Source organism: Arthrobacter sp. Bi26, from assembly GCF_918697925.1.
Lineage (GTDB): Bacteria > Actinomycetota > Actinomycetes > Actinomycetales > Micrococcaceae > Arthrobacter.
The window spans coordinates 1-45,519 of the sequence record NZ_CAKKMF010000034.1; the positions used below are offsets into that span (position 1 = coordinate 1).

The window sequence follows — 45,519 nt, forward strand, 5'->3', positions numbered from 1 at the left end:
TCACCCGTTCGCCACTAATCACCGGCGCAAGCACCGGGTCATCGTTCGACTTGCATGTGTTAAGCACGCCGCCAGCGTTCATCCTGAGCCAGGATCAAACTCTCCGTTGAAGTAAAACAGACACAACCAGGAAACCCGGGAAAACGGGACAACCAGGCTGCACAAAATTTGAAACCAGCCAAAAACACCAGACCACACCACGGGGTGGCGGGCCCGGCAAATTCAACCAATCCATTACAATAAATTGGTATCAACAAACTTGGCACACTATTGAGTTCTCAAACAACAGACACATTCGAATACTTGCCGAAACAATTCATTTCAATGAATTTTTTATTTCGTTTTTCTTCGCTGCGATGTTTACAGCTTATTTCATTCATTTCCACTTTGCAAATCCGCGATTTTCATCCGAATTTCACTTTATGGAGCGAATCCGCCCAGCAGAATTGAAGCAATTTCCATTGTGTGCGCCTAGCGCATGAAGAATTGCTTCTCATTTGTGGGGGTTTGTCACCACTCAACGGCGGCGACTCAGAAAACAATACACGCTCCCCCCCGGCCGTGCAAATCGGCCGGGAAGGAGCGTGCAGGGTGCGTTTTCGAAGCTGGTCAGGACGCGGAGACTTCCACCGTTGCCAGGTTCTTTTTGCCCCGGCGCAGGAGCAGGTAGCGCCCGTGCAGCAACTGGCTGGCCGCAATAACGGCGTCGGGGTCGGATATCTTCGCATTGTTGACGTAGGCCCCGCCTTCCCCCACGGTGCGGCGCGCGGCGGACTTGCTCTCTGACAGACCGGAGGCGACCAGCAGCTCGATGATGCCCAGGGCGCCGGCGTCGACAGTGGCGGACGGCAGCTCAGAGGTGGCCGCCTTCAATGTCGCTTCATCCAGCACAGAAAGATCGCCGTTGCCGAACACCGCGGCCGATGCCGCAATGACCTTCTCCGTGGCCTCCACGCCATGGACCAGCGAGGTCACCTCGTACGCCAGTTTCCGCTGGCCTTCGCGAGCGAACGGCCGTTCAGCGACCGCGAGTTCCAGTGCCTCAATCTCTGCCCGGCTGAGGAAGGTGAACACTTTGAGGCGGTCCGCGACGTCGGCGTCCGCGGTGTTCAGCCAGAACTGGTAGAAGGCGTACGGGCTGCACATGGCCGGATCCAGCCAGATGGCGTTGCCCTCGCTCTTGCCGAACTTGGTGCCGTCAGAGTTGGTGATGAGCGGCGTTCCCAGGGCGTGGACGTGCTTGCCCTCAACCTTCCGGATGAGCTCGGTGCCACTGGTGAGGTTGCCCCACTGATCCGAGCCGCCGGTCTGCAGCATGCAACCGTAGTCGCGGAACAGCTGCAGGTAGTCCATGCCCTGCAGGATCTGGTAGCTGAACTCCGTGTAGCTGATGCCTTCCTCGGAGCTGAGGCGGGACGCGACGGCGTCCTTGCGGAGCATGGTGCCGACACGGTAGTGCTTGCCGATCTCGCGCAGGAAGTCGATGGCGCTCAGGGGCGCCGTCCAGTCCAGGTTGTTGACCATTTGGGCGGCGTTGTCGCCCTCGAAGCTCAGGAAGCGGCGGACCTGGGCCTGCAGGTAGCCCACCCATTCGGACACAGTGTCCTTGGTGTTGAGGGTGCGTTCCGCCGTCGGACGCGGATCACCGATCAGTCCTGTGGAACCGCCCACCAGTCCGAGCGGCTTGTGGCCGGCCAGCTGGATCCGGCGCATGAGCAGGAGCTGGACCAGGTTGCCCAGGTGCAGGCTCGGCGCGGTCGGATCGAAGCCGCAGTAATACGTCGCGGGCTCGCCGGCGAGGAGCTTTTCGAGCTCCGCCTCATCCGTGGAGACGTGGACAAGGCCGCGCCATTTCAGCTCCTGCCAGATATTGGCAAAGCTGGGGTCGTTCTGCTGGGCATCGAGAATATTTAGCTGGGACACGCAATCTAAGTTAGCAGGATCAACGTCACCCGCATCGCAGTTGACGCCGTGCATCCGGCAACCGGACAGCCATTGCTGCCCGGTTGCCGGCCTACTCCTCGATGCCTGCCGGGATTCCGGCGGCGGCGATGAGCCGCAGGCGCTGGGTTGGCCGGGTCATGGCCACATACAGGTCGCCCACCCGGCCGTGCTCGTGGTTGAGCATGTCTGTCGGTTCCAGGACCACGACGCCGTCAAATTCCAGTCCCTTTGCCTCGCGGGGACTGATCACCACGATGTCCTGGGCGTAACTGCCCGCTCCGGTCCCGACACGGTGGCCGTACACGGCCCGCAGCGCCGCGCTGGCCTCGGGCAGCAGCTCGCCGTCGGCGATGACCGCCAGCAGTCCGCCCTCGATGGCGTCCAGCTCCTCCGGAAGCACCTCGACAAGCTTGTTGACGATCTGGCCCCTGCCGACACTGTCGATGACCGGGGACCAGCGGCCTTCCCTGACAGCCTTGGGCGCCGAAACCACCAGTCCGGCCGCGGTAGCCATGCGTGCAGCGGCCTCGGCGATCTGGGACGGCGTGCGGTAGTTGACGGTCAGTTCCTCGAGCTGCCAGCGGTCGCCGAACATGGGGCCCAATGCGCTGTGCCAGGAGTTGGCCCCGGCAACGGAACTTGTCTGGGCGATGTCGCCCACGATCGTGAACGACTTCAGCGGGCAGCGGCGGACCAGCAGCCGCCACTGCATGGGTGACAACTCCTGGGCTTCGTCCACCACGATGTGCCCAAAGGCCCAGCTGCGGTCCGTGGTGGCACGCTCTGCAGCGGTCAGCCGCGTCTCGCGCTCCTGGTTCTGGTCCACCAGGTCTTCAGCTGTGACGAGGACGTCCACGCCGGCGGTTTCCATGTTGACCAGGGTCTGCTTGGCATTGGCAAGGTCGCGGGCACGGTCCTGTTCCTGCTGCGCCAGTCCCCGTCCGGCGGCGGCATCAAGCTCGCCGAGCAATTCGGCGGCCTCGTCGAGCAGCGGAACGTCGGACTCGGTCCACGGCGAACCGGCAGGACGGAGCAGCAGCGCGCGTTCTTCCGGGGTGAGGTTGGGGGTGCATGCCTCGAGGACGGCCGGCTTGCTCAGCAGCTCCCCCACGAGCTTCTCCGGGGTCATCGGCATCCAGCACAGGTTCAGGGCGATCCGGACATCCCGGGCGGACCGGACGTCCTCCGCCAGATAGGAGCGGTCGGCGTTGTTGCCGATGTTGCCGGCCTCCACAAGTTCCGTCATCTGCTCGGTGAGTTCGCGGAGCAGGATCTTGACGAAGGACACGCGGGCCTCGTTGTGCGGTTTGCCCGTGGCGCGCGCCCTCTCCTTGGCGCGGCGGACTTGCCGCGGCGTGAGGACCAGCTTGCGGCCGTCGACCTCAAGGATCCGGTTTCCGGCCGGAATGCGCTGCCGGTTGGCCACGGCGTTGGCGACCACGTCGGCCATGTCCAGCCGGCCCTTGATGGCGGCTACGGCGGAGTCCGGCTCGGCAACGGCGGCGATGCCCGGCATGAGCCGGCCCAGGCTCGCCATCACGACACCGGTCTCGCCGAGCGAGGGCAGCACGCGTTCGATGTAGTTCATGAAGGACGACGTCGGCCCCACCAGCAGGACGCCAGCGCTCTTGAGCCTGTCCCGGTGCGTGTAGAGCAGGTACGCGGCGCGGTGCAGGGCGACAGCGGTCTTGCCCGTGCCCGGACCGCCCTGGACCACGAGTGCGCCGGAGATGGAGGAACGGATGATCCGGTCCTGCTCGGACTGGATGGTGCCGACGATGTCTGACATCCGGCCCGTCCGCTTGGAGTTCAGGGCCGCCAGCAGAGCGCCTTCACCCTGGAGCGAATCGCTGTCGGCAAGCATGTCGGCGTCGAGCACGTCGTCCTCGATTGCCTTGACCTCGCGGCCCTGCAGGATCAGGTGACGGCGGCGGCGGACACCCTGCCGGTCGAACGCCGTGGCCTGGTAGAAGTGGCCGGCCTCGGGCGCCCGCCAGTCCACCATGAGCCGCTGCAGATCCTCGGTGGTCAGGCCGATGCGGCCGATGTACTGGGCCTCCCCGGAATCCAGGTCCAGGCGGCCGAATACGAGCCGGTCATCGACGGCGTCGAGCTGGGCGAGGCGGTCCTCGTAGAGGGCCGCGAAGGCATCGCGTTCGGAAACGTTCTGCATGGTGCCCACGGCACCGGCACGGCGCACCTGGGCCAGCTGGGTGCGCTTCTCCACCCGCAACTCATCGAGCCGGGCGTAAAGTCCGGCCACATAGTCGCGTTCATGGGCCAAATCAGCGTCGTGCATCGAACGTTCCCCTATCGAAAAAGACGGACCCACCATTCTACAGCCATTTCGGCGGACACGGCTGTTGCATGTCGCCGAAACAATGCCAAGGCAGTCTTCGTCAGGGAATTCTACCGACACGACCCGGATGGTCCAGCCCCGCAGTCCCCGTTAGATCCGCAGCAGGGAGCGGACGTTGTGGCCGGTGAGGGCCGTGCGGCCGGCAAGTTCGTCGAGTTCCATGACCACGCCGACGCCGGCGACGTGGATCCCGCACCGCTCGAACAGCCGCGCCGCGGCGCCGAGCGTACCGCCGGTGGCGAGCACGTCGTCGAGGATCAGCACCCGGCTCCCGGGCGCCAGGTCCGTGGTGTGCAGCTCAAGGGTGGCGGTGCCGTACTCCAGGGCGTAGTACTCGGAAAACACTTCGCGCGGCAGCTTGCCGGCCTTGCGGACCGTGATGACTCCGGTCCCAGTGGCGTACGCTGCGGCCGCCCCGAGCAGGAAGCCGCGGGCTTCCACTCCGGCGACGGCGTCGAACTGGCCCTGGAATGGTCCCACCAGGGCATCGACGACGGCCCCGAAGGCAGTGGCGTCGGCGAACACCGGGGTCAGGTCCTTGAAGCTGATTCCGGGTTTGGGATAGTCCGGGATGGTGGCGCACAGGCTCTCGATCAGCTCATCCACGGGCAGTGCTGTCTTGGTCTGGTTCAGCTCGCTTTGATTCACCCATCCACCTTACTGGCTGGTAGCGGGACGTTGCAGGGCCGTGGCCGCCGGCGCCGGCTGGCCCGGGGCCGGCGGCCACGCGGCAACCCATCAGTCATCCAATGTTCACGCGGGCGGCGCCGGAAACGCCGGTCCCGTCCACCCCGGCGGTGATTGAATGCTCGAATGCGACACGAAATCGTCCTCTCCGGCCATGGGGTCCGCCTGGTTCCGCTGGCTCCGCATCACGCGGCAGGCCTCTTTGATTTCGTGGATCCCGGCATGTGGGCAGGCATGGCGGCGCCCATGCCGGGGACGGGCGGCGAACTGGCAGCACTGTTCCAGTCTCGGCTGGAGGATCCCGCCACCATCCCGTTCGCCGTGACGGACGGGCGCACCGGCGCCCTGCTGGGCACGACGTCCCTCCGCGACTACGTCCCGGCCCAGCAACGCCTTGAAATCGGCGGAACTTTTTACGGGCGGCAGTTCTGGGGCAGCCACGTCAATCCGGCGAGCAAGCATATGCTCCTCGCCTACGCCTATGAGGTACTGGAAGTCCACCGGGTGGCCTTCCGCTGCGACGCCCGCAACACCCGGAGCGCGACGGCGATTGAGCGGCTCGGCGCCCAATTCGAGGGGATCCTCCGCGGCCACCGGGCGGCCCCGGGCGGAGGACGCGCGGATACCGCCGTCTTTTCGATCCTCTCGCAGGAGTGGCCGCCAGTGCGGGAAGAGCTTCGGCGGCGCCTCGCCCCCTTCGCCGTTAGCGCAGACTACGGGCTCAGCAGTTTCGCCGCCTCCTAGAAATTCCTACGCTTCTGCCGTTGGGGGCCCGGTGTCGCCGCCCGGTTCCGGCGGGCGCAGGAGTTCGTTGGCAAGCCCGTAGGAGACGACGCCCAGCGCTGTTCTGAGCGCGCGCTCGGCGTCGAACCGGCCGGCCGCCACGCTGCTCAGCCGGCTGTAGTCCTCAGCCCACCCGGACCGGCGGAACCTGTCGGCGTCACCATGCAGGAGCCGACCGTAGAGGACGTCCTCGAACAGGTCATGGTCATCCAGGGCGATTTCGGCCATCAGCGCCGGGCGGTCCCGGATCATCCCGTTCGTGAACAAGCCGGCCGCTTCTGCCGTGCCCTCGGTTATCCGGGGGTCCGCCGAGTAGTTGCACAGGCGCAGGGCCCTGACTACGAGTTTGAGCGAAACGTGTTCTTCCGGAACGATGAATTTACGCAGCAGGGCTGCACGGAAGAGCTCCACCCAGTGCCTGCGCTCTGCCTCGACGGGGTCCACCGCGATCTGCTCGCCGTCAGGGGTGAACAGTTCCACCATGCGGAAGTACTCGGTGGCCAGCTGCGCAAAGATCTGGAGCCGTTCCAGCTCGTTGCCCGGTTTTCCGCGTTTCCCCTCGCCCATAATGCTCCATCATCCCCCACCGTGGGCGCGGCATCAGGCTGATTGCAGGGTGCCTGCCGGGTGCCTGCCGAGTGCCTGCCGCGTTACGCGCCGCGGGTGGTTGCCGCCTTTGGCGCCTTTGCCGCCTTGTAGCGGGAGACGGTCGGGTCGCCGCTGAGCCAGAACCGCCAGGGGTAGTCGTGGCTGCCGCCCGCGCCGGAGACGCCAACGCGCGGACCGGAGCTGATGCCTGAAGCGACCCCTTCCGGCGGGTGCGCGGGCGGTTCCAGCCGGAACGGCGGCGCGAGGGCGTCGCGCCCGCTGTCCGCCGTCGTCAGCCCCAGTGCGGTGGCCAGCCGGGCAGGCCCGCTGGCGAGGTCGATGTCCGATTTCGACGTCGGGCGCCTGGCCCTGGCCAGTTCGTGCCCCGCAACCACCTCGCCGGCCCGCAGCAGCAGCGCCGACGCAACGCCCTCGGGCCCGCACACGATATTGGCGCAATGGTGCATCCCGTAGGTGAAATACACGTAGAGGTGGCCGGCCGGGCCGAACATCGGCGCGTTGCGGGCCGTTTGGCCGCGGAAGGTGTGGGACCCGGGGTCAGGATGGTGGGAATCATGCGGGCCGAGGTACGCCTCCACCTCGGTAATCCGCACCGAGACGGAGCCCTCGGCCCCGTCGTGCGTCAACACGGCGCCGAGGATCAGCGGCGCCACGTGCCGTGCATCGGCCGAGAGCAGCTCCCGGAGCGGCGCGGCCGCGCCTGTCACCGTGCCGGGCTGGGTACCTGTACCCGTGCCGGGCCGGGCAGGAGGCGGGCTCGACGTCATGCTCAGACTTTAACAAACGCCGCCGGAGGACCACACGGCCGTGTCCGAATTCCGCTAGCAGGTGTCCAGCGAAGCTGGCAGGATGGGGTCATGGACTTCTGGCAGCGCTACCGGGCAATCGACGCCCGGGACACCCGTTTCGACGGGCAGTTCTATACCGCTGTCCGGACCACCGGCATCTACTGCCGGCCCTCGTGCCCAGCGCGGACGCCCAAGGCGGACAACGTCACGTTCTATGAAACGTCCGCTGCCGCGCACGACGCCGGCTACCGGGCCTGCAAACGCTGCCTACCCGAGGCCGTGCCCGGCACTCCGGCCTGGAACGTGCGCTCCGATATCGCCGGCCGGGCCATGCGGCTCATCAATGACGGCGTGATCAACCGCGACGGCGTCGAGGGGCTGGCGGCCCGGCTCGGCTACTCCTCGCGCCAGCTCAACCGGATCCTAAGCCACGAGCTCGGCGCCGGTCCGCTGTCCCTGGCGCGGGCGAGCCGCGCCCAGACCGCCCGCACCCTGCTGGTCTCCACCGGCATGAAAGTCTCGGATATCGCCTTCGCCGCCGGGTTCAGCAGCGTGCGCCAGTTCAACGAGACCATCGGCGAGGTCTTTGCGATGACGCCCTCCGCGCTGCGGGCTACTGCGCGGCATCACCGCTCCCCCGCAGCGACCACCGCGCTCACGCTCAATCTTCCGTACCGCGAACCGTTCGACCCCGGCGTCTTCGACTTCCTCGCCGTCCGTGCCATCCCCGGGATCGAGGAAGGTACTTCCAGTTCCTACGCCCGGACCCTGAAGCTGACGCACGGCGATGCCCGCTTCCGGGTGGATTACGATGCCGGCGCGGCCGGGCGTCCGCTCGTGCTGACCATCGGCGCCGTCGATCTCCGGGACCTGGCCGCCCTGCTGAGCAGGGTCCGCCGCCTGCTGGACCTGGACGCCGATCCCGTCGCCATCGATGCCGCCCTCGCCGCCGATCCCCGCCTGGCCGCCACGGTGGCGCGCACACCCGGCATGCGGATGCCCGGCGCCGTGGATCCGCAGGAGCTGCTGATCCGGGCCATGATCGGCCAGCAGATCACAGTGGCCGCCGCGCGGACCGCCCTGGTCCAGCTGTCCGTGGCCGGGAGCGCGAGCCTGGTGCCCGACGACGGTCTCCACCGGCTGTTCCCGACGGCCGCCCAGATTGCGGAGACCGGCTTCGAACTGCTCCGCGGCCCGCAGCGGCGGATCGATTCCGTCCGGGGCGCCGCCGCGGCGATGGCTTCGGGCGACCTGGACTTCGGCTACGGCGATGACGTGCACGGGCTGGAGGCCAAACTCCTGCCGCTGGCCGGCGTCGGGCCGTGGACCGTGGGATACGTCGCGATGCGGGTTATCGGCGCGCCGGATGTGTTCCTGGCCAACGATGCCGCCGTCCGCAACGGCATCCGCTCACTCGCCCAGAACCCCGACGGCGCCCTGACCACTGATTTCCGTGAGGTCAGCCCATGGCGGTCCTACGCCACCATGCACCTTTGGCGCGCAGCAGCGGCTGCCCAGGCCGCAGCGCGCGCGCCGTCTCCAGCTCAAAAGCAGACTCCGAAGAAAGCGAAACCATGAAAGCCCAGCTGTTGACCATGTCCACCCCGGACGGTCCTTTCACCATCATTGCCCGCGACGGCGCCGTCCTGTCTTCGGGCTGGACCGCCGTTCCCGGTGAGCTGACCGGGCAGATCCACGCGGACCTGCTGCCTGGCGAATTCGAGACCGTTGCCGGCCTGGGCTCCATCTCTGCGGCCGTGGAGGCGTTCTACTCCGGCGATCCGGAACCGGCCATGGCCGTGCCGGTGCTGCAGAAGTCCGGACCTTTCCGCAGCCACGCCTGGGATGTGCTGCGCACGGTCGCCCCGGGGCGCCTGGTGACCTACACGGAGTATGCGGAGCTCTCCGGCAACGCCAAGGCCGTCCGGGCGGCGGCCAGTGCCTGCGCTTTCAACGCGGCGGCCCTGTTTGTTCCCTGCCACCGCGTCATCCGCACCGACGGGACCCTGGGCGGATTCCGCTGGGGGCTGGCCGTCAAGGGCAGCCTGTTGGACCGGGAACGCGAACTCGCCCTCGCAACGGCACGGCCCTAGGCCTAAGGCTGCACGGACCCGGGCACCGCGCCGGGCGGGGGATGGCCGGCCATGGACCAGGGACTTTAGTTGTTGACGGGCACTCCGGCGGGCCAGGGCAACAGTTCCGGAAGGTCAACGCCGTCGGCCGCGGCGGTAGCGCGCAGGCTGCCGAGGGTGGGTGTGCGGCCGGCGAGCCACGCGGCGATGTCCGTGAGCATGCCGTTGATCACCGTCGAGGTTCCGCCGCTCCCGATGGCCACCGCGGGCAGGCCGAGCGGCTGCAGCACAAAGCGCTGGCCCTCGGGCACCCGGGCTGAGAGGAAATCGAAGAGGTGCCCGCAGAAGGGGCGGCTCCAGGTTTCCGGTCCGTGGCCGGTGCCGAGATCGGCCGCATGGATGATGAGTTCGCGCCATAGCGCCAGGCCGCCGTCGAACACGACTCCCCCGCGGTAGGTGATGGGCTCGCGCCAGCCGGCCGCATCGAGGGAGTCGAAGGCGCGCAGGGCCCTGCCCAACGCTGAGTCGAGGTCGGCCCGGTGCTGAGCGAGGCTGTGGCCGGCCGCCATCCCGATGGCGCGGTTCCGCCCCTCGAAGCCGCCGTCGTAAAGCTCCACGCCCTCGCCGCGGGCGGCGTATTCGAGCTGGCGGCCCATCGCGTTGGCAATCCCGCAGATGTGGGCCAGCACGTGCCCGCGGCTCCAGCCGGGCAATTCCGACGGCGCTTTGATGTCCTGTTCCGTCAGTTTCGCTGCGATTCCGGCCACGACGTCGGCGGCACGGTGCAGATCTGCCCGAAGGTTCTCTGGTGTGATTGAGGTCATGGCGCCCATCCTAAACCGAGCCACCCAATTAAGTCGGATTAACTGAGTGGAACCCGGTCAGCGGGGCGCGTAGCGGTGCCGGATGTGCCGGCGGTCGTGCCGGGCCTGCCAGAATTCGATTTCGCGGGGCCGGATGGCGTAGAGCTGCCAGTCTGTGTTTTCATTTTCGCTGCCGTCGGCGCCCGGCCGGGCCTGCCAGTCCGCGGCCGAGGCCTCGGCGGACAGCTCCACGACGTCCCCGGCCACCCGCACCTGGCGGCCCTGCTGCTGCCAGAAGAAGTTCAGCGCCGCGTGCGGGTTGGCCGCGAGCTCCTGGCCCTTGCGGGATTCCCGGGAGGTCGCGAAGTGCCAGCCGTCGGCGTCGATGTCCTTCAGGATCAGCATCCGCGACGACGGCCGGCCCTGCCCATCGGCGGTGGCCAGGCTGCACGCGTTGGGCTGCGGCACCCCGGCCGCCAGCGCTTCGTCCAGCCACAGCCGGAACAGCTCTGCCGGGTCCGCGGGCGCGGAGTCCGGGTCAAAGTCCGGGAGGCGCTCCGGGAAATCGGGCAGGGCACGCAGCATTTGGCGGAACGGTTCGCTCATGTGCCTACCTTAACCGCCGCGAGGGCCCCATCCGCAGAGGGCCCCCGCGCGTAGAGACCGGTGCTACCCCGCGTACGTCCGCACGCCGGCGAGCTCGCCGTCGAGGGCCAGCAGCTGGCGTTCGACGGCGGCCGGTGCGGTGCCGCCTTGGGAGTTCCGGCTGTTGAGCGAACCCTCAGTGGACAGGACCGTGCGGACCTCTGGCGTCAGGTGCTCCGAGATGGCGGCGTATTCCTCGTCCGTCAGGTCCCAGAGCTCGACGCCGCGGCTTTCGGCCTGCTTCACCGCGGCGCCTGAGAGCTCGTGCGCCTCGCGGAACGGAACGCCCTGGCGGACCAGCCATTCGGCGATGTCCGTCGCCAGCGCGAAGCCCTGCGGTGCCAGCGCTTCCATCCGTTCGGTGTTGAACTTCAGCGTCGCGATCATGCCGGACACTGCCGGGAGCAGGACCTCCAGCGTATCGGCGGCGTCGAAGACCGGCTCCTTGTCCTCCTGCAGGTCGCGGTTGTACGCGAGCGGCAGCCCCTTCAGGGTGGCCAGCAGCCCGGTCAGGTTGCCGATCAGCCGGCCGGCTTTTCCGCGTGCCAGTTCCGCCACGTCCGGGTTCTTCTTCTGCGGCATGATCGAGGAGCCGGTGGAGTAGGAATCGTGCAGGGTGACGAAGGAGAACTCCTTCGTGGCCCACAGGATCACTTCCTCCGAGACCCGGGACAGGTCCACGCCGATCATGGCCGTGATCCAGGCGAACTCGGCGAAGACGTCGCGGGAGGCGGTGCCGTCGATCGAGTTGTGCGTCGCCGAGAAAAAGCCCAGGTCGGCTGCGACGGCCTCCGGGTCCAGGCCCAGCGAGGAGCCCGCCAGGGCACCTGAACCGTAGGGCGAAACGCCGGCGCGCTTGTCCCAGTCCTGGAGCCGCTGCACGTCACGCAGCAACGCCCAGGCGTGAGCGAGCAGGTGGTGGCTGAGCAGGACCGGCTGGGCGTGCTGCAGGTGGGTGCGGCCGGGCATGGCCACCCCCTGGTGCGCCTTGGCCTGGTCCACCAGTGCGTCGATCGTTGAGAGCACGCCGCGGGCGATAATCCGGGCGTGGTCGCGCAGGAACATCCGGCCCAGCGTGGCCACCTGGTCGTTGCGGGACCGGCCGGCGCGGAGCTTGCCGCCGAGCTGGGTGCCGGCGCGCTCGATCAGGCCGCGCTCGAGTGAACCGTGCACGTCCTCATCCGACTCCGCCGGCAGGTAGGCGCCGGAGGCGACGTCCTCATCCAGCCGGGTCAGTGCGGCAAGCATGCCCTCAAGTTCGGCGCCATCCAGCAGCCCGGCCTTGTGCAGCACGCGGGCGTGCGCCTTGGACCCGGCGATGTCGTAGCGGGCCAGCCGCCAGTCGAAGTGCGTGGACTTGCTCAGCGCGGCGAGGGCGTCCGCGGGGCCGCCGGCGAACCGGCCGCCCCACAGCGCGCCTTCATTGGTGGCGGACGCCATTACTGACCTGCGACGCGGATGTCGCGGCCGGAGGCAACCTTGGCGGACATGCCCCACAGCTCGATGAAGCCGCGCGCCATCGACTGGTCGAACGTGTCGCCGGTGTCGTACGTGGCGAGGTCGAAGTCGTAGAGCGAGGTCTCGGAGCGGCGTCCGTTGACGATCGCCTGGCCGCCGTGGAGCACCATGCGGATGTCGCCGGTGACGTAGCGCTGGGTGTCCTCGATGAAGGCGTCGAGGGAGCGCTTGAGCGGGGAGAACCACTGGCCGTCGTAGACCAGCTCGGCCCAGCGCTGGCCGACGGTCGCCTTGAAGCGGGCCTGCTCGCGCTCGATCGTGATGTCCTCGAGGTGCTTGTGCGCGGTGATGAGCGCCATGGCACCGGGGGCCTCGTAGATCTCGCGGGACTTGATGCCCACGAGGCGGTCCTCGACGACGTCGATGCGGCCGACGCCCTGGGCGCCGGCGCGCCGGTTGAGTTCCTTGATGGCCTGCAGCGGGGTGACCTTGACGCCGTCGATCGCGACCGGCACGCCGGCCTCGAAGGAGATAGTGACCTCATCCGGCGCCGGCGGGAATTCCGGGGTGGCGGTGTAGTCGTAGATGTCCTTGGTGGGGGCGTTCCAGATGTCTTCGAGGTAGCCGGTTTCAACGGCGCGGCCCCAGACGTTCTGGTCGATCGAGTACGGGTTCTTCTTGGTGGTCTCGATCGGCAGTCCCTTTTCCTCGGCGAACGCGATGGCCTTGTCGCGGGTCAGGGCGAGGTCACGGACCGGTGCGATGCACTTCAGGTCCGGGCCGAGGGTCTGGATGCCGACTTCGAAGCGGACCTGGTCGTTGCCCTTGCCGGTGCAGCCGTGGGCGACGGTGGTGGCGCCGAATTCGCGGGCGGCCTTGACCAGGTGCTTGACGATCACCGGGCGGGAGATGGCCGAGACCAGCGGGTAGTGGCCCTGGTAGAGGGCGTTGGCCTTCAGCGTGGGCACGCAGTACTCGTTGGCGAACTCGTCGCTGGCGTCGGCGACGTAGGCTTCGACGGCGCCGCAGCCCAGCGCGCGCTGGCGGATGGTCTCCAGCGATTCGCCGCCCTGTCCGACGTCGACCGCCACGGCGATGACCTCGGCGCCGGTGGCTTCACCGATCCAGCCGATGGCTACGGAAGTATCCAGGCCACCGGAGTAGGCCAGAACAATACGCTCAGTCACGGAAATGCTCCTTAGTTGTTTGGTGATGCTGTAAGTGTGGGAAAAATCTCTCTGCTGCAAGCCTGTCACAAGCCCGGTTGTGCCCGGGGCGTTGCGCGGCTTATTGGCCGGCTTCCTCGGCGAACTGCAGGAAGCGTGCGGCGATGTCCGCGCCGCCCAGGGGGTCCCGGGTGACAAGCAGGACGGTGTCGTCCCCAGCGATGGTGCCCAGGATCGAGGGCATCACGGAGTGGTCGATGGCGAGGGCAAGGAAGTTTGCGGCGCCCGGCGGGGTCCGGAGCACCACGAGGTTGGCCGAGGCCTCGGCGGTGACGAGCAGTTCCCCGCACAACCGGGTCAGCCGGGCGTCGAGGATTTCCTGCGTGACGCCGCTCTTGGCCGCCCGTTCGCCGCCCTCCCCCGGGACGGCGTAGACCAGCACGCCGTCCTTGCCGCGGACCCGGACGGCGCCGAGTTCCACGAGGTCGCGGGAGAGCGTGGCCTGGGTGACCTGGACGCCGTCGTCCGCGAGCAGCGCCGCGAGCTCAGCCTGGGAACGGACCGACTCGCCCGTCAGAATCGCTGTGATCCGCGCCTGCCGGGCTGTCTTGGTGGCCGGGCTGGCCCCCGGAGAGGCTGGCTGGACGGACATCAGGCCAAGCCGTCCACCGGTGCCAGCCCATCAACTGGCGCGAGCCCGTCAACAACAGCCAGGCCGGAGCGGTGCATGAGCCAGGCCATCAGCGCCTTCTGGGCATGGAGCCGGTTTTCAGCCTCGTCCCAGACCACCGACTGCGGGCCGTCAATGACGTCCGCGGCGATCTCGTAGCCCCGGTAGGCCGGCAGGCAGTGCAGCACGACGGCGTCCGGCGCCGCGAGCTTCATCGCGTCGGCGTCCACGGAGTAGTCGCGGAACAGTTTCATCCGCGCTTCCTTCTCCGCCTCCTGGCCCATGGACACCCACGTGTCGGTGGCGACGACGTCGGCGCCCAGGAGGGCCTCCACGGCGTCGACCGTCACCAGCACGGAGCCGCCGGTCTCCGCGGCACGGTCCTCGGCGGCGGCGATGATCTCCGGAGACGGCAGGTACCCTGCCGGTCCCGCGATGCGGACGTTCATGCCGGCCGTGACGCCGGCCAGCAGGTAGGAGTTGGCCATGTTGTTGGCCGAGTCGCCCAGGTACGCCATGGTCAGGCCCTTGAGCGAGCCCTTGTGCTCCTTGACGGTCAAGAGGTCGGCCAGCAGCTGGCACGGGTGGTAGTCATCGCACAGGGCGTTGATGACCGGAACGCGGGAGTTCGCGGCCATGGCGACAAGCCCGGCATGCGCGCCGGTGCGCCACACGATGGTGGACACCATGCGTTCGAGCACCTTGGCGGTGTCCTCGACCGATTCCTTGTGCCCGATCTGCGCCTCGCCGGGGTTGATGATGAGCGCGTTGCCGCCCATGTCCGCGATGCCGGTGGCGAAGGAGACCCTGGTCCGGGTGGAGGTCTTGTCGAAGATGACGGCCACGGTCTGGCGGCCGCTGCCTGCCGCGGCGAAGGGCTGCACACTGTAGGGCGCGGCCTTCATCCGGACGGCGAGCTCGAGGACCTCGGCCTGTTCGGCCGGGGTGAGGTCCGTGTCCTTGAGGAAGTGGCGGGTGGGCACTGATGCGGTCACGACGGCGGTCACTTGGCGTCCTTTGCGGCGTTGTTACTTGAAGTGGCGGGCTGTTCGGCGGACTGTTCGGCGGACTTTTCGGCAGTGGACTTTGCGGTCTCGAGCAACGCGGGCAGTGCCGCCAGGAAGCGGTCGGCCTGTTCGGTGGTCAGGATCAGCGGCGGTGCCAGCCGGATGGTGCGCGGGCCCGGGCTGTTGACGATGAAACCGGCGTCAAGCCCGGCGGTGACGACGCCCGGGGCGACGTCGGCGTCGAGGTCGAAGCCGATCAGCAGCCCCTCCCCGCGGACCTCGGTGACGCCGGCGATTCCGGCGAGGCCGGCGCGCAGGTGCTCCCCCACGCCCCGGACGTGGGCCAGGATGTCCTGGTTTTCGAGGACGTGCAGCGTGGCGAGGGCGGCCGCAGTGGCCACCGGGTTGCCGCCAAAGGTGGTGCCGTGCTGGCCGGCGGTCAGCAGCTCGGACGTTTCCGGTCCGAACGTCACGAGCGCGCCGACCGGGAAGCCGCCGCCCAGGCCCTTGGCGAGGGTCACGGCGTCGGGCACGATCCCGGCGTCCTCACTGGCCAGCCACTTGCCGGTGCGGCCGATGCCGGTCTGGACCTCGTCGAGGATCAGCAGGGCGCCGGCGGCGCTGGTGGCCTCGCGGGCGGCCAACAGGTAGCCGGCGGGCAGCGGCCGGACGCCGGCCTCGCCCTGGATCGGTTCGAGGAAGACGGCGGCGGTGGTGTCGTCCACGGCGGCGCGGAGGGCATCGATGTCACCGAACGGGACATGCACGACGCCGCCTGGCAGCGGCGCGAACGGCGCCCGGTAAGCTTCCTTCGCCGTCAGCGCGAGGGCGCCCATGGTGCGCCCGTGGAAGGCGCCTTCGAGCGCGATGATCTTGGTGCGCGGCGTCTCGTCCGGGCCTGTGTTCCGGCGCGCCAGCTTGAAGGCCGCCTCAACGGCCTCGGTACCGGAGTTGGCGAAGAACACTTTGGACCCGGCAGGTGCCTTGGACAGTTCCAGCAGCTTCTCCGCCAGGGCGATCTGGGTGGGGCTCGTGAAGAAGTTGGAGACATGGCCCAGGGTGGCCAGCTGGCTGGAGATCACCGAGGTGACGAACGGGTGGGCGTGGCCGAGGGCGTTCACGGCGATGCCGCCGAGCAGGTCCAGGTACTCCTTGCCGTCGGCGTCCCACACGAGGCAGCCGGCGCCGCGGACCAGGACCCGCTGCGGGGTGCCGAAGACGCCCAGCAGGGAGGAGGAGTAGCGGGAGAGCCACTGCGCGCCGGTGGCGCGCGAGTGGACCAGGTCGGCTACCGGAGAGTGTTCGAGATCCGTGGAAGGTGCAGTTTCGATCTGGTTCATTTGCTTTCCTCGTCGGGGACGACCTGGGTGCCGATGCCGGCGGTCGTGAATGTTTCCAGGAGCATCGAGTGCGGCAGGCGGCCGTCCACGATGTGGGCGCGCTCGACGCCGTCGTCAATCGCTTTCAGGCAGGCCGCCATCTTCGGGATCATGCCGGACTCAAGGCGCGGCAGCATCTCTCGCAGCTCCGAAGCCGTCAGCGACGAGATGAGCGATGACCTGTCCGGCCAGTTGGCGTAGAGGCCTTCGACATCGGTCAGGATGACCAGCTTGGATGCCCCCAGGGCCGAGGCGACCGCCGCCGCCGCCGTGTCCGCGTTGACATTAAGTACCTGCCCGGTGGTGGATCCGTCTGCGGAGATCTCCGGGGCAACGGTGGAGACTACCGGGATCCGGCCGGCCGCGAGGATGTCCACGATCCCTTCCGGGTTGACGCCCACCACTTCCCCGACGAGGCCCAGGTCCACCTCCTCGCCGTCCACCACGGTGCCGGTGCGGACGGCGCGGAGCAGTCCGCCGTCCTCGCCGGACATGCCGACGGCGTACGGGCCGTGGGAGTTGATCAGGCCCACGAGTTCGCGTCCCACCTGGCCGGTGAGGACCATCCGGACCACGTCCATGGCCTCGGGTGTGGTGACGCGGAGCCCGCCCTTGAATTCGGATTCGATCCCGAGCCGGCTGAGCATGGCGTTGATCTGCGGGCCGCCGCCGTGAACCACCACGGGGTGGATGCCGACGTGGTGCAGGAACACGACGTCTTCGGCGAAGGCGCGGCGGAGCTCGTCGTTGACCATGGCGTTGCCGCCGTACTTGATCACCATGGTGCTGCCGGCAAAGCGCTGGATCCAAGGCAACGCCTCGATCAACGTGGCGGCTTTGTCCCGGGCGTCGGACTGGGATGTCGTCTCGCGGGTCTGGGTGTTCATGCTGTTCGTCCTTACTGCTCGTCCTTCCAGGCGGATTAGCTGGAGTAGGCGCTGTTTTCGTGGACGTAGTCGTGGGTGAGGTCGTTCGTGAGGATCGTGGCCTCGGCCCCGCCGGCCTGCAGGTCGATTTCGACCAGGACCTCACGCGGTTCGAGATCCACCAGGTTCCGGTCATCGCCGATGCTGCCGTTGCGGCAGATCTGCACGCCGTTCATGGACACGTTCAGCTGGTCCGGATCGAACGCCGCGTCGGTGGTACCGACGGCGGACAGCACGCGGCCCCAGTTGGGGTCCTTGCCGAAAATCGCCGTCTTGAACAGGTTGGAGCGGGCGACAGCGCGGCTGACGATTTCGGCGTCCCCCTCGCTCGCGGCGTTGAAGGTCCGGATCGCGATGTCGTGGCTGGCACCCTCGGCGTCGCCGATCAGCTTGCGGGCCAGCTCGGCGCAGACCTGGGTCAGGCCCGTCCGGAAGTCGACGGCGGACGGCACGGCGCCGGAGGCCCCGGACGCCAGCAGCACCACGGTGTCGTTGGTGGACATGCAGCCGTCGGAGTCCGCGCGGTCGAAGGTGACCCGGGTGGCGTTGCGGAGTTCCGCGTCGAGCATGCCCGGCTGGACGTCGGCGTCCGTGGTCAGGACCACCAGCATGGTGGCCAGGCCCGGGGCCAGCATGCCGGCGCCCTTGGCCATGCCGCCAATGGTGAACGGTGTGCCTTCGGCGTCGGTGCCGGAGAAGACGGCCTGCTTGGAGACGGAGTCCGTGGTCATGATCGCGGTGGCTGCCGCGGGGCCGCCGTCGGCGGCCAGAGCGGCGGTGGCGGAACCGATCCCGGCCAGGATTTTTTCCATGGGGAGCTGTTCGCCGATCAGTCCGGTGGAGCAGACGACGACGTCGGTGGCGGAGACGCCGAGGGCTTCGGCGGTCTTCTCCGCGGTGGTGTGGGTGTTTTGGAAGCCCTGGGGCCCGGTGCAGGCGTTCGCTCCGCCGGAGTTGAGGAAAACGGCGTCCACGCGGCCGTCCTTGACCACCTCGCGGGACCAGTGCACGGGGGCCGCGGCGACGCGGTTGGACGTGAAGACCGCCGCGGCGGCCTTGGACGGACCGTCGTTGACCACGAGGGCAACGTCCGGCTTGCCGGAAGCCTTGAGCCCTGCCGTCACGCCGGCGGCGCGGAATCCCTGCGGTGCGGTGATGCTCACGGTGCGACTCCCTGGAGGTTGAGGCCGGCGGATTCCGCCAGGCCGAGGGCGATATTCATGGACTGCACGGCCCCGCCGGCGGTCCCCTTGGTCAGGTTGTCGATGGCGCAGCACACGATCACGCGGCCGGTGTGCTCATCGAAGGCCAGCTGCATGACCGTGTGGTTCGAGCCCTGGACCGACTTGGTGGAGGGCCACTGCCCCTCCGGGAGCAGGTGGACGAACGGTTCGTCGTCGTAGGCCTCGGACCAGGCGGCGCGCAGCTCCGCGGCAGTGACGCTGCGTCCTGGCTGCTGCCGGATCTTGGCAGTCGCCGTGGTGAGGATCCCCCGGCTCATCGGCGCCAGGGTGGGCGTGAAGGAGACGGTGACCGGAGCGCCTAGCGCCTTGGAGAGTCCTTGCTCGATCTCCGGGGTGTGCCGGTGTCCCCCGCCTACCCCGTAGGGGCTCATGGAGCCCATGACTTCGGCGCCGATCAGGTTGACCTTGGCGGCCTTGCCGGCCCCTGAGGTGCCGGATGCGGAGACGATCACGACGTCGTCGCCTGCCAGCAGCTGGTTGCTGAAGCCGGGCATGAGGGCCAGCAGGGCCGAGGTCGGGTAGCAGCCGGGGACGGCGATCCGGGTGGCGCTGCGGAGGGCGTCGCGCTGACCGGGCAGTTCCGGGAGACCATAGGGCCAGGTTCCGGCGTGCGCGGAACCGTAGAACTTCTCCCAGGCCGCCGGGTCCTCGAGGCGGTGGTCCGCGCCGGCGTCGATAACCAGGGTCCCGGCGGGCAGCTGCGCCGCGATCTCCGCGGACGCCCCGTGCGGAAGCGCCAGGAACACGACGTCGTGCCCGGCCAGGTTATCCACGGTGGTGTCCTCGAGGATCCGGTCCGCCAGACCATGGAGATGCGGCTGCAATTCCCCTAGTCTGGAACCGGCGTTGCTGTGGGCCGTGATGGCGCCGATAGTGACGTCGGGGTGGCCGGCGAGGAGCCGCAGGACCTCGCCGCCGGCATAACCGCTCGCCCCGGAAACGGCAACAGAAATAGTCATAAGCACGACTATACAGCAAGAGTATGCATAGATGCCGATATTTATGCATGGATGCGGCCGTGTCCGGGAACCCCCGGGGCGTATGCTTGGTGAAGGGTGATCCAGACCGTGCAGCTGCAAATGTCAGCTGCAACGTTGCCCGTAAACAGCAACGAGGCAGGCTCCCTATGACCACTACGCTCACTCCTCCTCCTCTAGATTCAGTACGCCCCAAATCGCGAGTCAGGCAACCCAACGCCGTCGTTCTCAGCTATTCGGAACTGCTCAAGACCGTGAAGGCTGCCGGTCTCCTGGAACGCCGAGTCGGCTTCTACGTCACCGTGTTTTCGGTGCTTGCCCTCCTGATGGCCGCGACATGGTTCGGGTTCGCGCTGATCGGTGACAGCTGGTTCCAGCTCCTGATCGCCGCCGCCCTGGGCATCCTGTGCACGCAGCTGAGCTTCCTGGCCCACGAGGCCGGGCACCGGCAGATCTTCGCGTCCCGCCGCGCCAACGACTGGGCAGCACGGCTGCTCGCCACGTCCGTGGCCGGGATCAGCTACTCCTGGTGGGAGCAGAAGCACGGCGCGCACCACAACCACCCGAACGTCATTTCCAAGGACCCGGACATCGCGCCCGGCCCCATCGCCTTCCACCCCGAAGCCGTAGCCGACCGCCAGGGGCGCCTCGCGTTCCTGACGCGCAAGCAGGGCTGGTTCTTCTTCCCGCTCCTGTTCCTGGTGGGCCTGGGACTCCAGATCGACTCCGTGAAATTCATCGTCCGCCGCGCCAAGGTCACGCACCGCTGGGTTGAAATTCCGATCCTCGCCGTCCGGCTCAGCCTGCTGCCCGTTCTCGCGTTCTCCTTCCTGCCGCTGGGCATGGCGTTCGCCTTCATCGGCGTCCAGCTGGCCGTGTTCGGCTTCTACATGGGCGCGTCGTTCGCGCCGAACCACAAGGGCATGCCGGTGCTGCCGGCGGACAGCCGGGTGGACTTCTTCAGCCGCCAGGTCCTGACGTCCCGGAATATCTCGGGCGGCCGCTTCATGGACATCCTGCTCGGCGGCCTTAACCGCCAGGCAGAACACCACCTGTTCCCGGACATGGCCCGCCCCCAGCTGGACAAGGCCGCCAAGATCGTCCGCGAGTACTGCGCCAAGCACCAGGTCCCGTACACGGAAACCACCCTGATGCAGTCGTACGCCATCATCGTCCGCTACCTCAACGATGTCGGACTCGCCGCGGGCCGGCACTTCGAATGCCCGATGGCAACGGTCACCCGCCGCTACTAAGGGACGCATCAGGCGGCGTCCGCGCAGGACCCGCCACGTCCGGACGCTGGCACGTGAAGCATCACGTGACGGTCGGTTACGGAACGCCCCTTCATGGTTACCGCCGGTGTCCCTAGGATGGACCCAGGGACCGGGACAGACTTTCCCGCCCGGAAAAGGAGCCACATGATGCACGCAATCGTCGCCCGCCAGGCCGGGGGCCCCGAGGTCCTGGAGCTCGACAAAACAGCTCGTCCCGTTCCCGGGCCCGGCCAGCTGCTCGTCAAGGTCGCCGCCGCGGGCGTGAACTTTATCGACACCTACAAGCGCAGCGGCATCTACAAGGTCAGCTACCCCTTCACGCCCGGCTCCGAGGCCGCAGGCACCGTGGAGGAGGTCGGCGATGCCGTCACCGGGTTCGCTCCCGGCGACCGGGTGGCCACGGCCGAGGGCGCTGACTGCTACGCCGGCTATGCACTCGTCGACGAGGACAAGGCCCTCCCGGTTCCCGACGGCCTGGACGATTTCACCGCCGCGGCCCTGCCGCTGCAGGGGGTGACCGCCCACTACCTGATCAACTCCACCTTCAAGGTCGAGTCCGGCCACACGGTCCTGCTCCACGCCGGCGCCGGCGGCGTCGGACTCCTAATGATCCAGCTGCTCAAGGCCAGGGGCGCCCGTGTCATCACCACCGTTTCGACGGACGAGAAAGAGCAGCTGGCCCGCGACGCCGGCGCCGACCATGTGCTGCGCTATGAAGGTTTCGCGGGACGCGTCCGGGATCTGACCAACGGCACCGGCGCGGACGTCGTGTACGACGGCGTCGGAAAAGACACCTTCGACGCCTCCCTGGCGTCGCTGCGCATCCGGGGCATGCTGGTGCTCTTCGGCGGAGCCTCCGGCCCGGTCCCGCCGTTCGACCCGCAGCGGCTCAACACCGGCGGCTCGCTCTACCTCACGCGGCCGACCATGGCCCACTACCTGCGCGACGCCCGGGAACGCCGCTGGCGCTCCGACGAAGTCTTTGCCGCCGCTGCCGAAGGCAGCCTCAAGGTCAGGATCGGCGCCCGCTACTCCCTCGCCGAGGCAGCGCGTGCACACGACGACCTTGAACAGCGCCGCACCACCGGCAAAGTCATCCTGGTCCCCTAAGCCGTACGGTCTCCTAGGCCGCACAGCAACACCATCCGTTCATCTCCTGCAGGGACAATGCGCCAGTGACCGAGCAACGACTGACCCCGAGTGAAGCCCCCGACGCCGGTACGGTGCAGAGTCTTCCGGCTGCCAGCGCCACCGTCTACGAGCCGCAGCTGCCGGGCGCACGCTCCGCCCCGGCGGAGCGGACGCTCATCGACATCCTCCGCGATACCGCCGCCCGGTTCCCGGACGCTTCCGCCCTCGACGACGGGCACCGCTCGCTCAGTTACGCCCAGCTTATGGGCGAAGTCCGGGCAACCGCGCGGAAACTGCACCTCGCCGGGCTGGGCGCCGGAGACAAGATCGGCGTCCGGATACCGTCGGGCACCAACGAACTCTACGTCTCGATCCTGGCGGTAATGCTGGTCGGTGCGGCCTACGTCCCGGTGGACGCCGACGATCCGGATGAGCGGGCCAAACTGGTCTTCGGCGAGGCCAGGGTGGCCGCCATCCTCCGCGCCGGCGGGAAGATCGTCACGGACAGCAACCACCCCCGGCCGTTCCCCGATGCCAGGCCGCCAGGCCCCGACGACGACGCGTGGGTCATCTTCACCTCCGGCTCCACCGGCACACCCAAAGGCGTCGCGGTCCAGCACCGCTCGGCCGCCGCGTTCGTGGACGCCGAGGCCCGCATCTTCCTGCAGGGCGATCCGGTGGGCCCGCAGGACCGGGTGCTGGCCGGCCTGTCCGTTGCCTTCGATGCCTCCTGCGAGGAAATGTGGCTCGCGTGGCGCCACGGTGCCTGCCTTGTTCCGGCACCCCGGGCGCTGGTCCGGACCGGGATGGACCTCGGCCCGTGGCTGATCAGCCACGGCATCACTGTGGTCTCCACCGTCCCCACGCTCGCCGCGCTCTGGCCCGTGGAATCGCTGGAAAGTGTCCGGCTGCTCATCTTCGGCGGGGAAGCGTGTCCGCCGGACCTTGCCGAGCGGCTCGCCGTCGAAGGACGCGAGGTGTGGAATACCTACGGGCCCACCGAGGCCACCGTGGTCGCCTGTGCCGCGCGGCTCGGCGCGCCCGGCCCCGTCCGGATCGGCCTGCCGCTGGACGGCTGGGACCTCGCCGTCGTCGACGCCTCTTCGCTGCCCGTCGCCGAAGGCGAGGTGGGCGAACTGATCATCGGCGGCGTCGGGCTGGCCCGGTACCTTGACCCGGTCAAGGACGCCGAAAAATACGCCCCCATGCCGTCCCTGGGCTGGCCGCGCGCCTACCGCTCCGGCGACCTCGTGAAGTACGAAACAGAGGGCCTCATTTTCCAGGGCCGCGCCGATGAACAGGTCAAGCTTGGCGGCCGCCGGATCGAGCTCGGCGAAATCGACGCCGCCCTGCAGTCGCTGCCGGACGTCGCCGGCGCCGCGGCGGCGGTGCAGACCACCGCTGCCGGCAACCAGATCCTGGTCGGCTACCTTGCCGCCGTTTCGGGCCGGGACATCGACCTCGCGGCCGCGCGCGAACTGCTGGGCGAGAGCCTGCCGGCGCCCCTCATCCCGTTGCTGACGCTCGTCGATTCGCTGCCGACCAAGACCAGCGGCAAAGTGGACCGCCACGCCTTGCCCTGGCCGCTGAGCGGAACCGGAGCTGTCGAGGCCGATGGCGCCCCGCTGAACCTGCCCGATGACGCGCAGTGGATCGTGGAGCAGTGGAGCGCGGTACTGGGAAGCCCAGTCACCAGCCTCGACGCCGATTTCTTCGCCTACGGCGGCGGATCGCTGGCCGCTGCACAGCTCGTGTCAGCCCTGCGCGTCCGCTACCCCACCATCACGGTGGCCGATATCTACGCGACGCCCCGGGTGGGCGCCCTGGTGGACGAGGCACGGCAGTCGCTGCCGGAGGGCGGAATGGTCGCCGCCCAGGAGCGCACCGTCCGGCCCACCGCGCGCAAGTCCCAGGCCTTCCAGACGCTCCTGGGCGTTCCCTTGCACATCCTCGTCGGCATGCGCTGGCTGACCTACCTGATGGCCGCGAACAATCTTCTGGCCGCCTTCGCCGGATTCAGCGCCGCGCCAACGGTCTCGTGGTGGTGGGTGGGCGCTTCCTGGCTGGTCTTTGTCAGCCCCGCCGGGCGGATGCTGCTCTCCGTTGCCGCCGCGCGCCTCCTGCTCCGCAACGTCGTGCCCGGCACGTATCCGCGGTCCGGGCGGGTGCACCTCCGGCTCTGGCTCGCGGAACAGATCCAGGACCTCGCCGGCGCCATCAGCCTGGCCAGCGCGCCCTGGGTGCCCTACTACGCGAAGGCGCTGGGCGCGAAGATCGGCGAGAACGTCCAGCTGCACTCGCTGCCGCCCGTCACGGGTCTGCTGTCCCTCGGCGCCGGATCCAACATCGAGCCTGAAGTCGATCTGTCCGGCTGGTGGATCGACGGCGACCGTGTCCACATCGGCGCGATCCGGATCGGCCCCGGCGCAAGCGTCGGCGCCCGCAGCACGCTCATGCCGGGCGCCACCGTGGGTGCCGGCGCGCAGGTGGAGCCGGGCTCCGCGGTGATCGGGAAGGTCAAGGCAGGGCAGCTGGTAGCCGGGTCACCGGCCGAGCGCCGCGGCAAGGCGCGGCACTCGTGGCCGGACTCCGCGCCCGAGCACCGGCTGATGGGCCGGCTGTGGTTTGCCGGCTTCGCCGCGGCATCCGCCATGCTGGCGCTCATCCCCTATGTCTCCGCCGCCGTCGCGGCCTTCGTGATCTTCGCCTTCATCCAGGGCAGCTCCTCCCTGCCCGCAGCCCTCCCCGGCATTGTGCTCTCGATCCCCCTGGCAGCGCTGGCATGGTTCCTGACCAACCTGCTGCTGATCCTGGCCACGACCAGGCTCCTCAGCGTCGGCCTCGCAGAAGGCTACTACCGGGTCAGGAGCCGGATCGGATGGCAGGTCTGGGCGACCGAGAGGGTTCTGGACCTGGCCCGGGATCTGCTGTTCCCGGTCTACGCCAGCCTCTTTACGCCGGTCTGGCTGCGGCTCCTCGGCGCGAAGGTCGGCCGCAACGTGGAAGCCTCGACAGTGCTGCTGATCCCGAGCATGACCACCGTGGGCGAAGGCGCGTTCCTGGCCGACGACACCATGGTGGCGTCCTACGAACTCGACGGCGGATGGATGCGGATTGCCCCGGCCAAGATCGGCAAACGGTCCTTCCTGGGCAACTCGGGCATGACGGCGGCCGGGCGCAACGTGCCCAAGAACTCGCTCGTGGCGGTCCTCTCCGCGACGCCGGCCAAGGCGAAGGCCGGCACATCGTGGCTCGGCAGCCCGCCCGTGCGGTTGCGGCGCACCGCCATCGCCTCCGACGACACCCGGACCTACCAGCCGCCCCGGAGGCTGAAGGTCGCGCGCGCCCTGTGGGAGCTGTGCCGGTTCGTCCCGGTCATGCTGACAGTCGCGATCGCCGTCGGCGTGATGCTCGCGTTCGACGCGATGGCGACAGTCTTCAATTATGGAATCGCCGCCGTCCTGAGCGGGGTGGTGGTCCTGCTTGCCGGGGCCACAGCCGCGGGCAGTGCCGTAGCGGCCAAGTGGCTGCTGGTGGGCCGCATCCGCCCCGGCGAGCACCCGCTGTGGAGCTCCTTCATTTGGCGGAACGAGGTGGTGGACACCTTCATTGAGATGGTCAGCGCCCCGTGGTTCGCGCGGGCGGCCACCGGGACTCCGGCGCTCGTGTGGTGGCTGCGGGCACTCGGCGCGAAAATCGGTGCGGGGACCTGGTGCGAAAGCTACTGGCTGCCCGAGGCGGACCTGGTCACCCTTGGCAGGAACTCAACCGTCAACCGCGGGTGCGTCGTCCAGACCCATCTGTTCCATGACCGTGTCATGAGCATCGACACTGTTACGCTCGATGACGGAGCCACCATGGGGCCGCACGGCGTCATCCTGCCGCAGGCCAGGATCGGCAGCGGCGGCACGGTGGGTCCCGCGTCCCTCGTCATGCGGGGCGAAACCGTCCCCGCCGGGACGTACTGGATGGGCAATCCGGTCAGCCCGTGGGACGGGCCCGCGCCGCCCGCCGGGCCCCGGTAGGCCCGGCCTGCGCACGTCCACCCGCACCACAACCCGAAGGTCCGTCCATTGAGCACCAGCGCACCAAGCAGCGGCGCCGCCGCCACAGGCGGGGAAATCAGCCGGGAAATCAGCCGCGAGATCAGCCGGGCAACCGGCCCGGCAGCCGGCGCACCGGACCCCTATATGCCGGGCCACGGGACCAACGCCTACCGCGTCACCCGTTATGAACTCGATCTGGACTACCGGGTCAGCAGCAACCGTCTTGCCGGGCGCGCCGTCCTGCACGCCGTCACCCAGCTCCCGACGTCGGCGATCGTCCTGGACTTGGCCGGACTGCGGGCCACGAAGATCCAGCTCGACGGACGCAGGGTGCGCAGGTTCACCCAGCGGGCCGAGCAGCTCGTCATCTACCCCGACGGTCCGCTGCTCGCCAACGAGGCCTTCACCCTGGACATCCGCTACGAGGGCTACCCTGCGCCGCGCCGCGGCCTGTGGGGCGAAGTCGGCTGGGAAGAGCTCTCCGATGGTGTGCTGGTCGCCGGCCAGCCCAACGGCGCCGCCTCCTGGTTCCCCTGCAATGACCACCCGCGGGACAAGGCGAGCTACCTCATCACGGTGACCACCGACGCGAACTACCGGGCCGTGTGCAACGGCGTGCTGCTCTCCCGCACCAGCCGGGCCAGCCGCGAGAGCTGGGTGTACGAGCAGGCCGAACCCATGGCCACGTACCTCGCAACGGTGCAGATCGGTCGCTACGAACTCCTGACGCTCAACGCCGAGCGGCCGTCGGGGCATGTGCCGCAGTACGTGGCCGTTCCGGCGGCGCTGGCGGCGGGCGCCCGGGCCGCCTTGGCCCGCCAGCCTGACATGATGCGGACCTTCACCAACTGCTTTGGCCCGTATCCGTTCCCGGAGTACACCGTGGTGGTCACTTCAGACGTGCTGGAGATCCCGCTGGAAGCGCAGACACTGTCCATCCTGGGCCCAAATCATTTGCGGCAGGACTGGGATTCGCAGCGGATGGTCGCCCACGAACTTGCCCACCAGTGGTTCGGGAATTCGCTCACCACTGCGACGTGGAAAGACATCTGGCTGCACGAGGGCTTTGCCTGCTACGCGGAATGGCTCTGGTCTGAAGAGGCCGGCATCATGTCGGTGGCGGCCCGCGCCCGCGCCGCCTGGCGCAAGCTCGCCGCTGCCCCGCAGGACCTGATGGTGGGCGATCCCGGCCCGGAGCTGATGTTTGACGACCGGGTCTACAAACGCGGAGCCCTGGCCCTGCACGCACTGCGGGTTCGCTGCGGCGACCTCGCATTCTTCGCCCTGCTGCACGACTGGACGGACCGCTTCCGCCACGGCACCGTGACCACTGCCGACTTCATCGTCGCGGCCGCCCACACGACAGGCCTCGACGCAGAGGCCCTGCTGCACCCGTGGCTGTTTGACCACACCCTCCCGCCGCTCCCGCAGGCAGCACCGCCCAGGCTCTGAGGGAAGGACTAGGGAAGGACCGCGGCGGCGACGGCGGCCACGAGGTCCGCGGGCAGTCCTGTCTCGGCCGGCGGCAGGTCCCGGAGCCCGGCACGGCCGTCCACGGTCGGGGCGAGCACGTCGAGGGTGTCCGGCGCCGTCTGCAGCCCCGTGCCCAGCATCTTGAGCCACGCCTCCTTGCGCGCCCAGAGCCGTGCCCGGCCGCGCAGCAGAGCGATGCCGTCCAGGCCGGCGAGGTGCAGTTGTTCGGCCGGGGTCAACACGACATCGTCGAACCCATCGAAGTCCGCCCGGGCCGGATCCTCGACGTCGATGCCCAGGCGCTGGCCCGGATCCGGGTCCACGAGCCCGGCCAGAAGCGTCCAGCCGGCCGCGCGGGACAGGCTCAGCAGCAGCGGCACGGCCTCGCCGCGGAGCTGGTAGCCGGGCTTGCCGTGTGAGATGTTCGAGCCCGTGCCGCAGCGTGGACAGCTGTACCAGGCTGTGAGGTCCGACGCCGGGACGCCGAGCAGGCCGGCGGCGAACCGCCGCTGCGCGAGCCGGCCGGCGAGGAAGTCCTGCCGGGTCCGCGGGGTCATGGCCCGGGCCCGCTCGAGCTCGGCCCCGTCCAGCAGGGAACGCGAGTCGCGTTCCAGCTCCGACGCAGCCGGGGATTCCGCAGGAGGCCGCGGCACACCGCGGTCTCCTGGAACGCCAAAGGGCGGGCAGGCACGCACAACAAGGTGTGGTGCCATGACCCGCCCCTTTCAGAAAGCCAGCGCTGTCACCAGCGCAGTCCTCAGCGCTGCACCGCTCCGAAGCGTTCGTGGGCAGCGGCAACGGCACCTTCACGCGCCGCCGAGGCCTCGTCGGCCGTCAGGGTGCGGTCGTTGGCGCGGAAGCGCAGGCTGAACGCCAGCGACTTCTTGCCCTCCTCGATGCCCTTGCCCGCGTAGACGTCGAACAGTGCAACGTCTTCAAGCAGCTCGCCGGCGCCTTCACGCAGGGCCGCCAGCACCTCTTCCGCCGGGACATCCTGCGGCACCACGAGGGCCACGTCCTGGGTGGCCACGGGGTACGTCGAGATGTGCCGGGCCACGATCACGTCGGCAGCCGCCTCGAAGAGGGCGTCGGCGTTCAGTTCCAGCGCCACGGAACGGGCCGGCATGTCATGTGCCGCCAGCAGCTTCGGGTGCAGCTCGCCGGCGTAGCCCACGACTTCGCCGGTGCGCAGTTCAAGCTGCGCTGCCCGGCCCGGGTGGAAGGCCTGGTGCCGGCCCTGCGTGACCAGGAGTTCGACGCCGAGCACGTCCCCGGCGATCCGGGCGATGTCCACCGCGTCCGCCCAGTCCCACGCCCGCGGGCTGTGGGCCGGGGCGGCAGGAGAGTCGTGCCCCGTGAGCACAGCGGCGAGGTGCAGCGGCTGGTCCGGGACGCCGTCGTACAGGCCATCCAGTACCTCGTCGCTGGGCTTGACGCCGAGCGGCGGAATCGCGGCGGTGCCAAGCTGGTCCCCGGGCAGGAACACGAGACCGGCCTCGAAGAGGGCGAGGTCGCGGAAACCGCGGGAGTGGTTGCGCTTGGCTACCTCGATCAGGCCCGGCAGGACGGAGGTCCGCAGGAAGCCATGCTCCTCGCTGATCGGGTTGGCCAGCTTGAGGGCCTTGCGCTCCGCCCCCTCGGCGGGGACGCCAAAGGTGTCATTGGCGGCCTTGGAGACGAACGGGTAGGCCAGCACCTCGGTGAGTCCGGCGTCGGCGAGGGCCTGGATCAGGCGGCGGCGCTGCTGCTGGACGCGGGTCAGGCCACGGCCCGGGGGCGCCACCGGCAGGGTGGCCGGGATCTTGTCGTAGCCGACCAGCCGGGCGATTTCCTCGGTGAGGTCGTCCTTGGTCTCGAGGTCGTGGCGCCAGCTCGGGGCGGTCACGGTGTAGCCGTTGCCGGTCTTGGCAACCATGGCGCCGAGGTCTTCGAGCGAGGTCAGGATCTGTTCCTCGGTGAAGTCGATCCCGATCCGGGCTGCCGCGTACTCTGCCGGCAGTTCGATGGTGACGGCGTCCGGCGCGGTCCCGACGTCGGTCCCGGCCTCGTCGGCCGTTCCGCCGGCGAGGTCGACCAGCAGGTCCACCACACGCTGGGCGGCGACATCGGCCACCTGCCAGTCCACGCCGCGTTCGAAGCGCTTTGACGCCTCGGACGGCAGCTTGTGGCGGCGGCGGGCGCGGGCGATCGAGACTTCGTCGAAGTGCGCGGCCTCAACCAGGACGTTCGTGGTGGCATCGGACACCTCGGTGTGCGCGCCGCCCATGACGCCGGCGATGCCGATGGGCCCGGATTCGTCCGTGATCAGCAGATCCTCGACGTCGAGCGTGCGCTCCTTCTCGTCCAGGGTGGTGATCTTCTCCCCTGCCGTGGCGCGCCGGACGACGATGTCGCCGGCCAGCTTGTCCAGGTCATAGCAGTGGTTCGGCTGCCCGAGCTCGAGCATGACGTAGTTGGAGATATCCACCGGCAAGGAGATGGACCGGATGCCGGCGAGCCGGAGACGGGAGGTCATCCACGGCGGGGTGGGCCGGGTGGCATCGACACCGCGCACGGTGCGGGCCACAAAACGGTCGCAGCCGGGCTTGCCGTAGATGGGGGCGTCGTCGTTGAGCTTGACGCCGTAGCCGCCGGACAGCGCCTCCGGGACCCGGACCTTGGAGACCGGGTCCGTGAATGCGGTGCCGGTGGCGTGCGCGTATTCACGGGCCGCACCGCGGATGGAGAAGCAGTAGCTGCGGTCCGGGGTGACGTTGATTTCCGCGGCCTGGTCGTAAAGGCCCAGCAGTTCCATGGCGTCGGTGCCGATTTCGGGATCCAGCCCGATCCTCGACAGCACCAGGATGCCGTCGTGGTCCTCGCCGATGCCGAGCTCACGCACGGAGGCGATCATGCCGGCGGAGAGGTGTCCGTAGGTCTTGCGCGCGGAAATGTGGAAGTCGCCCGGCAGCACGGCGCCCGGAAGGGTGACCACCACCTTGTCGCCTTCGACGAAGTTGTGGGCGCCGCAGATGATGCCCTGCACGCCGGAGGGGTCGATGCCGTCGCCGGTCAGGGTCTGCTGCTGGCCCTCGGGGACAACCCGGACCTGGCACCAGTTGATGGTCTTGCCGTTGGTCTGGGGTTCCTTGACGATGCTCAGCACCTGGCCCACCACGATCGGACCCTGGAGGGTGTCCGTGGGGCGGTGGACTGCTTCTTCTTCGAGTCCGACCTTGACGAGCTCGGCCATGACGTCTTCGGCCGTTGCTTCGGCCGGTACCTGCGCGAATTCGCGCAGCCAGGAAAGTGGGATACGCACTGTTTAGATCTCCATCCCGAAGTGCTCGCTGAAACGTACGTCGCCTTCAATCATGTCGCGCATGTCGCCAACCTCGTTGCGGAACATGAGGGTGCGTTCGATGCCCATGCCGAAGGCAAAACCGGAGTAGACGTCCGGATCGATGCCCGCGGCGCGCAGGACGTTGGCGTTGACCATGCCGCAGCCGCCCCACTCGATCCAGCTGGGGCCGCCTTTGGCGCCCGGGTGCCAGATATCGAGTTCGGCGGACGGCTCGGTGAACGGGAAATAGTTGGGGCGCAGCCGGATCTGGGCTTCCGCACCGAACATCTGGCGTGCGAAGTGCTCCAGGGTGCCGCGGAGGTCCGCCATGCTCAGCTTCTTGTCGATGGCCAGGCCCTCGAACTGGTGGAAAACGGGAGTGTGCGTCGCGTCGAGCTCGTCCGTGCGGAACACCTTGCCCGGGCACAGCACGTAGATGGGCAGCTCCCGTTCCAGCATGGAGCGGACCTGCACCGGGGAGGTGTGCGTGCGCATGAGCAGGTGGGCTTCGGGCGGCTCGACGAAGAACGTGTCCTGCATGTCGCGGGCGGGGTGGTCCGGCTTGAAGTTCAGGGCATCGAAGTTGAACCACTCGGACTCGACCTCGGGCCCTTCGGCGATTTCCCAGCCCATGCCGACAAAGATGTCCGCCACGCGGTCCTGCAGCGTGGACAGCGGGTGGCGTGCACCGGCACGGCGCCGGCGCGGTGCCGCCGTGACATCCACAGTCTCTTCGACGAGGATCCGCGCGTCGTTCTCGGCCTCGAGCTCCACCGTCCGGTCCGCGAGGGCCTTGTTGACGCGTCCCCTGGAGGCGCCCATGAGCTTGCCGGCGGCGGCCTTCTGGTCCTTGGGAAGCGCCCCGATCTCACGGTTGGCGAGGCTCAGCGCGGACTTTTCGCCCGTGTGCGCGAGGCGCACGGCCTTGAGTTCATCGAGGGTCGCGGCAGCGGCGATGGCGGCAACGGCCTGGTCTACGGCAGCGGTAATGGCGGCTTCATCCAAAGGATTCGGGACGGCGGCGCCCGGCAAAGTTTCAGTCATCTACTGTTCTTAGCTACGAGTCGGAACATGCCACAGCACACGGCACGGGCACAGGGCACGGCGCGGGTTCTCGGCAAGGCTTAGGGTCACTGTCCCCAGTCTAGTAGACGGCCGTCGGCCGCAAGGCAATGTCGCTTCAGGAGCCCGCGCCACCCTCGTCCGCGCCTTGGCCGTCCCCGGCCGTCAGCGGAGCCGGTAGATGGTCCGGTGCCAGTCCTTGTGGGCGATTCCGGTGATGTCGAACATGACGTGTTTGATCTGGGTGTATTCGTCGAACGAGTAGGCGGACATGTCTTTCCCGAAACCTGACTCCTTCACGCCGCCGTGGGGCATTTCACTGATGATCGGGATGTGGTCGTTGATCCATACGCAGCCGGCCTTGATCTCGCGGCTGGCCCGCAGGGAGCGGTACACGTCGCGGGTCCAGGCCGAAGCCGCGAGCCCGTACGGGGTGTCGTTGGCCAAGGCGATGGCGTCGTCGTCGGTGGCGAAGGGCAGCACCGTCAGTACGGGACCGAAGACCTCATTGCGGACAATGTCGCTGTCCGGCGCGGCGTCGATGATCAGCGTGGGGGTGTAGAAGGCGCCCGCGGCCAGGTCTCCGCCGGGGATTACGCCGCCGGTGACCACTGTGGCGTAACCCCGGGCGCGGTCCACGATCGAGGCCACCCGGTCCCGGTGGGCGTAGGAGACCATGGGCCCGATGTCGGTCTCCTCGTCCGCCGGCGCTCCCACCCGGATTCCCCGGTAGAGCTCAGCGACCTTGGTAACAAACTCCTCGTAGACACTGTGGTGCACGATGGCCCGCGTCGCGGCCGTGCAGTCCTGTCCGGTGTTGATCAGGCTTCCGGCGACGGCACCGTGGGCGGCTGCCTCGAGGTCGGCGTCCTCGAAAACGACGAACGGCGCCTTTCCGCCGAGCTCCAGATGGACCCGTTTGGAGTTGGTGGAGGCGGCTTCCAGGACGGTCCGGCCTACGCTGGTGGAACCGGTAAAGGAGACCATGTCGACCTCCGGGTGGCGCATGAGTGCTGCGCCGGCTTCGGGCCCGTCACCGACGATGATGTTCACCACACCGTCCGGCAGGCCCGCCTGCTGCAGGGTCCGGGCGAACATCAGGGTAGTCAGTGGAGTGATTTCGGCCGGTTTAAGGACGATGGTGTTTCCGGCGGCGATGGCAGGAAGGATCTTCCACGCCGCCATCTGCAGCGGATAGTTCCACGGCGAGATCGATCCGATCACGCCGATGGGTTCGCGGCGGATGCTGGACGTGTGGTCCGGGGAGTACTCCGCGGTGGCTTTGCCTTCAAGGCTCCTGGCGGCCCCGGCGAAAAAGTCCGCGTTGTCGATAGTCCCCGGGATATCGAACTCGCGGGCAAGACGAAGCGGCTTGCCCGTCTGACGGCTTTCCGCCAGGGCGTAGTCCTCCGCCTGTTCCTCCAGCAGCCGGGCGAAACGGGAAAGCACCGCTGAACGCTCACCTGGGGTGGTGGTGGACCATGCCGGGAATGCGGCCCGCGCGGCAGCCACGGCGAGGTCGACGTCGGCGGCACTCGCGAGGGTGACCGTTTCCACCACTGCACCGGTGGACGGATCGACAATATCCAGTTTGCGGCCGGAGGTGCCGGTCTGGGATTGCCCGGAGATGAACTGGTGCATGTGTATCTTCCTTTTTCTTGTTTGACGTCGGCGAAGCGCCTGCGCGGCGGAGGCGCTCCAGGGCCGACAAGAGGTCGTTCAGAGCGGGGCGGTGGGAACCGTCCCCGTTGCCGGGCTAGAGCAGGGCTTCGGCGGCCGTCAACGTGTGCCGCAGGATCTGCTCCATTTCGTCGAACTCGGACTGCCCGACGATCAACGGCGGGGAGAGCAGGATGACGGGGTCCCCCCTGTCGTCGGCCCTGCAGTACAGGCCGTTTTCGAAGAGCTCTTTGGAGAGGAAGGTCTTGAGGATCCGGTGGCTTTCCTCCGGGGTGAACGTTTCCCTGGTCGCCTTGTCCTTGACCAGTTCGATGCCATAGAAGTAGCCGCTGCCGCGCACGTCCCCCACGACCGGCAGGTCAAGGAGCTTTTCGAGGGTGTTGCGGAAGGCATCCTCGTTCCCCAGGACGTGCTGGTTGAGGCCCTCGCGCCCGAAGATGTCCAGATTGGCCAGCGCCACGGCGGCGGCAACGGGATGGCCGCCGAACGTGTAGCCGTGTTTGAAGAAGGAATCGCCCTTTGCGAAGGGCTCGAAGAGGCGGTCCGAGGAGATCATGGCACCCATGGGCACGTAGCCGCTGGTAAGGCCCTTGGCGCAGGTGATGATGTCCGGAACGTAGTTGAATTTCTCGGCACCGAAGTAGGTGCCGAGCCGCCCGAACGCACAAATGACCTCATCGCTGACCAGCAGGACGTCGTACTGGTCGCAGATTTCGCGCACCCGCTGGAAGTAGCCCGGCGGGGGCGGAAAGCAGCCGCCGGCGTTCTGCACCGGCTCCAGGAACACGGCGGCAATGGTTTCCGGGCCTTCGGCCAGGATGGTGGCCTCGATTTCGTTGGCAGCCCACAGCCCATAGGCAGCAGGGTCGTTTGGGTGCTGCGCGGCCCGGTAGAAGTTGGTGTTGGGGACACGGTGTGTGGAGGGCACCAGCGGCTCGAAATCAACCTTCAGATCCGCGATCCCGGTGATGGACAGGGCGCCGTGCGTGGTGCCGTGGTACGCCGTGGACCTCGAGATGACCTTGTGCTTCTGCGGCCGTCCGGTCAGCCGGAAGTACTGCTTCGCCAGCTTCCATGCCGACTCCACCGACTCGGAGCCGCTGTTCGTGAAGAACACCTTGTTCAGGCCCTGAGGGGCGAGCTGCGCCAGGCGTTCGGCCAGTTCCGTGGCGGGCTTGTTGGCGAACGACCACAGGGGGAAGAACGCGAGTTCGGAGCCCTGGCGGGCCATGACGTCGGCCAGTTCCGTGCGGCCGTGGCCCACCTGTACTGTGAACAGGCCCGCGAGTCCGTCGAGGTACTTGCGCCCTTTGTCGTCGTAAATGTAGGCGCCCTCGCCGCGCACGATCATCGGCAGCTCGTCGTTCGTCTGGGGGTGGGGGGAAAAGTGCAGCCAGAGATTGTCCCGCGCTGCGGCCTTCAAATCGGTCCGGTTCCGCTGCTCAGCTAGCTTGGTCACGGATATCACCTTTTCTTCAATCAGTGGTTGAGCTGGATTACAAGAGTGTGTGGGCCGCTAGGGGCTGAGGTAGACCTTGCGCAGGCGTTCGTGGACGGTCCAGGTGGTGCGCATGCCCGCGCCCAGGCGCATCAGTGTTCCTGGCGAGAGGGCCGCGCTGCCCGCCCCGCGGTCGTCCCCGTGGATTTCCACGGTGGCCCTCCCTGCGATGACGATGAAGAGTTCCTCCGCCTCGACGTCGTACATGCCGCCGGCAGACATTTCCCAGACACCGAGTGCCAGGTCTGCAAAGCTGCCCAGTGCATGGGTGGCCGTGGTCGGTGCGCCGGAGGCTACCTTCCCGGGTTGCACTTCTTCGTGCAGCAAGGAAAGCGCTGTCGTGTCCACCGGAGCGCCGGGAATCAGTTCGAGTCTCATCAGGAGTCAAACCCCATTCCAACCGCGTCCATGAGTTTCAGCCACGGCCCGCGCCGGCCCTGGTTCCGGTCTGCGCGGACCATCGCCGCGGTGGTGATCTTGACGCCGAGCCAGGCCAGCGGCTCGGGCGGGAAGGGCAGCGGGCGCTTCCGGACCATGCGGAGCCGGGTGCGTTCGGTGGTGGATCCGGAGAGCAGGTCCAGCATGACGCTGGCCCCGAAGCGAGTGGCCCCGACGCCCAGTCCGGTGTAACCCGCGGAGTAAGCGACACGTCCGCCGTGCGCGGTGGTGAAGAAGGAGAAGAAGCGGCTGCAAGTATCTATGGCTCCGCCCCACTTGTGGGTGAAGCTGACGCCGTCGAGCTGCGGGAACGTCGCGAAAAAATGTGCCGCAAGCCGTTCGAAGGTCTGCTCGCGCTGGTCATATTCCGGTTTGACGGTGCGGCCGAAGTAGTAGACCGCGTCGTAACCGCCGAAGAGGATGCGGTTGTCCTCGGTGAGCCGGTAGTAGTGGAAGCGGTTGTTCAGGTCGGACAGTCCCTGCCGGTTGGACCAGCCGATGGCGGCCAGCTGTTCGGCGCTGAGCGGCTCGGTCATCAGCACGTAGTCGTAGACCGGGACGGTGTGCAGGCGGGTCCGTTTGAGCAGGGAGGGGAAGACGTTGGTGGCCAGCGCCACGTCGGCGGCCGTGACCGTTCCGGCGTCCGTTGCAAGCCGGACGCCGTGGGGGGTGCGGGTGAGGCCGCGGACGGGCGTGTGTTCGTAGATTTCGACGCCGAGTTCCAGGCAGGCGCGTTGCAGGCCCCAGGCAAGCCGGGCGGGGTTGAGCATGGCGCTGCCCTTTTTGTCCCAGAGCCCGGCCCTGTAGACGGGAGAGTCCACTTCGGCGCGGATGGCCGTTTCATCCAGGAATAGGACGTCCGGGTTCTTGCCTTTCTCGGCCCGCAGCCACGCGACCTGGTGGTCTTCTGTGGCGACGTTGAGAGTCCCCGTCCATTCGAAGCCGCAGTCGATGCCGTACTTCTTGATCGCGTCTGAGATTTCCTGCAGGTTCTCCATCCCCAGTTCATGGAGGCGTGCTGATTCGTCGGGGAGGTGCTTTTCCCCGTTGGCCTCGCCGTGGGTCAGGCTGGCGTCGCAGAAGCCGCCGTTCCGGCCGGACGCGGCCCAACCGATACGGTTTCCTTCCAGCAGCACCACCCGGCGGCCGGGGTCACGTTCTTTGGCCATGAGTGCCGTCCAGAGCCCGGTGTAGCCGCCTCCGACGACGGCCAGATCCGTGGTGGTGTCCGTAGCCAGTGCGGCCAGGGGCTGAGGACGGGCCGGGTCATCAAGCCAGTAGGGCGCCCGGGAGGCGCCGTCGAGCGCCGTTGTGATTTGTTGCCGGCTGGTCGATGATTCGGCGGTGTCGTAAGTGGTCATGGCGTCGCTCCGATGGTGTGTGGTGGGGGTGGACCGTCCGGCAGCAGAGGGGCGGGCCTACGGACATGGCTTTGGGGATCCGGGCTGGAGCCTCACCGTGCAATTGCATCGAGGCTCCAGCCGGGTTTCGGGATGGAGTCGATCAGGAGCCGCGTGTAGGCGTGCCGGGGGTGTTCGAGCAACTCAGCCGTTGCGCCGGATTCGACCACGGCGCCTTGACGCATCACGGCAGTTGTTTCGCACACGCGCCGGACGACGGCGAGGTCATGGCTGACGAACACAAGGGTCAGCCCGCGTTCGTGCCTGATTTCGTCGATGAGGTCGAGAACCTGGGCCTGGACCGAGACATCGAGGGCGCTGGTGGCCTCGTCCAGCACGAGGACCTCGGGTGAGGCTGCCAGGGCCCGGGCGATAGCGACCCGCTGGCGCTGCCCGCCGGAGAGCGTGCGCGGCCTGGCCTGGGCGTGCTTTGCGGCGAGCCCGACCTGATCGAGCAGCGTCAGCACACGCGCCCGGGCGTCGGCGTGGCGCGAGGGCGAGTGCAGGCGGAGGGCGTCTTCGATCGCGGACCCGGCCGAAATGCGGGGGTCGAGGGATAGATACGGGTCCTGGAAGACGATCTGAACGGCCCGGGCGCGTCCCAGCCTTTCCTCGCGGCCGCCGGGGCGCTTGGACCGCGAGACCCCGTCGACAAGGATGTCCCCCGCATCGGGACGCTCCAGCCCGACGAGCATTCTCGCCAGCGTGGACTTGCCCGAGCCTGATTCGCCGACGAGCGCCAGGGCTGCGCCCCCCTCCACCGAGAAGGACACGTCGTCGACGGCGCGGAGGTCCTCCGCGCCGCGAATCGAGTATGTCTTGGTCAGCCCGCGGGCCTCGAGCGCCGGAGTGCGCGGGTCGGGGGCGTCAACGCGTGCGTCCAAGGGGTTCGGGCCGTTCGCATCGGCCAACACCGGCCGGGCAACGGCGGAGGTGATGCTCGGCGTCGCCGCAATCAGCCGCTTCGTGTACTCGGCCTGAGGGTTCGCGAAGACGGCCCGCGCGTTGCCGTGCTCGACGATCAGCCCCGCGTGGATCACGTAGACCCGATCGCACAGCGCCGAGGCGAGGTTCAGGTCATGCGTAATGAACAGCATTCCCATGCCGCGCGTTTCCTGTTGCTGCCTGAGTACGGCGATGATTTCCGCTTGGGTCGTTACATCGAGCGCCGACGTCGGCTCATCGCAGACGAGCAGGCGGGGCGAAGTAGTGAGAGCGCCCGCGATCATGACCCGCTGCAGCATCCCGCCGGAGAGCTCGTGCGGGAACTGCGAAAGGTGCGACTCTGGCCGCGGCAGACCGACCGAACGGAGCAGATCGAGCGCCCTCTTGTCCGCATCGGGCCTCGACCAGCCGTGACACAGCCGGAGCGATTCGGTGAGGAAGTCACCGATGCGCCGGACCGGGTTCACCCCCGAACGCGGATCCTGGAACACCATCGAGACGGTGCCGCGTCGCCGCGCGAGGGCCTCCCCCGGGGAACAGCGGAGCATGTCCGTTCCGTCGAGAAGCACGGATCCGCCGGTGCGGGCGCCCGCCGGCAGGAGACCGAGCACGGTCCGGGCGGTCAGCGACTTGCCTGACCCGGACTCCCCGACGAGCCCCACAGTCTCTCCCGCTTCAACGCGCAGGGACATGCCGTCCAGCAGGCGGGAAGCCGATCCGCCCGCCAAATCGATCGTCAGCTCGGAAATCTCCAGCAAAGTCATGAGGGCAGCCTTCCGCCGATTCGATCGGAGAGCTCTTCCCCGATGACGTTCACAGCAATCACGACCAGCACGACGGCGATCGCCGGCACCAAGGCGGGCAGCGCCTGGCCGCTCAGCAACGCACCCCGGCTGTCGTTGATCATTGAGCCCCAGTCGGCCGTCGGTGGCTGCACACCGAGGCCAAGGAATGACAGGGCCGCGAGGTCAGCGAGCACATACCCGAAGTTCAGGGTGGACTGTGCCCCGACGGTCGGCATGACATTGGGAAGTACCCGCCGGACGGCGATCCACCCACCGGAGAATCCCTGCACCCGGTAGGCCGCAACATAGGGCCGGGCGCGTTCGGAGATGACGAGCGATCGGACGAATCTCGCTACATACGGGGTGTAGGCGATGATCATCGCGATCACCGGCGCCGTGAGCCCCTTGCCGAAGAGCGCGACCGCAAGGATGGCGAGCAGCAGGGCGGGGAACGCGAAAAGCAGGTCGAAGACCCGGCCCAGGACCGAATCGATCCAGCCGCCGAACCAACCGGCCAGGAGCCCAAGCGCGATGCCGAGGAGCGTCGAGAGCCCCACGACCAGAAGCGGGCCCAGCAGCGAGGTCCGCGCGCCGAACATCATCCGGCTCAGGGTGTCACGGCCGGCGGCGTCGGTGCCGAGCCAGTGCGCGGCCGTGGGGTCGGACAGGACGTTTCCGAGGTCAACGAAGTCGGGGTCGTAGGGAGCGATGATCGACGCGGCTGCCGCGGCGGCGACCATGATGCCCACCATGACGATGCTGGTTAGGAAAAGGGCGTTGCCTGCCGGGAGGCGGAACGGGCGGAGCCCGGTACGGGTGAACGTTGAGGTGGTCATCGTGCTGCTGCACCTGCCTTGCTGCGGGGGTCGATGGCGGAAGCGAGCAGGTCGACGGCCGTATTCACGGTCACGAAGATCAGCACAATGAGCAGCACGATGACCTGGACGACGGGGAAGTCGAGCCGGTCAACGGACTGGACCAGCAGGGAGCCGATGCCGGAGAGCCCGAAGGCCTGTTCCACCACGGCGCTGGCGACGAGCAGGCCGGCGACGAGGACGCCGCTCACCGTGAGGATGGGCCCGAGCGCATTGCGCAGCACGTGCCGGCGCACGACGGCTCCGCGGGCGACCCCGCGGCTCACCGCGACCTCCACGTGCTCCCGGCCGAGCTGATCCAGCATCGAGGATCTGGTGACCCGTGCCACGAGCGCCACAAAGGCGAGGGCGAGGGCGAGGGCCGGGAGCACGAGGTGATAGAGCGTGTCCAGAAACCCTGTTCCGCTGCCGAATGAGGGGAACCAGCCGAGCTGCACGGCGAAGAGCGCGATGAGCACGATGGCGCCGACGAAGGAAGGGATCGCCGCGAGCCCCGTCAATGCGGTGAGGATGATCCGATCCGCGGCCTTCCCGCGAGTGAGGGCCGAGACGATACCGGCCGCGAGGCCGAGCACTGCGATGATGAGCCCGGCCAGGACGATCAGCCCAAGTGTCGTCGGTGCGCGCGAGGCGAGCAGGGTGCTGACGTCCTCGCGGTACTGGAAGGACCGGCCGAAGTTCCCGTGCAGGACATTGACCAGCCAGTCGACGTACTGCGCCAGGACCGGCTTGTCGAGCCCGTACTGTGCGGTCACCGCGGCGATGGCCTCCGGGCTGGGGCTGCGCCCGCGCAGGAGGAAGCCGAGGGGGTCACCGGGCACGAGGTACATGGAGAAGAAGACCATGACCGAGGCCACGAAGACGGTCAGGACAAGCGCCCCGAGCTTTTTCAGGATGAGGGCGATGGTCATGTCTGCGCGCCGATGGTGGCCGCCCACGGGAAGTACATGTAATTGATCGACGGCGACACCCCGGTGATCCGGGAGCCGAGCCACACGGTTGTGGGCACCTCGTAGAGCGGCAGCCACGGCAGCTCGTCGTTGACGATGTGCTGGGCCTTGTCGGCTTCCCGGGCGCGGTCGCTGGGATCGGCGATGCCAATCGCCTTCTTGACGAGGGCGTCGTATGCCGGGTTAGACCATCCGCCGTAGTTGCTGAACTGGCCGGTGCGCAGGACACCAAACATCTCGAATGGGTCCGCGGTCGAGAGATACCACTGGGTGTACAGCAGGTCGATGCCCTTCCGGGCGGCCGCGTCGGAGAACAGCGTCGTGTACTTGGCGGGCGAAATCGAGTCGATGCGCGGTTTGAGGCCGATCGAGGTCGCGGCGGACGAGACGGCCTGGGCGATGACGTCGGCCCCGGCGGAGAGCGGGGAGGTGGCGATGACAATTTCCTTGCCGGTCGCCCCGGCGTCGCTGACTAGCTTCGTGGCGGCGGCGACATCCAGCGGGTAGCTCTCCAGGCCGGAGTAAGCGCCGTCAGCGACCTCCTTCCCGGCCCCGTTCCACACCGAGCGGGAGGTCAGGGCGTCCGTCACCTTGGCATGGCCCTGTTCCGCCGCGGCAACCAGTCCTGGGCGGTCGATCGCCATCATGAGTGCCTTCCGGACGCGCACATCGCCGAGCGGGCCGGACATGTCCGTGACGATCTCGCTCGCGATCGCGGTGCTGGTGCCGAAGTAGATCTTGCCGTTCGGCGAGGACTTAAGGCCTCCGATGGCGTTCGACGGGATCATCCAGCCGCCGTCGACCTCACCGGATTTGAAGGCGTTGACGCGTGTGTTCGGGTCGGACAGGAACACGAACTTCACCTGCTGGGACTTGGCCACGAGGTTCTTGTCCCAGTAGGCGTCGTAGCGCTCGAGCGTTATGGCCTCGCCCGAGTCCCACTTCCCGAGCGAGAACGGGCCGGTGCAGTTGACGCCGGCGGTGGAGTTGCCGTAGTCGGCGCCGTCCCGGGCGAGTGTGGCGGCGGACTCCACGGTGCCGGGGCTGGCTGCCATGGAGAGATTGAACTGTGAATCGGGAATCGTGGTGGTGACGGTGACCTGCATCTCGCCGGTCTGCTCGATGGAGGACACGTTGGTGTACGAGCTGTTCCAATATGAGCCGACTGCAGGGTCAAGATGGCGCTGGAGGGATGCGACTACGTCCGCCGCCGTGAGGGGCGTGCCGTCGTGGAAGGTGACGCCCGGCCTGATGGAGTACACCCAGGTGGTCGGTGTCGGGTTGTCCCATTTCTCCGCGAGGCCTGGCGAGACACTGAGGTCCGCATTCCAGCGCAACAGGGACTCGCACACGTTGCTGAGCACCTGATTGTCCGGGTAGTCGAAGGCGTGCGCGTAGTCGAGGGAGGCGGGCTCCGCATAGATCGACCAGGTGAAGGAGCCCAGTTCCCCCGCCGGTGCCGGCGTCGTGGCGGTCAGCTCGTAGTTCGCCGCTCCGCTCACTGGGGTCTTCGCGCCGCCCGTGCAGGCGGCCAACGCCAGCAAACCCGTGAGGAGGACGGCGGTGGCGGCGAGGGAACGCCGGGCCGGAACGCCACGGGGACGGCGCGCGGCGGAGAGGGGTGGTTGAGGTTCTATGGTCATGACGTCCTCCAGTGCTATCGATTGGTGTTGCTGGCGGCCGCGTAGACCTGTTCGCCGCGCACCCAGGTCGAGGTGACGGCGGTCGTGTGGAGATCCTGCGGGGCCAGCTCGAAGGGGTTCGGCCGGAGCACGGCGAGGTCGGCGAGGTAGCCGGGCGCGATCATGCCCGTGTCGTGGTCCCGGTGGTTCACATAGGCACTGCCGGCCGTGTACGCGGTCAGTGCTGTGGCAAGGTCGAGCCGTTGGCTGGGGTCGCCGAGGGGGCCGGAGGGAGAGTGCGGTGCCACCCGGTTGACTGCGACGTGGATCGCCTCGATGGGGTTTGCGCTCGATACCGGCCAGTCGCTGCCGGCGGCCAGGCGCGCCCCGCTGGCGAGGAGTTCGCCGAAGGGATAGTGGCGCGATTCGGCGTCGGCCGGCAGGAAGGGCAGGGTGAGCTCGTCCAGCTGGCTTTCGTGGCAGGCCCATAAGGCCTGCATGTTGACGACGACGTCGAGTTCGGCGAACCGCGGCGCATCCGCCTCGCTGACTACCTGCAGGTGCGCCAGGTGGTGCCGGTTACCACTGGGGCCGTTGACCCGGCGGGCGGCCTCGACTGCGTCCAGGGCCTCGCGGACGGCACGGTCGCCGAGTGCATGGAAATGTACCTGGAAACCGGCCGCGTCGAGTGCCGTCACGTACTCCTTGAGCCGCTCCGGGTCGATGAAGGAGAGCCCGGCGTTGTCCGTGCAGTGGCCGTGATTGTCCAGGTAGGGGGTCGTCATGGCGGCCGTGAAGTTCTCCGCTACCCCGTCCACCATGATCTTGACAGTCCCGGCCGAAAACGCGTCGCCCGGAAGCCGCGCGGCGACGTCTGCCCGGCGTTCGGTCAGGCGGGGCAGCTGCTCAAGGCCGGAATCGCGCTCCCACCACTGGGCTCCACGGACGTGAGCGCGCAGCGTCTTCTCGGAGACGGCCGCGCTGTAAGTTTCGAGCGTGTCGGATGCGCCGAACAGGGCGCCGACGGCGGCGTCCTGCCAGCCAGTTATGCCGAATCCGAACAGCTCCTCCTGGGCGCGGAGCAGCCCGGCGTAGACGAGATCGGGGTGCGCGGCGGGCCGCACGTGGTCAAACAGGTTCATCGCGCCTTCGTGAACCGTACCTGCCGGGCTGCCGTCGGACTCGCGCTCAATTCGGCCGTCTGCAGGATCCGCGGTCCCCGCGTGGATGCCGGCGAGTTCAAAGGCCCGGGTGTTGGCCCAAGCGCCGTGATGGTCGCGGTTGAAGAGCAGCACAGGGCGGTCCGGCACGAGCCGATCGAGCGCCTGCCGGGTCGGCGTGCCGCCCGGAAAATGGTCCATCGACCAGCCACCGCCGAGGATCCACTCCGCGCCCGGGTATTTTGCGGCGTACGCGGCGATCGTTCCTAGCGCGTCGGCCGCGCTCTCCGCATCACTGAGATTGCACTGCAGAAGTTCCATTCCGGCGGACGCCGGGTGAACGTGCGCATCTTGGAAGCCCGGAATCAGGAGGGCGCCGTCCAGGTCGACGACCCGGGTCTGCTCCGTGGCCGCCGCGAGAATCTCGACGTCGGGCCCGATCGCCTTGATGCGGCCGTCGGATACTGCGACTCCCAGCCGTTCCGGCGTGTTCGATGCGGCGGTGAAGGTCCATCCGCCCGTAAAGATCAAGTCTGTCTTTGTCGCCAAGTGAGCCTCCTGGGTTGCGGTGCGTCGTTGCACCTCTGGTCGATCCCCAGTGACATTAGTCACGAATCGGCAACCATGTCAACGGTGTTGACTACAAAGTTGACTTCGTTGGGGACGGCGCCATACTGGTAGCTGGGGGACGGTGAATTCGCGTTTCCCGGCGCGGAGAAACATCCGCCGCCAGTGATTGTGATGTACTGCTGTCAGCCGATGGCAAGAAGGAGTGGGTCAAGTGGCGAATCCTCTCGCTGAGCGGCGCGCGACGGCGCGGGCAAAGCCGCGGCTCGACGCCGAGACGATCATTGCTGCCGGGCTGCAGATCGCGGCGAGGCCGGGCGCTACGGCCGTCACGGTGCGGGAATTGGGTGCGCTGCTCGGGGCTGATCCGACGGCGATCTACCGGCATTTCCGCAGCAAGGACAACCTCATGGGGTCGCTCCTGGACCGGCTGTTCGCGATGAGCCTTGAGCGCGTGACGGCCCCGCGTGAGCAGTGGCGCACGCGCCTGACGCAGCTGGCCACTGCCACGATCGACCTGTTCACCGAATATCCGGCGATCGGTGCCGAGGCGATCGTGCTGAGCACGGGGGGTCCCGCGGAGCTCGAAATCGTCGAACTCATCCTCGATGGGCTCAGCGTCGCCGGACTTGAGGGTGAGGACATCGTGCGGCATTACGCGGCCCAGTCGACCTACGTCCTCTCTTATGCGGCCGGTATCGCCCGCGGGCTGAGCATGCGTGAGGGCGTGGCGGCCGAGGAGCACGGATCGTGGATGGGTCGCTCTCTGGCCGTGACGTCGGCATCGCATCCGCAGATCAATGCGCTGCGGGAGCAGCTGCTCGCGCTGCGTGACCGCGAGGTCTTCTTCCTGGGCGTTGACGCCCTGCTCGACGCGGTTGACGCAACCGTCGAGCGCCGCAAACGGTAGCTGGCACACCAGGGCCTTGTCCCGCAATAGCGCCGCTGCCGGCTGACTGCTGACGCCAACGGCGTGCCCACGGACAAAGTGCGTGCAGGTACCGCCGGAAACTAAGGCGCGTTGGAGAAGTTGCGACTAATGATGTGATCGAGGAGCGTGTCCCGGTCGAGGCCCAGAAGGGCCGAAGCAAGACTGGCGACCAGGTCGAGCACATCATCGCTGCTGGCGGTGCCGGCGAGAACATCCATGACCAGACCGTCTTCCTGGGCCACAAGGGTACGCGCAATCTTCGCCGGTTCAAGGACAGGAAAGAACTCACCGGCCTGCGTTCCATCGGCAATGATCCGTTCATAAATCAGCTGCTGGGTGCGGGTGAGTTCCTCTTGGATCCGTCGGTGCTCCGCGTCCCTGAGCGAATGGGTCCAGTACTCGTAAAGAATCCGGAAGGCATCATCCTCCAGCCCTGCCGTCGTGCCTGCGCTGATGACGGCGGCGAGCCTGACGGTCGGACTCATGCCGGTGTCCGCTGCCTCCGATAGCCGCGTGAGAAATCTGGCGGAAGAGGCGTGGACGGCTGCCGCGGTGATCTCGGCCAGGCTTCCGTAGTAATACAGCACGGCGTTTGGGGCCATGCCTGCCTCCGCCGCAATCGCGCGCAACGTCGCAGCTTCTGCGCCGTCACGGGCGGCGACGGCCTGTGCTGCCGCCGCAATCTCCCTGCGGCGCCCTTCCCTCTTGCTGAGGTTTGCCATTGCCACTCCCCCTTTGGCCCGATGCCTATTGACAACGAGTCTAGACCCGTATTGAATGGCATTCAAATTTGAATGTGATTCAAATAACTTTGATTCGATGAGGAGTCTCCGTGTCACATCC

The 45,519-nt window shown here is 67.9% G+C and carries 36 protein-coding genes and 1 rRNA gene; 8 read left to right on the forward strand and 29 right to left on the reverse strand.

What is annotated here, in order from left to right; all coding sequences use genetic code 11:
• The 4 genes from LQV16_RS10940 to LQV16_RS10955 form a co-directional block, all read right to left on the reverse strand.
• Positions 1-110: ribosomal RNA gene (locus tag LQV16_RS10940) — 16S ribosomal RNA — on the reverse strand; the annotation flags it as partial.
• Positions 111-609: 499 nt separating this feature from the next.
• Positions 610-1,923, reverse strand: coding sequence for a tyrosine--tRNA ligase (gene tyrS, locus LQV16_RS10945; protein WP_229993917.1), 1,314 nt, complete (start codon positions 1,921-1,923; stop codon positions 610-612).
• Between the two features lie 91 nt (positions 1,924-2,014).
• Positions 2,015-4,243, reverse strand: a complete 2,229-nt coding sequence (locus LQV16_RS10950; RefSeq protein ID WP_229993918.1) for an AAA family ATPase — start codon at positions 4,241-4,243, stop codon at positions 2,015-2,017.
• Positions 4,244-4,393: 150 nt separating this feature from the next.
• Positions 4,394-4,951, reverse strand: coding sequence for an adenine phosphoribosyltransferase (locus LQV16_RS10955; protein ID WP_229993919.1), 558 nt, complete (start codon positions 4,949-4,951; stop codon positions 4,394-4,396).
• Between the two features lie 165 nt (positions 4,952-5,116).
• Here LQV16_RS10955 and LQV16_RS10960 point away from each other — a divergent pair, with 165 nt between their 5' ends.
• Positions 5,117-5,734: a GNAT family protein gene (locus LQV16_RS10960; protein ID WP_229993920.1), complete on the forward strand. Its 618-nt coding sequence runs from the start codon at positions 5,117-5,119 to the stop codon at positions 5,732-5,734.
• 6 nt (positions 5,735-5,740) lie between these two features.
• On the opposite strand, the gene LQV16_RS10965 is transcribed toward LQV16_RS10960, so the two are convergent.
• Together LQV16_RS10965 and LQV16_RS10970 are read right to left on the reverse strand one after the other, a co-directional pair.
• Positions 5,741-6,340, reverse strand: coding sequence for a hypothetical protein (locus LQV16_RS10965; RefSeq protein WP_229993921.1), 600 nt, complete (start codon positions 6,338-6,340; stop codon positions 5,741-5,743).
• A gap of 83 nt (positions 6,341-6,423) precedes the next feature.
• Positions 6,424-7,149: a DNA-3-methyladenine glycosylase gene (locus LQV16_RS10970; RefSeq protein WP_229993922.1), complete on the reverse strand. Its 726-nt coding sequence runs from the start codon at positions 7,147-7,149 to the stop codon at positions 6,424-6,426.
• Positions 7,150-7,239: 90 nt separating this feature from the next.
• Here LQV16_RS10970 and LQV16_RS10975 point away from each other — a divergent pair, with 90 nt between their 5' ends.
• Together LQV16_RS10975 and LQV16_RS10980 are read left to right on the forward strand one after the other, a co-directional pair.
• Complete coding sequence (locus LQV16_RS10975) at positions 7,240-8,748, forward strand: AlkA N-terminal domain-containing protein (RefSeq protein ID WP_229993923.1); 1,509 nt, start codon at positions 7,240-7,242, stop codon at positions 8,746-8,748.
• Positions 8,745-9,263 (forward strand): methylated-DNA--[protein]-cysteine S-methyltransferase, encoded by a 519-nt coding sequence (locus LQV16_RS10980; protein WP_229993924.1) that lies wholly within the window; start codon positions 8,745-8,747, stop codon positions 9,261-9,263. Before LQV16_RS10975 ends, LQV16_RS10980 begins: the two co-directional genes overlap by 4 nt.
• A gap of 65 nt (positions 9,264-9,328) precedes the next feature.
• On the opposite strand, the gene LQV16_RS10985 is transcribed toward LQV16_RS10980, so the two are convergent.
• The 10 genes from LQV16_RS10985 to argC all read right to left on the reverse strand — a co-directional run bounded on the left by LQV16_RS10985 (position 9,329) and on the right by argC (position 19,499).
• Positions 9,329-10,066 (reverse strand): maleylpyruvate isomerase family mycothiol-dependent enzyme, encoded by a 738-nt coding sequence (locus tag LQV16_RS10985; protein WP_229993925.1) that lies wholly within the window; start codon positions 10,064-10,066, stop codon positions 9,329-9,331.
• 57 nt (positions 10,067-10,123) lie between these two features.
• The gene (locus tag LQV16_RS10990; RefSeq protein WP_229993926.1) at positions 10,124-10,651 is read right to left on the reverse strand and encodes a pyridoxamine 5'-phosphate oxidase family protein; all 528 of its coding nucleotides are present in this window, start codon (positions 10,649-10,651) and stop codon (positions 10,124-10,126) included.
• Between the two features lie 63 nt (positions 10,652-10,714).
• Positions 10,715-12,130 carry an argininosuccinate lyase gene (gene argH, locus LQV16_RS10995; RefSeq protein WP_229993927.1) on the reverse strand — a complete coding sequence of 472 codons (1,416 nt, stop codon included), beginning with the start codon at positions 12,128-12,130 and terminating at the stop codon, positions 10,715-10,717.
• A complete protein-coding gene (locus LQV16_RS11000) occupies positions 12,130-13,335 on the reverse strand; it encodes an argininosuccinate synthase (RefSeq protein WP_229993928.1) in 1,206 nt (401 codons plus the stop codon). Before LQV16_RS11000 ends, argH begins: the two co-directional genes overlap by 1 nt.
• A gap of 100 nt (positions 13,336-13,435) precedes the next feature.
• On the reverse strand, positions 13,436-13,966 hold the full coding sequence (locus LQV16_RS11005; protein WP_079551248.1) for an arginine repressor: 531 nt from the start codon (positions 13,964-13,966) through the stop codon (positions 13,436-13,438).
• Positions 13,966-14,979, reverse strand: a complete 1,014-nt coding sequence (gene argF, locus LQV16_RS11010; protein WP_229993948.1) for an ornithine carbamoyltransferase — start codon at positions 14,977-14,979, stop codon at positions 13,966-13,968. Before argF ends, LQV16_RS11005 begins: the two co-directional genes overlap by 1 nt.
• Before the next feature lie 8 nt (positions 14,980-14,987).
• Positions 14,988-16,331, reverse strand: coding sequence for an acetylornithine transaminase (locus tag LQV16_RS11015; RefSeq protein ID WP_229993929.1), 1,344 nt, complete (start codon positions 16,329-16,331; stop codon positions 14,988-14,990).
• Positions 16,328-17,257, reverse strand: coding sequence for an acetylglutamate kinase (gene argB, locus LQV16_RS11020; RefSeq protein ID WP_229993930.1), 930 nt, complete (start codon positions 17,255-17,257; stop codon positions 16,328-16,330). Before argB ends, LQV16_RS11015 begins: the two co-directional genes overlap by 4 nt.
• Positions 17,258-17,292: 35 nt before the next feature.
• A complete protein-coding gene (gene argJ, locus LQV16_RS11025) occupies positions 17,293-18,459 on the reverse strand; it encodes a bifunctional glutamate N-acetyltransferase/amino-acid acetyltransferase ArgJ (RefSeq protein WP_229993931.1) in 1,167 nt (388 codons plus the stop codon).
• Positions 18,456-19,499 carry an N-acetyl-gamma-glutamyl-phosphate reductase gene (gene argC, locus LQV16_RS11030; RefSeq protein WP_229993932.1) on the reverse strand — a complete coding sequence of 348 codons (1,044 nt, stop codon included), beginning with the start codon at positions 19,497-19,499 and terminating at the stop codon, positions 18,456-18,458. The genes argJ and argC overlap by 4 nt, the downstream gene beginning before the upstream one ends.
• Positions 19,500-19,666: 167 nt before the next feature.
• On the opposite strand from argC, the gene LQV16_RS11035 reads away from it, so the two are divergent.
• The 4 genes from LQV16_RS11035 (at position 19,667) to LQV16_RS11050 (ending at position 27,420) form a co-directional block, all read left to right on the forward strand.
• Positions 19,667-20,770 carry an acyl-CoA desaturase gene (locus LQV16_RS11035; RefSeq protein WP_229993933.1) on the forward strand — a complete coding sequence of 368 codons (1,104 nt, stop codon included), beginning with the start codon at positions 19,667-19,669 and terminating at the stop codon, positions 20,768-20,770.
• Between the two features lie 165 nt (positions 20,771-20,935).
• Positions 20,936-21,901: a quinone oxidoreductase gene (locus LQV16_RS11040; RefSeq protein WP_229993934.1), complete on the forward strand. Its 966-nt coding sequence runs from the start codon at positions 20,936-20,938 to the stop codon at positions 21,899-21,901.
• 113 nt (positions 21,902-22,014) lie between these two features.
• Positions 22,015-25,947, forward strand: coding sequence for a Pls/PosA family non-ribosomal peptide synthetase (locus tag LQV16_RS11045; protein ID WP_229993949.1), 3,933 nt, complete (start codon positions 22,015-22,017; stop codon positions 25,945-25,947).
• Positions 25,948-26,112: 165 nt separating this feature from the next.
• A complete protein-coding gene (locus LQV16_RS11050) occupies positions 26,113-27,420 on the forward strand; it encodes a M1 family metallopeptidase (RefSeq protein ID WP_229993950.1) in 1,308 nt (435 codons plus the stop codon).
• A gap of 8 nt (positions 27,421-27,428) precedes the next feature.
• On the opposite strand, the gene LQV16_RS11055 is transcribed toward LQV16_RS11050, so the two are convergent.
• The 12 genes from LQV16_RS11055 to LQV16_RS11110 form a co-directional block, all read right to left on the reverse strand.
• Positions 27,429-28,154 carry a 4'-phosphopantetheinyl transferase family protein gene (locus tag LQV16_RS11055; RefSeq protein ID WP_229993935.1) on the reverse strand — a complete coding sequence of 242 codons (726 nt, stop codon included), beginning with the start codon at positions 28,152-28,154 and terminating at the stop codon, positions 27,429-27,431.
• Between the two features lie 44 nt (positions 28,155-28,198).
• Positions 28,199-30,742: a phenylalanine--tRNA ligase subunit beta gene (pheT, locus tag LQV16_RS11060; RefSeq protein ID WP_229993936.1), complete on the reverse strand. Its 2,544-nt coding sequence runs from the start codon at positions 30,740-30,742 to the stop codon at positions 28,199-28,201.
• Positions 30,743-30,745: 3 nt separating this feature from the next.
• Entirely contained in the window at positions 30,746-31,807 is a 1,062-nt protein-coding gene (gene pheS / locus LQV16_RS11065; RefSeq protein WP_090576206.1) for a phenylalanine--tRNA ligase subunit alpha, read from the reverse strand.
• Between the two features lie 183 nt (positions 31,808-31,990).
• Positions 31,991-33,466: a gamma-aminobutyraldehyde dehydrogenase gene (locus tag LQV16_RS11070; protein WP_229993937.1), complete on the reverse strand. Its 1,476-nt coding sequence runs from the start codon at positions 33,464-33,466 to the stop codon at positions 31,991-31,993.
• 115 nt (positions 33,467-33,581) lie between these two features.
• Positions 33,582-34,964 carry an aspartate aminotransferase family protein gene (locus LQV16_RS11075; protein WP_229993938.1) on the reverse strand — a complete coding sequence of 461 codons (1,383 nt, stop codon included), beginning with the start codon at positions 34,962-34,964 and terminating at the stop codon, positions 33,582-33,584.
• Positions 34,965-35,021: 57 nt separating this feature from the next.
• Positions 35,022-35,381 carry a cupin domain-containing protein gene (locus LQV16_RS11080; RefSeq protein ID WP_229993939.1) on the reverse strand — a complete coding sequence of 120 codons (360 nt, stop codon included), beginning with the start codon at positions 35,379-35,381 and terminating at the stop codon, positions 35,022-35,024.
• Complete coding sequence (locus LQV16_RS11085; RefSeq protein ID WP_229993940.1) at positions 35,381-36,802, reverse strand: FAD-dependent oxidoreductase; 1,422 nt, start codon at positions 36,800-36,802, stop codon at positions 35,381-35,383. Before LQV16_RS11085 ends, LQV16_RS11080 begins: the two co-directional genes overlap by 1 nt.
• Positions 36,803-36,894: 92 nt before the next feature.
• On the reverse strand, positions 36,895-38,550 hold the full coding sequence (locus tag LQV16_RS11090; RefSeq protein WP_229993941.1) for an ABC transporter ATP-binding protein: 1,656 nt from the start codon (positions 38,548-38,550) through the stop codon (positions 36,895-36,897).
• Positions 38,547-39,407, reverse strand: coding sequence for an ABC transporter permease (locus LQV16_RS11095; protein WP_229993942.1), 861 nt, complete (start codon positions 39,405-39,407; stop codon positions 38,547-38,549). The genes LQV16_RS11090 and LQV16_RS11095 overlap by 4 nt, the downstream gene beginning before the upstream one ends.
• Positions 39,404-40,357 carry an ABC transporter permease gene (locus tag LQV16_RS11100; protein ID WP_229993943.1) on the reverse strand — a complete coding sequence of 318 codons (954 nt, stop codon included), beginning with the start codon at positions 40,355-40,357 and terminating at the stop codon, positions 39,404-39,406. Before LQV16_RS11100 ends, LQV16_RS11095 begins: the two co-directional genes overlap by 4 nt.
• Positions 40,354-42,039: an ABC transporter substrate-binding protein gene (locus LQV16_RS11105; protein WP_229993944.1), complete on the reverse strand. Its 1,686-nt coding sequence runs from the start codon at positions 42,037-42,039 to the stop codon at positions 40,354-40,356. Before LQV16_RS11105 ends, LQV16_RS11100 begins: the two co-directional genes overlap by 4 nt.
• A gap of 14 nt (positions 42,040-42,053) precedes the next feature.
• Positions 42,054-43,727 (reverse strand): amidohydrolase, encoded by a 1,674-nt coding sequence (locus LQV16_RS11110; RefSeq protein WP_229993945.1) that lies wholly within the window; start codon positions 43,725-43,727, stop codon positions 42,054-42,056.
• 232 nt (positions 43,728-43,959) lie between these two features.
• Between LQV16_RS11110 and LQV16_RS11115 the strand changes: the two genes are divergently transcribed.
• Entirely contained in the window at positions 43,960-44,655 is a 696-nt protein-coding gene (locus LQV16_RS11115) for a helix-turn-helix domain-containing protein (protein WP_229993946.1), read from the forward strand.
• A gap of 101 nt (positions 44,656-44,756) precedes the next feature.
• On the opposite strand, the gene LQV16_RS11120 is transcribed toward LQV16_RS11115, so the two are convergent.
• Positions 44,757-45,519: TetR family transcriptional regulator C-terminal domain-containing protein (locus tag LQV16_RS11120; RefSeq protein WP_229993947.1), on the reverse strand; the 763-nt coding region annotated here is incomplete at its 5' end.

Coding starts and splice junctions, on each gene's coding strand:
- LQV16_RS10950 (WP_229993918.1), bottom strand. CDS start 4,243: ATGCACGACGCTGATTTGGCCCATGAACGCGACTATGTGGCCGGACTT.
- LQV16_RS10960 (WP_229993920.1), top strand. CDS start 5,117: ATGCGACACGAAATCGTCCTCTCCGGCCATGGGGTCCGCCTGGTTCCG.
- LQV16_RS10965 (WP_229993921.1), bottom strand. CDS start 6,340: ATGGGCGAGGGGAAACGCGGAAAACCGGGCAACGAGCTGGAACGGCTC.
- LQV16_RS10970 (WP_229993922.1), bottom strand. CDS start 7,149: ATGACGTCGAGCCCGCCTCCTGCCCGGCCCGGCACGGGTACAGGTACC.
- LQV16_RS10975 (WP_229993923.1), top strand. CDS start 7,240: ATGGACTTCTGGCAGCGCTACCGGGCAATCGACGCCCGGGACACCCGT.
- LQV16_RS10980 (WP_229993924.1), top strand. CDS start 8,745: ATGAAAGCCCAGCTGTTGACCATGTCCACCCCGGACGGTCCTTTCACC.
- LQV16_RS10985 (WP_229993925.1), bottom strand. CDS start 10,066: ATGACCTCAATCACACCAGAGAACCTTCGGGCAGATCTGCACCGTGCC.
- LQV16_RS10990 (WP_229993926.1), bottom strand. CDS start 10,651: ATGAGCGAACCGTTCCGCCAAATGCTGCGTGCCCTGCCCGATTTCCCG.
- argH (WP_229993927.1), bottom strand. CDS start 12,130: ATGGCGTCCGCCACCAATGAAGGCGCGCTGTGGGGCGGCCGGTTCGCC.
- LQV16_RS11005 (WP_079551248.1), bottom strand. CDS start 13,966: ATGTCCGTCCAGCCAGCCTCTCCGGGGGCCAGCCCGGCCACCAAGACA.
- LQV16_RS11015 (WP_229993929.1), bottom strand. CDS start 16,331: ATGAACCAGATCGAAACTGCACCTTCCACGGATCTCGAACACTCTCCG.
- argB (WP_229993930.1), bottom strand. CDS start 17,257: ATGAACACCCAGACCCGCGAGACGACATCCCAGTCCGACGCCCGGGAC.
- argC (WP_229993932.1), bottom strand. CDS start 19,499: ATGACTATTTCTGTTGCCGTTTCCGGGGCGAGCGGTTATGCCGGCGGC.
- LQV16_RS11035 (WP_229993933.1), top strand. CDS start 19,667: ATGACCACTACGCTCACTCCTCCTCCTCTAGATTCAGTACGCCCCAAA.
- LQV16_RS11040 (WP_229993934.1), top strand. CDS start 20,936: ATGATGCACGCAATCGTCGCCCGCCAGGCCGGGGGCCCCGAGGTCCTG.
- LQV16_RS11050 (WP_229993950.1), top strand. CDS start 26,113: ATGCCGGGCCACGGGACCAACGCCTACCGCGTCACCCGTTATGAACTC.
- LQV16_RS11055 (WP_229993935.1), bottom strand. CDS start 28,154: ATGGCACCACACCTTGTTGTGCGTGCCTGCCCGCCCTTTGGCGTTCCA.
- pheS (WP_090576206.1), bottom strand. CDS start 31,807: ATGACTGAAACTTTGCCGGGCGCCGCCGTCCCGAATCCTTTGGATGAA.
- LQV16_RS11070 (WP_229993937.1), bottom strand. CDS start 33,466: ATGCACCAGTTCATCTCCGGGCAATCCCAGACCGGCACCTCCGGCCGC.
- LQV16_RS11080 (WP_229993939.1), bottom strand. CDS start 35,381: ATGAGACTCGAACTGATTCCCGGCGCTCCGGTGGACACGACAGCGCTT.
- LQV16_RS11085 (WP_229993940.1), bottom strand. CDS start 36,802: ATGACCACTTACGACACCGCCGAATCATCGACCAGCCGGCAACAAATC.
- LQV16_RS11090 (WP_229993941.1), bottom strand. CDS start 38,550: ATGACTTTGCTGGAGATTTCCGAGCTGACGATCGATTTGGCGGGCGGA.
- LQV16_RS11095 (WP_229993942.1), bottom strand. CDS start 39,407: ATGACCACCTCAACGTTCACCCGTACCGGGCTCCGCCCGTTCCGCCTC.
- LQV16_RS11100 (WP_229993943.1), bottom strand. CDS start 40,357: ATGACCATCGCCCTCATCCTGAAAAAGCTCGGGGCGCTTGTCCTGACC.
- LQV16_RS11105 (WP_229993944.1), bottom strand. CDS start 42,039: ATGACCATAGAACCTCAACCACCCCTCTCCGCCGCGCGCCGTCCCCGT.